Below are 57671 nucleotides of genomic sequence, written 5' to 3' on the forward strand. Positions count from 1 at the left end.
TATTATACTAATACGCTTGATAGAAATACGATTAATGCTGTTAATACTACCGCTCCACTTGCTGATCCTACGAAATCACCTTTTGTTACTTGTAATACTTGCTCTTTCATACCTTTCATTCTCCCTTCCTTTTCTTTTGTTACAAAGCTTCTATTATACTAATACGCTTGATAGAAATACGATTAATGCTGTTAATACTACCGCTCCACTTGCTGATCCTACGAAATCACCTTTTGTTACTTGTAATACTTGCTCTTTCATATCATTTATCCTCCCTTTTTATAAGTTATCTATATGTAATTTCTAAGAAATGTTTATTTCATAGTTTTTATGTTAACGTTACATTAAATTTGATAACGTAACGTTTGTAACATTAATGTAACATAACTATTATTACGTTGCAATATAATTACGTAAAATTTATTACACTTTTTTTACGTTTTTTTATAATAACCCTCAAAAACCTTTATTTAATGCGTTTTTCACTTAGTTCACGTTTGTAACATTCGTGTAACATTACAGTCATAAAGTGAAATGTCGTCATATTCCTCTCTATTTTTGTTACAAATCGTTTATTTAGTGACACTAAACCTATCTAATCTTTACTTACTTTTAATATGAGATAAAATACCGTCTTTCCAAGATAAGTTTATATGTTTCCTCTATATAACTATGTATAATAAAAACAAAGAGGTGGTCATTTTGAAATTAATCGCATTAGATATGGATGGTACACTACTATCATCTAATCTTGAAATCTCCAAAGAAAACCTACAAGCAATCCAAACTGCACAAGAAGCTGGTCATATTGTAATGATCTGTTCTGGTCGTGCGAAAGAGGATGCTTTAAAGCTATTGGAAGAATATAAATTATCTCTTCCAGTCGGAGCAAGCAATGGGGCTATTGTTTATGTGGATGGAAAAGTAATTAACTCGCGTTGTATACAAAACGACAAAGTTTACAAACTTGCAAAATTACTAGAATCTGAAGGTTTCCCATATAAGCTATATACGAATAAAGGAGTTTATTCTCCATATACATGGCAAGATCAAGTGATGCAAGCATTCGAAGAAAATAAGCATGCGCTTGATGTTACATTAGAGGAACTTGAACGAATTACAGAAAAGCAAAAGAAATCGAACCTAATTACTGATTTCAAAAAAATAGAAGATGTTGTAAATAACCAAGAACTAGAAATATCTAAATTCTTCATTTTAACGTTTAATGCAGCGCATCGCGCACAACTATTAAGTATATTACAAGAAGATGCTGATATTATGGTTACAGCATCGGCTCCTACTAACTTAGAAATTATGGATAAGAATGGACATAAAGGAAACGGGATACAGCAGATGGCAGCTCATTTTAATATCCCTATTGAAGATACAGTTGCTATTGGTGATAATTTTAATGATGTACCGATGTTAGAAGTAGCAGGCTTATCTGTTGCAATGGGCAACGCTGAAGAAGATGTAAAAAAGCTATGTGATGTTGTAACACTAACAAACAATGAACATGGTGTTGCTCACGCAATCGAGCAATTTGTATTGAAACAAACTTCATCTATTAAATAAAAAAAGGACTCTTTCAATTTGAAAGAGTCCTTTTTTATACGTGATGACAAGCAACAAAATGCTCTGCACCAACATTACGGAATTCTGGTACTACTTTTTTACAAACATCCGTTGCAAATGGGCAACGTGTATGAAAACGACAGCCCGAAGGTGGATTTGCTGGACTTGGAATATCCCCTTCTAGTATAATTCGCTCTCGCTTCACTGTTGGATCTGGTATTGGAACAGCTGATAACAATGCTTTCGTATAAGGATGTAGCGGATTGGTAAATAACTCATCACGCGGTGCTGTCTCCACAATCATACCTAAATACATAATTCCGATTTTCGTACATAAATGTTCTACTACACTTAAATCATGCGAAATGAATAAATAAGATAATCCCTTTTTCTCTTGTAACTCACTAAATAAATTAATAATTTGTGCTTGGATAGATACATCTAGTGCCGCCACAGGTTCATCAGCTACAATAAATTCCGGATTTAATACCATAGCTCTTGCGATTACGATACGCTGACGTTGTCCACCAGAAAACTCATGGGGATACCGGTCAATATGATAAGGAGCTAATCCACATAACTCCAATACTTCAATTACCTTTTCACGAACATTTTCTTTCGTCGCTAATCCGTGGGCCAACATTGGCTCTCCAAGCGCTTCTCCAATTCTCATTCTCGGATTTAATGAGCTAAATGGATCTTGGAAAACGAGCTGCATATTAGGGCGATGTTTTCTTAATTCATCCTTGGATAAAGAATGAACATCTTTCCCTTTAAACTTCACTTCTCCCTCCGTTTTTTGAACGAGGCGTAAAATTGTTTTTCCTATTGTTGTTTTTCCGCTCCCTGATTCGCCAACGAGACCAAACACTTCACCTTTATTAATAGTAAAACTTACTCCATCAACCGCTTTTACATGCCCAATTGTTCTACTAAATACGCCACCCTTAATTGGAAAATATGTCTTTAGATTTTTCACCTCTAATAATGGTTCACTCATTGTTCCGCACGCTCCTCATATAACCAGCAAGCTACTTTATGATTTTCATCATTTACATTTAGATTTGGGGCTTCTTTTTCACATATTTCCATACAACGCTCACAACGCCCACTAAAGTAGCAAAACTCACCTAAACCAACTAAATTCGGAACTTGCCCTGGAATAGAATATAGTTTATCTATTCGTTTTCCCATTACTGGTTTTGATTTCAATAATCCTTTCGTATAAGGATGTTTTGGATTTTGGAATATCTCTAGTACTGGGGCTTCTTCGATAACTTTCCCGCCATACATAACGACAACATAATCAGCCATTTCCGCTACGACACCTAAGTCATGTGTAATTAATAAAATCGACGTTTTAAATTCTTCTTTCACTTGTCTTAGTAGATCCAATATTTGAGCCTGAATGGTAACATCAAGAGCTGTTGTTGGTTCATCCGCAATTAATAACTTAGGATTACAACTAAGTGCAACAGCAATCATAATACGTTGTAACATCCCGCCGCTCAGTTCATGCGGATAAGAATGGACGATTTCATCAGCGCGGGCTATGCCAACTTTACGAATTAACTCAATTGCCTTCTTATATGCTTCATTTTTACTAAGTAATTCATGCTCCCTTAACGTTTCTACAATTTGCTCTCCTACAGTGAAGACGGGGTTTAGCGATGTCATCGGTTCTTGGAAAATCATCGCAATATCATTCCCTCGTAAACTACGAAGCTCTTTCTCTTTCATTCCTAAAAGACTTTTTCCCTCATATAAAATATCTCCACCTACTACACTGCCTGATTCAGCAATAAGTCCCATAATAGATAACGCCGTTACACTTTTTCCGCAACCAGATTCACCTACAACACAAACAGTTTCACCTTCTCGAACAGAAAAACTAACATGATTCACAGCTTTTACTGTCCCTTCTTCTGTCTGAAAGTGTGTTTGTAAATCTTTCAGCTCTACTACCGCTTTACTCATATCTCCTCACCTACCGTCTCATCTTTGGATCTAATGCATCACGAAGTGCATCACCAAGTAAATTAATTGATACAACTGTTATAAAGATTGCAAAACCAGGCGGAATCCATAACCATGGACGCTTTTGGAAATCGATTAATGAGTTAGCTGCGCTAATCATGTTCCCCCATGATGGTGTAGGTGGAACGACTCCGAGACCTAAGTAACTTAGTGCGGATTCTCCCAAAATAGAACCTGCAACACCTAATGTAGATACGACAATTAAAATGGGTAAAACATTAGGTATTAAGTGATATATAATTTTCCGGTAATCTTTTATTCCTAACACATCCGCAGCTTGCATAAATGCTTGCTCCCTAAGTGATAAAATTTGCCCTCTTACAAGGCGTGCAAGCCCTGGCCAACCTACTAAACTTAAAATAATCATAATGACATACAAACGATAATCAGACGGTACTTTCCACTCTGATAAAATCGCACCCATTATAATAAGTAACGGTAATCCTGGCATCGACATTAAAATATCTGCAAGTCGCATAATAATATTGTCCACAATACCACGATAAAAACCTGCAATCGCTCCTAATAAAGCTCCAAGTATAACCGATAAAACCATTGAAGCTAAACCAATGGTTAATGAAATACGTCCCGCTTGCATAAGCCTTGTTAAAATATCTCTTCCTAATTGATCTGTACCAAGCCAATGAGAAAAACTAGGTGGTTTGTTAATGAGCGCAACTTGTATTTTTCCTGATGCATATGGAGAAAAGAAAGGACCGATAAAACAAAATAAAAACATAAAAATTAATGCATAAAACCCTACAAGTGCCATCTTATTTTTCTTTATCTTTTTAAAAGCTTGTCGCCATGGTGATGATTCATTTCTTCTCTTTTTTTCTTTTTTTTCTGTAATTACTGTAACAGTCTCCATTTCTTTCCCCCCTTACTTCAACCGAATTCTTGGATCAACAACTGCATATACGATATCTGCTAAAAAGTTTGAAACGATTGTTAAACAAGAAAGAAACATCGTAAATGCCATCAATACTGTATAGTCACGGAAATTTAATGCTTCTAATTGAATATTACCAATCCCTGGCCAGTTAAAAATTTGTTCAATAATAATTGCCCCAGAAAACAATCCAGGTAATTCAAATGCTAATAACGTAATTGCCGGTAAAATTGCATTTTTTAATGCATGCTTATAAATAACCGTCTTCTCCTTCAAACCTTTCGCTCTTGCTGTTCGTATGTAATCTTGTCTTACAACCTCTAACATACTTGTTCTAAAATAACGAGTTAGCGAGCCGACCCCAAGAAGTGTCAAAATAAATACTGGTAAAATCATATGTTTTGCAACTTCTATCACGTAAGCAAATCCTGTTGAATTACTGCCAACATCAATCATTCCACCTATCGGTAATAACTTAAAGTCAACCGCAAACACCTTAATTAAAAACAAACCGATAAAGAATGAAGGGAATGACATCGCTGCAAAAACACCGATTGTTACAAGTTTATCGAATAAAGAATGTTGCTTCGTCGCCGAGAATACACCGATAATAAGTGCAATTAGCCAAATAAAAAACAATGCAATAATTGCTACACTAAAGGAATTCCAAATAAATTTATTTAATAATGACGTTACAGGCTCTTGATATTGAAGTGAGAAGCCAAAGTCCCCTTGCAATGCATTACCTAACCAATGAAAATAACGCTCAACAATTGGTTTGTTCAACCCATATAACTCCCTCAGTTCAGCTGCTCTTTCCGGTGTAATTTTCGGGTTTGAATCAATATAATCCCCAGGAAGAAGTGCGAACAGGACGAAGATAATAATTGATGTACCAAGCAGTGTAGGAATCATTTGTAACAACCTACGAACAATATATGTTTTCACCCTTTTTCTCTCCAATCTTATGCTTAAAATAGAAGAACATTTTTTCAAAGCGGCACATTACTAACCGAATGAAAAAATGTCTTCTACTTATACATTCTTATCGTTATTTTTCAAATGATAATACTGGTAAGTTTGCACTAATACTGTTGTACTTTTCAGGATCAATTCCTTTTATATTCCCGTTATAACCAGTAATTGTTCTACGGTAGTTTAATAGAATTACTGGTGGATCATCACTTAATTCTTTATACAATTCTTTATAAATAGGTTTACGCTTTTCGATATCTACAGTTTCAATACCTTTTTGAATTAGCTCATCTACTTTTGCATTCTTATAACCAAGACTAGTTTCATTTGCAGTAGACAAATATTCACCAGCTGTTTCACTCGGATCACTTGTAATCGGTGTCGAAACAGAAGCTAAATCATAATCCCCTTTGTTTACCTTAGAAAGCATCGTATTAAAGTCCATAAATTCAGGATTAAACTCTACACCTATTTCTTTATAATTCTCTTTCGCAATCGGAATTAATAAATCACTATCTTTAGCCGAACTTGGACCGAAATAAGAAAGTTTTAATTTTTGACCATCTTTTTCACGAATTCCATCCGAACCAACTTTCCACCCTGCTTCATCTAATAATTTTTTCGCTTTTTCTTTATCGTATTCGTATTTATTAACTCCTTCTTCCGTATAAGCCCAAGAAGTTGGATGAATTGGTACATTGGCTACTGTACCGTATCCTTTTAACGCTGTATCAACATATTTTTTGCGGTCTAATCCGTAAATAAGTGCTTGGCGAACCTTTTTATCCTTTAAGTAAGGCTTATTATTATTCATATAAATATAACTAAATGACGGTGCTGTTTCGATTTGGATATTGGCGAATTCTAAAGCCTTAGCCTGTTCAAGAACCTCATCACCAGTACCTAAGCCAGTATGGTCAACTTCTCCTGTTTGGAATAACTGAAGCTTCGTATCACTAGAAGTAATTTTATAAATGAAGTTTTGAATTTTTGGTTTACCCGCATAATAATTTTCGTTTGCTACAAAACGAACTTCTTGACCTGGAATATACTTTTCAAATTTATATGGACCCGCAGCTAATGGCTTTCCATATAAATCTTTTAAGTAATCTAAGCTTGTATTTTGCTTATAATCTTTTCCATAATAAGCTTTTGATAGTACTGTACCTCCTAAAACAAATATAGCTTGTGAATTCACTTTTTCAGTTGTAATTTTAATTGTTTGTGGATCAACAACTTGAATACCTTCAATTGAAGTTGCTTTTCCTTCCTTATATTCTTTACCACCTTTAACCGCATATTGAGAGATATCTACTTCACCTTCATATGCCTTATCATGTAAAAGCGTCAATGTGAAAGCTACATCATCCGCCGTTAATGGCGATCCATCACTAAATTTCAAATCTTTACGTAAATGGAATGTATATGTTAACTGATCAGAAGAAACGTCCCACTTCTCAGCTAATTCTGGAATTGGTTTCCCTTGTTTATCGGTTGATACGAGAGATGCAAAAATAACTGAAGTTACGTTTCCATCCCAACCATTTTGTTGGAAGTATGGCAAAAATACGCCGCCTGGCTTACTAATACCAACTACTAACGTATCTTTTCTATTCTTCGCTTTGTCTGGCACTTTCGTTTTATCTGTCGCAGCGATCTTTTCAATTTTCACATTTTTTAAATCCTGCTGTTTAACCGGCTCTGTAGAAGCCGCGTCCTCCTGTCCCCCACAAGCAGACAACACAAGCGAACTACTCATTAATACCGAAAATACACCAGCCCATTTTTTTGTCTTTTTCTTCATTGTCCCCACCCTAACTTTTTATGATTATACCCTCTGAACGAATTACCTTATGTATGCCTCCCACAGCAACATTTATAGCCAATCGGAAAAGTCGGTTTTAATCGTAAAAAAAATAGATATTTTTGAGGGGTAACAATCTTATTCCGACCTTTCCGGTAGACTTTATGGTTATTAGCTTATATCGTTCATTATGTTTTGTCAATTCTTTCTAAATGAATATTTTGAGAATTTTTCCAAAATTATCACTCTACATTTATACTTTAAGAAAACTCAGCTATAATTCGTATTAAAAAACTTAAAAATCTACTTCTATTCCTTCAACATGAAACATAGAATACTAATAACCAATTACCAAAAAGGGGGCGAAAATATGGACAACCTATTCCAATACGTCCTGCACTACGTATTATTAACAATTATGATAGTCGGAGCGCTATTACTATTCCCGTTCTTCCCAAAGTTCGTCCTCTTTTTAGCTTTTTTTATCATGCTCGGGATCGCTATTATAATTTCAACGAGAGAAGATGCCACGCAAAAAGAGAGCAGAGTTCAGCGCGTAAAGCTGTAACTTTGCTCTCTTTTCGTTTTCATTCACTAGTCTCTTTTATACATATTTATCCCGCTATTTGCCGGGCAGTAAGAACCCCACCTCAAAATTCAGCGAAAGCAAAAGAAGTTAGGTCGGGGTCGGGCTGCCCGTAAAAGCCCTCACTTTATCTCTCGGGAAATAATTAGCCTTTGTTTTTGTGATTACTCCTATTGAAAAGCCACTAATGACATTTATTTTTCACCTTATCATTTCATACGCTTCACAAGCTATGCAAATTGAGGAACACGGATTTATCTAAGTTACTGTTTCACGTGAAACACATCGCTTCATTTAATCTTTAAAGCAAAATATCATTATGAAAAAGCCACTTCCTCCAACAAAACTGAAAGGAAGTGGCTTTCTACTCTTTACTCCACAATATTCTCTAACTCACTATATAACTTCGCTCGTAACAACTCTTTCATCGTTTTTTCCTCATATAATTTTTCAAGTCTTTCAACATCAGCTACATGTTCCATTTCACATTCTATTGCATATATATCTTCTTCTACATGCATTAACTCATTTTCAATCTCTTCAAGATTCCTAGCTTTTTTCTCTTTTACTGGAACCATTTCAACACTCTTTCTCCCTTGGCGTTTTTGCTTTATTACTTGCTTCTCAAGCTTTTCTTCCCATTTTTGACGAGCCCATGCATAGTTTCCTGCAAACTCAAATAATTGGCATCCATCAATCCAGTACGTCTTTTCAAATAACTTATTTAAAAAATAACGATCGTGTGAAACAGCTAGGATTGTTCCATTATATTGCTCAAGGGCTTCCTCTAAAACTTCCCTTGATTCAATATCAAGATGGTTTGTCGGCTCATCTAAAATTAGAAAATTGATGTCTTGATACATAAGTTGCGCAAGTCTTAATCTCATTTTTTCTCCACCACTAAGTTGCGTTACTTTCTTAAATACTGCTGGACCATAAAACAAAAACTTAGCTAATATATGTCTTGCTTCTCCCTCTGTTACAGCCACATTCTCTCTGAATGCTTCCAATACATTACTCTTCATATTTTCATATGCATGCTGCGATAAATAACCGATTTTTACACTACTCCCCATCCTAATTGCACCAGCGTCTGGTTCCATTTCTTTTAATAGTAATTTTAGTAACGTGGTCTTCCCTGTACCATTACGACCAACGATAGCAGCACGCTCTTGAAAACGAACATGTAAATTCGCTTGTTCAAATAAAGGTCGGCCAGCAAAACCTTTACTCACTTCTTTCATTACAACAACATCTTTTCCGCTTCTCTCTTGCCCTTCAAACTGAAGACCCATCTGTTTTCGTTCTAAAATTGGCCTCTTTAATTTCTCTATACGTTCTAACGCACGTTCCATATTTCTCGCTCTTTTATGCAATCCTTCATTCGGAGGGTTCGCTTGATTTGCCCATTCACGTAGACGCTTAATTGCTTCTTTCATTTTCTTTATTTTCTTTTGTTGCTCCTGATAAGCTTGAAACTCTTGAAGTAATCTTTCTTCCTTCTCCTCAACGAACTGAGAATAATTCGTATGGTACACGTGAATCTCTCCATCTTCCAAATCAAAAATTTTCGTTACAACTTCATCAAGGAAATAGCGATCATGTGAAATAACTATAACTGTTCCAGTGTATTCTTTTAAAAATTGCTCTAACCATTCAACTGCAAATAAATCTAAATGATTTGTTGGTTCATCTAATAGAAGTAAATCTGGTTTCTGCAATAGCATATATGCAAGGCTTACTTTCGTCTGTTCTCCTCCACTTAATTCCGTAAATACTCTTGAAAATAAGTCTGTCACTTGTAAGCCATTTGCTACCTTCATTATATTTGCCTCGATTTCATAACCACCGAGAAATGCAAATTTTTCTTGAATGACTCCGTACCTCTCCATTAGCTTTTCCAAAGCAGATTGTTCCTGTTCCACCGCCATATTTTTTTCTAAAGCATGCATTTCTTTTTCTAATTCCTTTTCTACTTTAAAAGCAGAACTCAATACATCATATACAGTCATAACCTCATCAAACTTCGGAATTTGTGCGACATGACCAATACGTGTACCTTTCTTCATATGAATGGCTCCTGCATCCAAACTCTCCATTCCAGTTAGAAGCCCAAAGATTGTTGTCTTCCCACTACCGTTACGACCAACTAATCCAACACGTTCACCATTCTTTATTTCAAGCGATATATTTTCAAATATGGTGTTCCCACCAAAAGATTTCGTTACATTATTTACACTACAAATAGTCATTTTCCGTACTCCTTTCAATATAAAAAACCATGAGAAAGAAACATTCCCCATGGTTTTTCGGCATAGAAAAAGGAAGCCAAATAGCTCCCTTTTCACACGTTTATTAAAAATGGGTGAAGAGATTTCTATCGTTCAATAGTCACTATGCAATTGTTAAAAAAGGGCATACGTATCCCGTTAACAACTACATCATGAAAAATCGCACGACAAAAATAGATAAAATCTAAAAATTTGGCACGTGCAGCTAAAGAACGTTTCATCTCATTCACCCCTTTCGTACGGAATTTAATACTTACTTCTTTATTATACTTTCCAATTTCATGTTTGAATAGTCATTTTTCTGAAAATAATGAAGATAGACTAAACATTTCAATAAGTGACATCAAATCTTACAAAACTGTTATGTTCACGTAATGGAAAGCGATAGTACGAAAAGATGCCTCCCTATACAATAAAGATGTAAACAAGCGAGACAAACAAAAGGAGGAAACAAACATGATGAAAGAAATCGTAAAAGCAATCTTTGAGGTATTAGTGAACGGACAAGCAGTTGTAAAAGAACTAAATGAACTATAAAAAGGAGTGAAGAAATATGATGAACATGGTGAAAATGATTTTACACGCTTTAGTCGATGCAAAAGCAGTTAGCCAAGAATTAAACCAACAATAAAAAGGGGTATATGAATATGAAGAAAGCCATTATTATAATTGCAAGCACAGCAATTACCTTATACACAATAAAAAAGAGAAAAAAGAAAAATAATGAAAATGTTCTATATTATCCATACACACTATTAGAGAAAAAATAAAAGACAAGGTACCCTATCGTAATGAGGATATCTTGTCTTTTATTTTTCCCCTATTCCTTTAGAGGATTTCCTTCTCCTTTTCCCGAATGTATTAAGCGGGATTTTTACACATATTTTAAAGGGGCATATATACAAATGGATACACAACAACTATATTTTTTAAACGATATCGGTAAACAAAAACCAGAAAGTATTCGGAATAGAAGCGCTGCATGTCCATTTTGCGATAAAGAACAATTAACGGATATTTTAGCAACTGATGGTTCTATTATTTGGTTAAAAAATAAATTTCCTACATTACAAGATACATTTCAAACAGTGTTAATCGAAACCGATAATTGCGAAGATCATATCGCAACATATACAGAAGAACATATGAGAAAATTAATGCAATTTTCTATTCAACATTGGTTACACTTACAGAAGAACAAGGAGTTCGCATCTGTGATTTTATATAAAAATCACGGTCCATTTTCAGGTGGAAGTTTGCATCATGCACACATGCAAATTATCGGAATGAAATATGTAGATTATCTTGAAAATATTGAAGAAGAAAATTTCCAAGGGTTAATTGTTCAAAAAAATGAATGCATTGAGCTTAATATTTCAGAGCGTCCCATTATTGGCTTCACTGAATTCAATATAATCATTGATAACATTTCATATATAGATGAAATGGCAAATTACATTCAGCAAACTGTACGTTACATACTGACAGATTTCCATAAAGGATGCAGTAGTTATAACTTATTCTTCTATTACTTAAATGGAAAAATCATTTGTAAAGTTGTACCTAGATTTGTCGTTTCACCATTGTATGTAGGATATAAAATACCGCAAGTTTCTACAAAACTAGAAGAGGTGAAAATACAACTAGCGGAGTATTTCACAAAATGACACGATTATCAAAAAAAATAGAGTAGGTATCAAAACCTACTCTTTTATTACACCTTTATTTCGATAGTACACATCTTCTAATCCGATGTTATACTTCATGTTATTATCCGTCCACTCTGGCCCTAAATTCCCTGGCCATCCAGATGTATTCGCTATATATTTCAGTAATGCAAAATCAGTCAAACCTTTTTGCACCCCACGCTTATATCCTTTCATTAAATGCGGCATTGCAATTTGCGCATTTGTACGTGGATCTTTCAGCTCATCATCAGTTAAATGCTCTGGTGCAAGCCCGCCGCCGCGGTGTAGTTGAAACAATCCGAATGAAGTTCCATTATCTCCAACACTTCTTGGATTTAATCGACTTTCATGCTCGGCAATTGCAAGAGGTATCCATTCTGGAAGATTTACTTTCTTCGCTTCCTCTATAATGATTTGTTTCATCTGTTTTGCTTCTTCTGAATCAACATAGCTTGTTCCATTCACTAGCTTATCCATTCCTTCAGACTTTCCTTGGAAATATAAATATACTCCAAGAACAACTAAAAATCCTACAAAGAATTTCTTCACTACCTCTACCTCTTTCTCCGCTGAAATTTGTCCCCTTTCAGCCTTCCCTTTACAATTACCTACATTCTATTACTCTTTTATCATAGCAAATAACTATACATATTATCATCATGCTTTAGACCGATTTTGTGAAAAAACAGCTGGTAAATACGTGCAAAAATGTAACTTTCATAGACTATAACGCATTTATTGTATATAATTGTAAACTGAACTCTATATATAGAATAGGAGCATACAAAATGAAAAAATGCCTAACACTCTTGTTCAGCATTTTACTACTCATCCCTACCTACACCTCTGCACAAACATCATCAAAACCAAAAGTACTTGTTTTGTATAGTACACAAGACGATAAATTTTCAAATAATGTCCAAATCCTTAATACTCAATTAGGACATTTTACAAATGATATAACCGTAAAAAACTTAAAAGAAGCAACTTCAATTAATAACGTATCCTCCTATACACATATTGTTTATATCGGTGAAACAAAAGAAGCGTTTTCTGATGAAACGAAACAATTTCTAGAAAACTTCTCCGGCCCTGTATTAGTATTAGGACAAAATGTTGAACAATTATCTAAGCGTTTTTCTTTCATTACTTTGAATAGTGATGATATACGAGTTAATAAAATTGAATATCCAGACAAGAAGCTAAAAAATACCTTAGAGGAGGAACGATTAATTCAATCATTTGATACGAATGGAACTGTGCTTGCTAACGCCTTAAGCTCAAATAACACTAACCCACTAATCGTTCAGCATGAAACATCTTATTATGTTGCAACACCTAACCTCTTTGACTGGATGTCTCATTACGTCGGTGAAATGTTATTTTCTTATTTCAGCCAAAAACCAACGGAAAATAAAGTTGAAGCTTATTTACGCCTTGAGGATGTTCACCCCGCAGCAGATATAAATCAATTGAAAGAAATTGCTGAATTACTAAAAGAGAAAAAGATGCCTTACATGATTACTGTTATTCCGGTATATAAAGATCCAGATACAGGAAAGATAATACATTTAAAAGATAAACCAGAACTAGTTGATCTTTTACGCTCTATGCAAGATGATGGTGCAGCAATTATTATGCATGGTTATACTCACCAATTTTATGACAGTGAAACAGGTGAAGGCTTTGAATTTTGGGATGTAAAAACAGATCAACCAATTCGCCAACCGAAGCATGAAAAACCGAAGACAAAAGATGACTTTCCAAATATAGAGGCATATAACCAATATGTAAAAAAAGGGGAAGAATTCGAGGAAAAATATACGAAAGATCATATCGAAAAAGGAATTCAAGAACTTGTAGATGCTAAACTATATCCTGTTGCCTTTGAAGCACCTCATTACACGATGTCTCAAAAAGGATATGAAATATTATCAAGGTACTTTTCAACTTATGTAGGACAACTACAGTTAAATGATACAACTTGGAAATCCATGCACTCACCATATTATACAAGTACTCCATCATTTTTACATGGAATGAAACTATTACCTGAAACAGTCGGATTTATTGAAGAAGATACGCCACAAACTACTGCTAAAATGAAAGAGCGTGCTCTATCTGTTTCTAAATTATCCGATGGAGTTATTGGTGCATTCTATCATCCTTACTTAGGTGCGAAACCATTAAAAGAAGTGTTAAAGGATCTAGAAAGTATTCCAAATATAGAATGGATTGATTTACAAAAGGAAAAGAATGAAGTAAAAATGAAAGATATTCATATTACGACGAATAAAGACGGCATTCACGTTGAAAAACCAACCAGTGCGAATGACATAATTGATTATATAAAGCAATATGGCTTCTTCCTTATACTGGGGTTCGTTATCATTGTCTTTCTTTTATTATTAAAACGTGCGAAAAAATTAGAATCCTAATACAAAACCACCGAGCGGAACGCTTGGTGGTTTTTTGTCCTATATCAAACCGTGGCATTTTATTAAATAAATTCAACTTTTACTTTTTCCGTTACATGATTAAAACTATAATTCTCCTATCCTTTCAAATAAAATCGACTTGTATTTTCATATATTGTTTCTGCGACCTTATCAATGGATATGTTTTTTATAGAACTAATTTCCTTTAATACCTCTCGAATCATTCTTGGGTGCGTTATAACATCTTCTTGAAATTCCCACGGACCATCTGTTTCTACCATCATATATTCAAGCGGATAATACGAAACGATTTTTCTAATCTTCTCCTTATGTAAAACATCCGGTGTAATCGAAATATAATAACCATTTCTCATCATCCGTTTCATTGTTTCATCGCTTCCTTTAAACCAATGGAAGTGTGCACGTGAAACTTTATATTTCTCTAGCAAATCACATACAATGTCAGCATCTTCATAAACTGCGTGTAATACAATCGGCAAATTATACTTACTAGCTAGTTCTATAAATTTTTTCAATACAGCTATGTATGGATCTGCAGCAATTCTTTCATCTTCTTTTCTCAAATAATAGGGCAAACCTACTTCACCAATCGCAACAATTTCCTCTGCGTTCTGTTCAATAAGTTGATAAATCTGTTCACACTCTTCTTTATGAATCTGTTGCTCTGGATGAAACCCTATCGCTGGATATATAAAGGGATACTTCTTCGCTAAAGATAACGTTTCCTTACAAGATTGATAATTCATAGATACCGCAATAAGCCCCTTTATTTCCTTACTATTTTCCACCTCTTTTAGCAATCTGCTCTTCTCTTCATCCTTATATTGATCAACATGTATATGACTATCAATCCATTTCATCTTTATGCCCCCATAAAAAAACAAGAAAGGACTTCCTTTCTTGTTTTAGCATCTATATTATTTAACAATTAAGTTTGTTATGATATCAAATAATCCAATACACACTACGGCAACAGTAAAGTAGCTACAGAAATCTTTAATTGGTAACTTCACTACTTCTTCTTTACGCATCCCATTCTTCTCCCTTCTTACTAGATCCCTAATTATTTTTCTATCTGTATCTATTATGCAAAAAATATGACAAATTTACTATCGAATTAACTTACGTAAACCTTACAATGTTGTAAGGTTTAAAAAAGGATCCCCATCTTTATTCAGATGAGGATTATTAAAAATTAGTTGGTTTTTCATTCTTCATTACAAACAGAAAGTAATACATTGAGACTTTCTAGTTACACTATATGAAAATTACTATCTTTTAACTATCGAATTACATTACAGAAGGCTTACATGTTTGTAAGTTATGTGTAATGTAATTCGATAGTTCCCCTTACTTATATTTCGTACAATAAAGTTAGAAAGTAAGCCAAATAAGAAGAACACTCACATAACCAAATTACATTGCTAGTAGCTACTCTTCTTATACCTTTCACCCATGCTACTACAATGTACCCCCTTCCCCTTTATATAATAAAAAAGCCTTAGTCTATATGGACTAAGGCTTTTTTGTTAATCTCAAAAATACCCTTACCCAGTATTTTTATTTTCGACAAAAAATAGCCGGGGGTATATTTCACTATCTCATCGTTAAAAGTTTGCTCTTCGCATTTATAGGAATATTTGCAACCTCAATCTCTTCAATCGATTCACCGTAACGTCCTTTTGCAAAAACCTTTAATGCTTCATCTCTCTTTAACATATGCTTAACCGTTTTCTTTATTTTCTGCTCTCTACCACGTTCATCGAATGCAATAAATTCATATTCATACCACTCATCACCAATATGCTGACCAATTGTATTCACAACCGTATAGTATTCTTTCGTCTTATAAAATGGATTATATTTATCGATAACTGGTCCAAGTTTCGTAGGCAGTAACATTACTACTATCACTATCATCGCTATTATAGTAGTGATCATTTTTTTCTTCATAATAAACATTCCTCCTCTGCAGGATATATATACATCCATTTTAAAAAGGGGGAATAAAATCTACTATTGAATCTCATTACATTACACTTACATTTTTGTAAGAATTAAAAAAGGTGAACGAATTTGCTCGTTCACCTTTTAGCTTGCTTTAAAGCCACCGCCAAGTACATCACGTACATCATGTATAACAACGAAAGCATCTTCATCTACCCGGCTAATAACTTGTTTTAACTTAACAAGCTCTTGTTTATTAATAACAACATATAAAACTTCTTTATTTTTACCAGTATATCCGCCGCGCCCTTCTAATACAGTAACACCGCGTGTCATATTTTTCGTAATAGCTTCACGAATTAAATCTGGTTGATTCGAAATAATTGTAACAGCCGTTTTTGTGTCCATTCCTTCTACAATGAAATCAATCACCTTCGCTCCAATGAACACAGCCACAAGTGTATACATCGCCTTTTCTTGCCCTATTATAAATACAGAACCAGCAATTACAACAATATCAATAATTAGTACGCCTTTACCTACACTCCAACCTAAATATTGATTTGCTAACTGAGCTAAGATTGCTGATCCTCCCGATGTACCTCCGGCTTTGAACATACAACCTAATCCAATTCCCACAAATAAACCAGCAAATAAAGCTGCTAATAATGTATCACTATTTACATGATACTCAATATGTTCTGTAACGTATAAAAACAAAGATGTTTCTACAATCCCTAAAATTGTATAAATCATTGTTTTCTTATCAAAAAATTTATAACCAACAGCTAGTAAAATTGCATTTATAGCAAAGTTCACAATTCCTGGTGACCAATCAAATAAGTAGTACGTAACAACCGTTAAACCAATAATTCCACCTTCCGATAAACGGTTTGGAATTGCAAAGTAATTAATACCAATTGCGAATAATAATGAACCAATTGTAATTAGTGTTATTTCCTTTATACGTTGATTAACCATAGTTCATACCCTCCCCCCATTTGACATTGTATCACTATCTCCTAGAGGTTTAGAAGTGGTTTTTATTCCGCATTTTCCCTCTTAAAAATTGAAATATTATGTTTAAACAGAGGGTTGATTAATTATTCATATTTGCTCTAACTGCACGGACAAATCGCTCCACATTCCCTTTCTGAATATACTTAGCGCGAATGGTTTCATGACTACAAGTAAATTCAAAATACGGATGAAAATCTATGCTATCTATATACAAATATGAATACTCTTTAAATGTTGAAGAATAGTACGGAAATTTCCCGTAAAAAAGGAGACGTCTAGTAGTGGCAACAAAAACCCCATGTTGATACGATAATATAAAATTATCCTTCTCAAATATCCCTACCACAAAAGCCAGAATCTTTTCATCATCATCTACATACTTTTTCATACTCGATAAAAGTTCATTCATGCATATTCCTCCAAATTCTATTCACTGCATTAACACTTGAAAAGAATCCATGGATTATTACAGACCGGTTTAACTCCTTTATAAAGTATGAAACGCGTTTCCTGTCAAAGATATTTCAAAAAAATAATCCGTTATGCGATTATACACATAACGGATTACGATTAAACTGTAGAGCGTTCCACAAGTTCGTATGGAATTTCCAGCTTTTCTTGTTCAGAACTCTCGTCATTCACTTTTCTATGCAACATTTCAAAAGCAGTTTTCCCTATCTCCTTTAAATTTTGATCAATAGTTGTCAATTGTAACACTTGCGAGATAGGTTGATTATCAAAGCCAATAATCGCTAAATCCTCAGGAACTTGAATCCCTAATTTTTCAACCTCTGTCATAACCCCAATCGCAACTTCATCACCTGCTACTATTAATGCTTCAGGAAGATCCTGCATCTCTTTTAACTTATGAGCCACTTTTACACCATCTTCTAGTGTAAAACATTCTGTAAAAATCCATTCTTCATTAACCTCTTCGTCTATAGATTGCAATTGCTGTTTATAAACATCAAAACGCTTTTGACTACTCGGCCCTAATTTTCTTCCCGTACAATAACCAATTTTTTTATAACCTTTCTCAATCAAATAATCCATTCCTAATTGAAAGGCCGCTGAATGATTCGTATATACACTTGAGATGTTTGAAATATCATTGTCTTCACAGGCAATTATTGCGCCGTAAGAAGCATACGGTTCTATCGTTTCCCAATCATTTGCACGTGAACAAATAATAAGACCATCCAATTGTTTTGTTTTTAACATATGTAAACTTTTCATTTCTTCTTTTTTATTATAATTCGTTTGGCAAAGTAGCACCCTGTAATTATGCGCTAACGCAGTCTCCATCATTCCGCTCACCATCGCATCAAAACACGGATGATTAATATACGGTAAAATCACACCAACAATATTCGTTTTTCCTTTTGATAAATGAACAGCATTTGCGTTTTGCGAGTAATTCAATTTCTCAACTATCTCTATAACCGCTTTTCTTTTTTCTTCACTTACATATGGGTGATCATTCAACACTCTCGAAACAGTCGTAACTGAAACTCCCGCCATCTTTGCAATATCTTTAATATTAGCCATACACTCACCTCTACCTTTAACTTAATGAATCTCATGAACATATGTCAAATCTTCTTATCATTACACCTTCATTCGTTTCTCTTACAAAAGTGTAATTTTTCTGTAAGCTAATTCGATAGTGACTTTCCGCAACATTTCATACAATTAAGTCAGAAACAAGGTAACAACTATTCGAAAAGGAGCGGATTAATATGATGAACAAAATAAAAACGAACAATTTCTTACATACAATGGGCATGGTATTTTCCGCTCTTATCGACGCAAAAGCTGTTGCTTCTACATTAAACAAGTAAGGAGAATGTATTATGAATAACATCACTTTTAACAAATTAGATTTTTTAGGACTAGCTAGTGGCTCGATTCTTCTTACTGCTTTTATTTACGCCGCTACGCTTGTATAACTTTGTGTCCCCTTTCCCCTTTATTATAAATAGTAATAGAAAAGACGACCGTCTATGCCCGGTCGTCTTTTCTTATTTTTGATTTGATTGCAAAGCTTCTTTTAACTCCTCAAACTTCTCATTTAATTGATCCGTCATCATTTTCATAGCGGTTTTTCGATCTATTTGTTCTCCAGCCTCAATTTGAATTGGATCTCCAAAAATCAATTGTGCCTTTTTCCCCTTTATTAATTCTTTTACACTTGATGGACCAACATAAGCTGCTGGTACTAACGGAACATTGGAACGCATCGCAATTGTCACAGCACCCGCTTTTAATGAAACATCTTCCGCTGATCTTGTTCCACTCGGAAAAATCCCTACTACCTTTCCTTCTTTTAATAAACGTGATGGAATTTTAAGTGTACTTGGTCCTGGATTCGCACGATCTACAGGGAATGCATTTACATTTTTAAAGAACCAATTTTTGAATTTCCCTTCAAATAATTCTTTTTTGGCCATGTAATGAATTTGAGTTGGATACATCCCTGTAGCTAACATTAATACATCCATAAAACTTGTATGTGTACATGCAACAACATAGGGTCCACCTTCTGGTAGCTTTTCTCTTCCTTGTACTTCTACTTTCCCAGCTGTTTTAAATATATATTTCAACAAAAATGTAATTGGTTTATACATTTATTTCGTTCCTTTCTAAACATCCGAAGTATAATCATATTCTTATAATAATTATAACACTAAGTTTTAGGAGTTGGTAATAAAATTAAGGATGAATTGTTAAATTTCAATTCTTACAAAAGTGTAATTTTCTTGTAAGCTAATTCGATAGTTACTTCTTACTATATTTCATACAATTAAGTCAGAAACAGGGCAACAATTATTCGAAAAGGAGTGGATCAATATGATGAACAAAATGAAAACGAACAATTTCTTAAATACAATGGGCATGGTATTATCGGCTCTTTTCGATGCAAAAGCTGTTGCTTCTGCATTAAACAAGTAAGGAGAATGTATTATGAATAACATTACTTTTAACAAATTAGATTTTTTAGGATTAGCTAGCGGCTCTCTTCTTCTTACTGCTTTCATTTACGCTGCTACGCTTGTATAACTTTGTGTCCCCTTTCCCCTTTATATAGAAAAAGACGACCGTCTATGCCCGGTCGTCTTTTTAATTTTTTCTTTCTTTCAATTCTTTTAAAAGCTGTATCAGCTCAGCTTGTTGTTTTATCTTTTTACGACCATTTCGATTAATTGCTGCAAGCTCACAGGCAACTCCGACGGCGAAGAAAAACAATAAACTTTCTAACATGTGAAATCCTCCATTTGCCTATTAAACAGCTTGACGTAATTGTTCTTCTTGTAAAACTCTCTTATTTATATTTTCTTCTTTTCTCTGGCAAACGTTATTGCGAATAAGCGCTGCAATAACAAGTACAGTCCCTATAATATCAAACATTGTGATTTGATACCCTTGCATCATCATAATAGCTAAAGTCGTAATTGGTACAAAATTAATAAATAAAATCCCATTAATGGATGATAAAATTTTCACACCATAGTTCCAAGCAAGTAGCGCTACAATACCTGGCAATGTCATCATGAATAACAAATCATACTTCACAATAGAAATCGTTCCCATACTTGGAACTGAAATATATCCAAGCGACGTAATAATTACCGTTATAATCGCTGTAACAGTCGTACCGAATACACACGTCAACGTAGAATAACGTAATGTTGACCAATCACTACAAGTTTGACCACCCATCGTATAAATAACCCACCCTACAACACCAATAAATATAAATGCTAATGGGAACATATTATCTTTCAATGTTACAAAGAAACTCATGTCACCTTTTGTAATAACAAACACAGCTCCTACAAAAGCAATAACCATACTCGTTATCATATACTTCTTCGGTTTTATATGCTTATATCCCCATAAAATACAAATAGAAATCATCGGCATAAGTGCTTCCATAATGGAAGCTACCATTACACCCGACTTACCCATTAACATTTGCCCTAAAAATATGAGGACATTATATACTGTAAATGCCATCGTTCCAAAAAAGACGAGTAACTTTCCTCTTCCCTCTAAACAAAATGCCTGTTTTCCTTCTTTCACTAACAACAATACAATCAGCATTATCGCCACTGCTCCATAGCGAATAAGCGAAAAATAAAATGGATCTATGTATTCTAGCGCATGATCAGCAACTGGAAACATCGCTCCCCATGACATACTCGCAATTAAACACGCCAAAGCCCCTATTATCATTTGACCTCTTCTCACCGCAATCCCCCGTTTCTTTCTATTTGCACAAAGAGAATTGTAAAAGAAAAAATATATCACGTAAAATGATTCAAAATGATGTTAACTATCATTTATAATGATAGTTAACATCAAGGGGGATTACAAAATGGAATTAAGAGACTTACAAATCTTTAAAAGCGTTGCCGATCAGGGTAGTGTAAGTAGCGCAGCAAAGGAATTAAATTATGTACAATCAAATGTAACTGCACGTATTAAACAACTAGAAAACGAATTAAAAACCCCACTCTTTTACCGCCATAAACGAGGAATGACTTTAACAGCTGAAGGAAGAAAAATGCTCGTTTATGTTAGTAAAATTTTGCAAGATGTCGACGAACTAAAACAAGTATTTTTAGATAGCGAAACACCTTCTGGTATATTAAAAATCGGTACAGTCGAAACAGTAAGTACACTGCCTACCATTTTATCTTCTTACTATAAAAGCTATCCGAATGTCGATTTATCATTACAAGCGGGTCTAACAGAAGAATTAATTAGAGAAGTACTTGATCATCAATTAGATGGCGCCTTTATATCAGGTCCTATTAAACATCCACTAATCGAACAATACGATGTTAGTACAGAGAAATTAATGCTTATAACACAAAATAAAGCCTTTCATATAAAAGAATTTACAACAACGCCTCTACTCGTTTTTAACCAAGGATGTGGATACCGCTCCAAACTAGAACGTTGGCTTAAAGACGAAGGTTTGCTACCAAAAAGAATTATGGAATTCAATATATTAGAGACAATATTAAACAGTGTTGCACTCGGTCTCGGAATTACACTCGTACCACAGTCTGCTGTCCATCATCTTTCTAAAGCAGGTAAGGTACATTGTCATGCAATCCCTGAAAAATACGGCAGTATTTCAACGGTTTTCATACGCCGTAAAGATAGCTATATGACGAATTCAATGCGTAGTTTTTTAAAAACAATTGAAGACCATCATCATATCAATATGCTGTGAAAGACATTCTTACATGAATGTCTTTTTTTCTTACAAAAGTGTAAGTCTTTCGTAAGCTAATTCGATAGTTGGAAGTATCCATATTCCCTATAATTAAGACATAAGCAGGGCAACAACTATTCGAAAAGGAGCGGATACGCATGATGAACAATATGAAATCAAATAAATTTTTAAATACAATGGGCATGGTGCTATCCGCACTTGTCGATGCAAAAGCTGTTGCAACTACATTAAACAAATAAGGAGAGATTATAATGAACAACATTACTTTCAACAAATCAGACTTTATCGGACTTGCAAGTGGAGCTACTCTTCTTACGGCTTTCATTTATACACTTGCTCAAGGTCTTATTTAACACTTTGTTTCCCCAAACCCCTTTATATATAGAAAAAGCTGCTCGTCTTATAGACAAGCAGCTTTTTAGTTTGTCCCGCTTTAATGGGCAGTAAGACCCCCTCCTCAAAATTCAGCGAAAGCAAAGAAGTTAGGTGGGGGTCGGGCTGCCCATTAAAGTCCGATTGGTGAAGGCTAATAATCAGTGGGGGATGAAGAACCCCCACACTGATTAAAGTTTCACTTTATTTCATATACAATTTGACCTGTTTTCGTAATATCATATCCGCCAATCGCATTTAATTCATTATGAAATTCTTCCGATTGCAGAATGTCTTTCACAACTTCAATCAGCTCTTCATTTTCTTTATTCTTCAAAATTACTAAATCATACTGTTCTTTCATGATTGGAATAAAGTCCACATTTACAATTTGCGAAAACTTTTCTGAACCTACTCCTACATCAGCTTTTCCATTTGCAACTTGCGTGGCAACACCAAGATGATTCGATTCTTCCCATTCATATCCACTAATATCAGCTTTATTTAATTTTCGGATTCGTAATTGTTCATCCACTAACACTCTAATACCAGAACCCTTTTCTCGATTCACAAACTTTATAGTGGACCCGGATATGTCAGCCCATGTCTTTATTTTCTTCGGATTTCCTTTTTGAACATAAAACCCTACATTTCTGGACAATAAATTAATCATAAGACATGGCTGTCCTACTAAAATACGTTTTACGTAAGGAATATTATATGTACCCGTTTCACCATCAAACAAATGCAAACTAACGATACTTCCTTCTCCTTGATACATTTTCACTAAACTCGTTAAGCTACCTTGATACGCTCTTAAAACATTAGAACTTGGCAAACGATTTTCTATACGTTTAGCTAACATATCTAACGTTAGTTCTTGACCACTAATAATACACGTGTTCAAGATACTACTACCATCGTTTTTCACAGGATTAACTTGTACTTTCCCTGTTTTCATTTGCTTTATATATTGATCTAAATCTGCTGCATCAATGCGCATCTGTCTACCAACTCTATAAGAAGGAAGTTCTCCTTTTTTAATTAAGTCGTATACAGTTAATTTTGATACTTTTAATCGCTTTGCTACTTCTTCCGTTGTGTAGGAATGATGATCCATAGACGATTCCTCACTTTCTCCTTTCATTGTAACAAAGAAAAGAATATTTCTCCTATTTTTTAAAAATAGACATATGTTCAAATTATATTCAATTATAACTAGTTATATTTAGTTATATTTAGTTATAATTAGATGTGTCAAAATGAAAGGGGATTTTTTTATGAATAAATTTATATTACGTTCCATCGGGGCACTTATACTTTCTTTCCTTCTTATATTTAGCGCTGCTTGTACAAGTGGGGAAAAGCATACAAAGTCAGCTGCTAAAGAGGATAAAACAGTTGAACTGACTATCTCAGCTGCTGCAAGCTTACAAGATGCATTAAAAGAAATCGAAAAACAATATAAAGAAAAAGAGCCAAATATCAAACTTTCTTTTAACTTCGGTGCTTCTGGAGCACTTCAACAACAAATTGAACAAGGTGCACCTGCTGATTTATTCTTCTCAGCAGCAGAAGATAAATTCCAAACCCTTGTAAAAAAAGGATTCATTAATGAAAAAGAGGGGAAAAATCTCCTTGGAAACGAACTCGTTCTAGTCGTCCCAAAAGATAGTTCTCTTACAAAAATTCAAGATTTAAAAGATGAAAAAATAAAAAAAATTGCACTTGGTACACCTGAATCTGTACCTGCTGGCAAATATGCAAAGGCTTCTCTAACACACGAAAACCTTTGGAATGATGTTCAAAATAAAGTCGTATTTACAAAAGATGTTCGCCAAGTGTTAACATATGTAGAAACAGGGAATGTCGATGCTGGTATCGTATACAAAACAGATGCTCTCATTTCGGATAAAGTAAAGATTGGTGAGACAGCAGCAGCTACTTCTCATGAGCCAATCCACTATCCTTTAGGTGTTATAAAGGAATCTAAACATAAGAAAGAGGCGACTTCATTTTATGAGTATTTGCAGTCAAAAGATGCACAATCTATCTTTAAAAAATATGGATTTACAGTCCTGTCTTAATTACTATGAGCATTGATGCTATTTTATCGCCTGTCTTTCTATCTTTAAGAGTAGCTGCATGCGCCACTATTCTCGTTACAATTTTAGGGACAATTGTCGGGCGAGCACTAGCTCGCTCCTCATGGCGATATAAAGTACTATTAGAAACCATATTTTTATTACCAATGGTACTTCCACCAACTGTTATCGGCTTCTTTCTCATTATCATCTTTGGAAACAACAGCCCGATCGGAAAGTGGGTTGAATCATTATTTCAGCAGTCTATTATGTTCACATCTACTGCTGCGATCATTGCTTCTACAGTTGTTGCATTTCCGCTTATGTACCAATCAGCGAAAACGGGATTTTCTATCGCAAATGTACAAATTGAAGAAAGTGCTCGTGACCTTGGCGCAAGTGAATATCAAGTTTTTCTGCACGTTACACTTCCGCTCGCATTTCCTGCCTTACTAAGCGGGATGATTTTGAGCTTTGTCCGCGCGCTCGGTGAATTTGGTGCTACACTTATGTTTGCCGGGAACATTCCTGGTAAAACACAGACAATCCCAACTGCAATTTACATGGCTATTGATGCAAGTAATATGCAACTCGCATGGACACTTGTAGTTATTACTATCGGTATGTCACTCGTATTTCTACTATGTATTCAACTTATTAATAAAAGAATTACTAACTCTTAAAGCAGCTTTTTTCGAAGCTGCTTCTTTATTTCTTAGGAAATAAAATATACCACCGGGAAATAACTGAATTTTACCTCTTATTAAAATATACATTTTATTTGAATTCACTTTCTAAAATAGGCAATTTCCTGTTATTATATGGAGGTGTTTCAAAAAATGAAGAAATGAAAACGCATTTATATCGTGAATTCTTCATCCTGTTTTAGCGATCGGTAATCTTCTACTCTATTAGTGGGGCATTACCGATCGTTAGAACGATATGTAACTATATTGGTATAGCAAACCGAAGGGAGTCTTGTAATGGACATTTTATTAGCGCTTCTTCCTGCAATTGCATGGGGAAACATCTTATTAGTAAGCGTAAAAATGGGCGGTGGTGCATATAGCCAAACGGTAGGTATGACAATCGGTGCTCTATTCTTCGCAACAATTATGTATGTATTTACTCAACCAGCTTTAACAATGACAATCTTAATTGTTGGTTTTATTTCAGGTTTATTCTGGGCTTTAGGACAAGTAAACCAATTAAAAACAGTTGAAAAACTAGGTGTTTCAACTACTGTAACGATTTCTACTGGTATGCAACTTGTTGCAACTTCTATCTTTGGGGTTATCGCTTTCCGTGAGTGGACTACTACTACAACGATCATTCTGGGAACGATTGCAATCCTATTAATCGTAGTTGGTGTTGTATTCACATCATTAGATGATAAAGAAAATGCTCAGCCACCTGGACAATTGAAAAAAGGACTTCTTACTTTAATTGTTTCTACTTTCGGCTATCTTGTATATGTAATTATTATTCGTTGGTATAATATCGATGGTTGGTCTGCTATTTTACCACAAGCAGTTGGTATGTTTGTTGGTGCAGTTGTACTGACGTCTAAACATAAACCATTTAACAAATATGCAATCCGTAATGCTTTGTCTGGTTTACTATGGGGAACTGGAAACTTATTCTTACTTCTTTCATTACCACGTGTTGGAGTAGCAACAAGCTTCCCATTATCTCAAACTGGAATCGTTATCTCAACATTCGGTGCGATTGTATTCTTAGGTGAAAAGAAAACAAAACGTCAATTGATCTTTATTGCACTAGGTAGTGTTTTAATTATCGGCGGCGCTGTATTACTTGGTATGACAAAAGCATAATCTTATATTCTATTAGTAAACCCCTGAAGCATATGTACTTCAGGGGTTTTTTAATTCTAATTATTTTCTAGATATAATTATTTGTATGTTCTTGCCCCTTATAATTGCTCTTCCACTCTAGCAAACCAGCTACACATATAAAGAGATTAATAATAGCTAATATTAGCATGAATTTCCTCCTTCTCATTATCCATTCCATCTACGATAAGTCTTTTCTTTTTACAAAATTCTCTTAAAGATGATATCGTTTTTATAACATATCTCTACTAGAAAGGAATAAAGGATATGCTAACTAAACATCGAATTTTATTTATTGGTGCCGGTCGTATGGCAGAAGCTATATTTTCCGGATTACTTAAAACAAGCAAAGAGTACATCGAAGAAATTATCGTCTCTAACCGAAGCAACATAGAAAAGCTAAAACAGTTACAACATCAATATAATGTGTCTACTACAACAGATTGGAAACAGCATGTTACATCTGTTGATACGGTTGTTTTAGCAATGCCACCTTCGGCTCATGAAGAGTTATTAGCTGAGCTATCTCCGTTAATATCAAATCAACTAGTCGTAACAGTAGCAGCTGGCATTGGACCATCTTATTTAGAAGCTAGACTCCCAAAAGGCACGCCTGTTGCTTGGATTATGCCTAATACAGCTGCTGAAATTGGAAAGTCTATCTCCTTATATACAATGGGACAATCAGTAAACGAGATACATCAAGAAACCCTGCAACTACTTTTAAAAGGTATTGGTACTTCGCAACTTTGTACTGAGGAAGAAGTTCATCAGCTTACTGCAGTTACTGGAAGTGCACCAGCCTTCCTTTATTACTTTGCTGAAAGCTTAATTGAAGCAACAAAAAGTTATGGAGTTGATGAAGAAACCGCAAAACATCTTGTCATTCAAATGATTTCTGGCTCTGCTTCTATGCTTGAACAAACGCAAAATCCAGCTAACCTTCGCGAACAAGTAACAACGCCAGGTGGTTCCACAGCTGAAGGTCTCAAAACTTTATACGAATATAATTTTTCAGAGGCAATTCAAAAAGCAGTAGAAGCAACAAACAAAAAAGCTAGGGGGAAATAATATGATTTTAACAAGTTTAAAAGACTATACAACATTACATAACGGTGTAAAAATGCCTTGGTTTGGTTTAGGTGTTTTTAAAGTAGAAGATGGTTCAGAAGTAATTGATTCTGTAAAAGCAGCAATTAAAAATGGCTACCGCAGCATCGATACTGCAGCAATCTATCAAAATGAAGAAGGCGTTGGGCAAGCGATTCGTGAATCCGGTGTTTCACGTGAAGAATTATTTATTACCTCAAAAGTATGGAATAGCGATCAAGGATATGAAACAACGCTTCAAGCATTTGAAACTACATTAGAGAAATTAGGTCTAGAATATTTAGATTTATATTTAGTACATTGGCCTGTAAAAGGGAAATATACTGAATCATGGAAAGCATTAGAAACACTTTATAAAGATGGCCGTGTTCGCGCTATCGGTGTGAGTAATTTCCACATTCACCACTTACAAGACGTATTTGAAATTGCTGAAATTAAGCCAATGGTCAACCAAGTGGAATACCACCCACGTTTAGCACAAGAAGAGTTACATGCATTCTGTAAAGAACATAATATCCAGCTTGAAGCTTGGTCACCATTAATGCAAGGACAACTACTAGATAATCCAACGTTACAAGAAATTGCGACAAAATATAATAAATCAACTGCGCAAATTATTTTACGTTGGGATTTACAAAACGAAGTTGTAACAATTCCCAAATCAATTAAAGAACATCGCATTATTGAAAATGCAAACATCTTCGACTTTGAATTAAGTGCTGATGATATGAAAGCAATTCAAGCTTTAAATGAAGATCGTCGCGTTGGTCCAGATCCAGATAACTTTAACTTCTAGTAGAAAAACCACTGCCATATGCAGTGGTTTTTTCATTTAAGAAAACTGAAAATTTAAACTATATTTCATTTAGTTGACACTTCATTATTCAAGGTGTAAGATTTTGAATTATCAAAGAAACACAAAAATTAATAAAATTTATTCGTTTACTCATTGTATCAAGAGAGGTGGAGGGACTGGCCCTTTGAAACCTCGGCAACAGGTTCATTTTGAATACTGTGCCACTTCCTGCAAGCTTTATGCTTGAAAGATAGAATGAGGGACTTCGTTTATATACGGGTGCATAACTTGTACGTAAAAATCCCTCTTTCTCAATATGAAAAGAGGGATTTTTTATTTTTCATTTCCCTCATCATCATCCAAACTTAATTATTTAGGAGGAAAATCAAATGAAAAAGAAGTTTGTACCCGGTATTGCATCAGTTGTAGGAGTAAGTATTTTATTAACTGGTTGCGGTAGTTATAAAAACGAAGCAAGCGGAGCAAATGCAAAAGACGAGGCACCTAGTAAACAGGTTTTAAACTTATCTTCACCTACTGAAATACGAACAATGGATACGGCTCGTGCTACAGATACTGATTCTGGTCAAGTAATGAGAAACGTATTTGAAGGTTTGTATAATCTTGGTGAAGGTAACAAACCTGTTCCTGGTGTTGCAAAATCTCATGAAGTAAGTGGCGATAAAACGAAATACACATTCCATTTGCGAGATTCAAAATGGTCAAACGGCACTCCTGTTACAGCTAAAGATTTTGTGTTCGCTTGGCAACGTGCCGTAGATCCAGCAACAGCCTCTGAATATGCATTTTTATTCTTTGATATTAAAAACGCAACAAAAATTAACAACAAAGAACTTCCAGCCGACCAACTTGGTGTAAAAGCAGTTGATGACCATACGTTTGAGGTAGAATTAGAGCGTCCTGTTCCTTATTTTATTAGCTTAACAGCGTTCCCAACATTTCTACCAATTAATGAGGAATTCTTTAAAGTACAAGGTGATAAGTACGCTTTAGAAGATAATACAATCTTGTACAATGGAGCTTTTACACTAAGCGATTGGAAGCACGAACAAAGCTTTAAATTTAAGAAGAACCCTACCTATTGGGATAAAGATACTGTCAAACTAGAAGAAATCAATTTTAATGTCGTAAAAGAAAAATCAACAGAAGTAAATTTATTCGAGTCAAAACAATTAGATCGTATAAAACTAACATCTGACTTCGTCGATAAATATAAAAAGGATGCTAACTTTAAAGAACGTCCAAACGTAGGCGTACAATTTTTACGTATGAATCAACAAAACAAAGTACTTCAAAACGTTTCTGCACGCCAAGCAATTGATCAAACAATTGATAGAAAATCCTTTGTAAATACGTTATTAAATGATGGCTCTACACCAACATTTGGTCTCGTTCCAAAAAACTTTGCAAAAGGACCTGAAGGAAAAGACTTCCGTACTGCAAACGGCGATTTAACAAAAGTTGATACAAAATCTGCACAAGAGTTATGGAAAAAAGCTAAACAAGAGCTTGGTTCTGAAAAGATAACATTAGAATTATTAACGAGTGATGCTGACCTTGATAAGAAAACTGGTGAATTCTTAAAAGGACAACTAGAAAAGAATCTAGATGGATTAACAGTAAATATAAAACCTCAGCCGCGTAAGCAACAAGTTTCGCTTTTATTAAAAGGTGACTACGAAATCGGAATTGATGGCTGGAGCCCTGACTTTGCGGATCCAATTACATTCCTTGAGCTATTTACAACGAATAACCCTTATAACTTAGATCATTACTCTAATAAGGAATTCGATGAAACAATAGCAAAAGTGAAAACAACTTTAGCTGGTGATGAAAAAGCTCGCTGGGAAGCATTACTAGCATCCGAGAAAATATTATTTAAAGACTCTGTTATCGCTCCTCTTTACCAAAAAGGCGAATCTTATTTAGAACGTTCTTATGTGAAAGGAATTGTGCAAGTAGACTTTGCAGGTCAATTAAACTTCAAGTGGGCAAAAATTGAAAAATAAAGTGAAACTTTAATAAGTGGGGGTTTCTTCATCCCCACTTATTATTAGCCCACACCAATTGTTTTTTTAGCAAAATATATTAAAAATAGGTTCTCTCACACATGAGAATCTGCTTTTTTAATATATTATTCTGAGAAATTAGCAATCTATTTTTATTATTGACATATAGTTCTTTTCAGTGTTAATATTCTAAATAATCAAAGAAACAAAATATTTCACCATCAAAATATAATGTCTACTACGTTGAAACATATAACGATAGATTATAGTTCAACATGTATATACATATAGAACACCTGATTACCTATAAACAAATATTTATAATAGGTTTTATCTCCTTCTATAGCTACTTCAAGACACGGACATTATGACGTTACGAACAACACATTTAGGGAGGAACGAACAATGAAGAAAAAAGTTGTACCTGTTGTTGCATCTGTTTTAGGGGCAAGTCTATTACTAACTGCTTGCGGGGGAAATAAAGATAATGCAAGCGGAGCGAAAGCAAACGATAAAGCACCTGATAAACAGGCAATTAACTTATCATTCGCTTCAGAAATTCCAACAATGGATGTTGCAAAAGCAACGGATGGGGAATCCATGAACGTAATGCGTAATGTTTTTGAAGGGCTATATGCAATGGGAGAAGATAATAAACCGGTTCCTGGTGTCGCTGAGTCGGTTGACATTAGTCCCGATAAAACAAAATATACATTCCATCTCCGTGATTCAAAATGGTCAAACGGTACTCCTGTTACAGCAAAGGACTTTGCCTTCGCTTGGCAACGTGCCGTAAATCCTGATACAGCAGCTGAATACGCATTCTTATTCTTCGATATAAAGAATGCGAAACAAATAAACCAAAAACAATTGCCAATTGATCAACTAGGGGTCAAAGCTGTTGATGATAAAACGTTAGAAGTACAACTAGACCGTCCTGTTCCCTACTTCTTAAGCTTAACTACATTCTCAACATTCTTACCAATTAATGAAGAGTACTTAAAGTCTCAAGGCGATAAATATGGTTTAGAAACAAATCATTTAATTTATAACGGTGCTTTCACATTAGATAACTGGAAACATGAACAAAGCTTCCAATTGAAGAAAAATCCTAACTATTGGGATGCTAAAACTGTAAAATTAGAAGAAATCAACTTCAATGTCGTTAAAGATAAGTCTACAGAAGTGAACTTATATGATTCAGGACAAATTGATCGTGTTGCTTTAACTGCAGAGTTTGTTGATAAATATAAGAGCGATCCAAACTTCAAAGAACGCGCTGAAGTCGGTATTCAATTCTTACGATTAAATCAGAAAAATGAAACATTAAAAAATCAACATGCACGCCTTGCTATTAACGGCGCAATGAATAAAAAAGCTTACGTAGAAACAATCTTAAATAACGGCGCTGTTCCAGCTGAAGGAATGGTTCCTGCGAAATTTGCAAAGAGCCCAGAAGGCAATGACTTCCGTAAAGAAAATGGAAATCTAGTCAAGGATGATGTGAAAACAGCGAAAGAAAACTGGAAAAAAGCAAAACAAGAACTTGGTACTGACAAAGTAACAATCGAACTATTAACAAGTGACAATGCTTTAGCTAAAAAGACTGGTGAATATTTAAAAGGTGAATTAGAAAAGAACCTAGATGGATTAACAGTGAATTTAAAACCACAACCACGTAAACAACAGCTAAAACTACTATTAAGTGGTGACTATGAAATTGGTATTGACGGCTGGGGCCCTGACTTCGCTGATCCAATTACATTCTTAGATTTATTTACAACAGATAGTGCTTATAACTTCGATAAATACTCTAACAAAGAGTACGATGAGCTAATTCATAAAGTGAAAACAGATTTAGCTGGCGATGAAAAAGCACGCTTTGAAGCAATGAAGCAAGCTGAAAAAATTCTATTACAAGACGGCGCTGTCGCTCCTTTATACCAACAAGGCCGTTCTTACTTACAACGCTCTTTCATTAAAGGACTTGTAACAACTGACTTCGGTGGTGAGTTTAACTACAAGTGGACAGAAGTTACAAAATAATAAGTGCTAATAAAAAGGTATCCCACCGAGGATACCTTTTTATTTTATACTTCTTTAACTACAGAGCTTCTTCTTCCCTTTACCATTCCTTTTATAGCTAAAGTCATCACTGCTACTGATTGTGTAACCAATACAATAACTAATAATGAAATAATATTTCTCTCTAAACTAACTCCTCCAAATATTATTGTATAATAGCCATTCGCTGCATATGTTGCAGGAAATAATTCACTGATTGTTTGATATGTTTTAGAAAGCATTTCATGTGGCACAGTTACAACCATTTGTGTTAATGAAAGAAAGGCGAAAAAGACTATTGTCAATAATCCTCTTTTCCTTCTTTTTGCATTGAACCAAAACTCATCATAAATATAAACACAAACATCAAATATGTTCTCCACGTCAAAGAAGGTATATGCCCTGACCAAAGATAGCTAACTAAATAATTAATTCCCATAATACACGACGATATTACTAAACTAATACTTATTAGTTTTACATATTTGAGCATATCTTTTCTCCTTGTTTTTATTTTTCTACTTCTTCAAACTGTAGATTCACCGGATCTTCTAAAAGTGTTTCATAAAAGTTCTCTGCCAAATCTGTTGAAGGGATTTTTTCATCTACTTCATCAAATCGAATACTATCTAGCCACACACAACCTTCTCCTGATAATAAAACACCAAATGCAATACCAAGTGCTTCTTCTTTTATATCTAATACAACCGAGTACGATTGCCAGTTATTCGTATTTTTAATGGGGCGATTTTGCATATTATCCATAGCGAGCGGTTCTGTATCTTTTCCATCTACTCGCATCCACAATCCTGCCCAATCTCTTACATTTTCACTCTTAATAAATGCTGTAAAACGTAATCTCTTCCCTACATATTTATCCGCTCGGAACATTTGCATTAATGTTGAAAATCCTCCATGCGTAACATTCTCTTTTGCTTTTATGTATGCAGATACTTTTCCTTGATGGACAACTTCATAATCTAAACCCATCTCATATTCAGCAGGATGACTTCCACTTAAGATCCATCCTTTCGGTATACCTTTTTGCATTGAAACACCCTCTCTTTCTATATAAAATGACTGAAAGTACTTTCGATATTTCTTTGGTGGCAATTGAAACATTCTTTTAAAAGCTCTCGTAAATGCCTCTTGTGAGGAAAAACCGTATTGCACTGCAATATCAATAACAGCTCTCTCCGTTGACACTAAAACTTGCGCAGCATGAGTTAACCTTCTCTTTCGAATATAATCTGTTACACTCATCCCAACATATCTTTGAAAGATGCGATGAAAATGGTACATCGATACTGCACTGTGAGATGCCACTCTTTCTGTTGTAAGCTCCTCATGTAAGTGATTCTCTATATATTCAATTGATTTTTTTATTATCTCTTTATATTCTTCATGCATTTTAGCCCCTCCCTCACAACTTCAATTTACCATATACATACAAATCGTTTTTGATTTAAATTGCGGATTAGCCCTTGTGACTGCAGGATAATAATTTATTTTCAACACATACATAATTACATGTTTTTGGGAAAAACTTGTATAGAACGAATTTACATAAGGAGGAATTTATAATGAGAATTCTACTATCAGTTTTATTAGCTCTTATGCTAGTACCTGCATTAACAGGATGTAAAGCTCCTGCCAAAGAAGACACAACTTCTAATAAAAAGACGACTGAAGAAGCAAAAAATGAGGCTCCTGCAGATTTAAAACTAAACTTCAATGAATTCGATTTAAAGGCAGACTACCAAGATACAAAGAAAGACTACGAAGCAGACTATAAAAATGTAGCAGCTGACAAGAAAATGGAAGCAAAAATTGAAGATCATAAAGCAGATGTAAAATTAACAGGAGACGAGGCTATCACAAAATTAAGCCCACTTCTACAAGAATTAAAATTTGATAAAGATACTCCTGATCAAGAAGTAATCGATCAAGTAGTGAACGTGTTCAAACTTGATAAAGACTATCAAAAATTCGATTTAGAAGTTGTCTTCTCTGATGGAACGAAAAAAGAATATAAAAGAGAAATAAAATAAAGAAGTAGGCGGTAGTAAGAAGAAAAAATAACCTTGCATAGGCAAGGTTATTTTTTCGTTTCTGCTTGAAAACGTTTATAGTATGTCGATGCTGTTGCAAAATTAATTTCTATATCACGAATCAACGATGAATCTTCTTCTTTAGCTAACTTCTGTAATTTTTTCATTGCTTGTTCCGATTCATTCAAGAAACCGACATATACCTCATGTTCTTGCTCTTTCGACTTCGGAACACGAATTTCTTTTCGTATATGATCAATATCTTCTAACATGCTCGTTGTTACCTTTTGCACATCTTCTTTATATGTAGCAGTCGTTATTTCCTTACCGCCCTTTTCTTTTGCCACTTCAAATAACTGCAGTGCGTTATTAATTTCTTTATTCATTTTCAAATCGTATTTTTCATGTACTGCAAGGTATTCTTTCATTTCTTCTGTTTGTTCTGTAGATTGCTCTACCTTTTCTTTCGGTTCTTTCGTATCCTTATTTCCATTACATCCTGCTAGAAGGATCATACTTCCCATTACAGCAATACCCAAAACCTTCTTCATCTCTTCTTCTCCTTTTATCTACAGCTACTACTCATTATAGTTTCTTTTATCTCCACTTGTTATTATACCGAGAACATCCTACTTTTTACACTTAAGACGACATCGTAACATGTATACCAACATGTTTGTCACAGTATCGTCACTTTATACAAATAACTTTTGCACTGCTTTACTACTCACCTTACAAAACTGTAAGCACACATAAAGAACAAACCATGCTAGACTTACATATGCATAACGCAAACATATGTAAGGTTTTAAGGAGAATCATCTATGTACAACACAATACCTTTTATGGGAGAAGATATTCGTGTCCTTATTCGCGAAAAATCACTTCATATCGAAAATACAGAGAGCCTTCGCCGCGTATTAAAGAAGAAGCATGCTCCATTTAAGTTAGCTCAATATTTAAAACAACAACATACAAATCAATTTCATACCGTGCTAAATATATCGGATAAATCATTAACAATCGAAATCATCGGTCATGTCTACATTGGAAACTTTGCAGATACCTTAAAGGAAGTCCCACGTATACCGAAGATTGCTCCTATTATCGTTAAAAAAGCGTATAAAATTACTGACCATACCGATATTATCGACTGTGGGGAAAAAGAAGTCGATAGTAATCGCTGGGTGTGGGATAAACTTGCTGTTTTATATGATACGATCATGAATAATATGTATGAGGTATTTCAAAGAAATGAAAAAAAGAACTGATTCAAACATTCCCTTTGAATCAGTTCTTTTTTGTTAAGCCTCTAAATTTTGTTTTTGCTGCAGTTCAAACTGCTTCTCACTTCTTCTGGCCATAAATAGATAACATAACACTGCTCCTACTTCACAAAGCGCAATAACAACCCCCATCGGTAATGCTGTATTACTTCCACCGATACCTACTAGCGGCGCAACAAGAGCTCCTGAAATGAACTGTAATAAGCCTAATAAAGCTGATGCTGTTCCTGCAGCTTGTTTCTGATTTCTCATCGCTAATGAAAACCCAGTTGTTGATACAACCCCGACACTTGATACGACAAGGAATAACGAACATAAAACACCGATTAAACCTATTCCTAGTACGATTGTCAGTAGTAAAGATAGGCCAGCAACAGCTGCGATAATAATACCAGCAACAAATAATGTCTTCTCATTCACTTTCCCCGCTAAACGACCCGTTACCTGACTAGCAATAATAATACCGATGCCGTTAATCGCAAAGAATAAACTAAATTGCTGTGGTGATGCTCCGTATATGTTCTGCAACACAAATGGTGAGCCCGAAATGTATGCAAACATTGCCGCTGTTACTAATCCTTGTGACAATGCATATCCCATAAACAGACGGTCCTTTAACAATTTTCCGTACGTCGCCAAAGTCCCTGACAAACCACCCGTTTCTCTTTCTTCAGGAGGTAATGTTTCACGCAATACAAAAGTAGCTGAGATTAACATGAATACACTAATTGCTCCAAGAACGATGAAAACACCGCGCCACGTTGTAAACTGTAATAATTGCCCCCCAATAATCGGTGCCAAAATAGGTGCTGCTCCGTTTACTAACATAAGCAGTGAGAAAAACTTCGTCATTTCAGAACCTGAATACATATCACGTACCATCGCACGTGATATAACAATCCCGGCTGATCCTGAAGCTCCTTGTAGGAAGCGCAATAACACTAATGTCCAAATAGATGGCGCAACAGCACAAAGTAAAGAAGAAGCAACATAAATAATAAGAGCAATAATAAGAGGTTTGCGTCTTCCGTAAATATCACTAATTGAGCCAACAAATAATTGTCCTACTGACAGCCCAAGCAAACAAGCTGTTAATGTAAGCTGCGCGAGGGATGCACCTGTTTGCAAATCATCCGTTAACTTCGGTAATGAAGGCAAATACATATCAATAGATAATGGTCCAATCGCCGTAAGTGTTCCTAATACAAGAATCATCCATAACCTGTTTGCCTTTACAGGTTTATATATTTCGTGATTAACTTCATTCACTTTTTTAATTCACCCTTTCCTATACAAACTGAATCGTAACAATTATAGTTACATCATAAACATACGTCAAGTACAGCGCATTTTCCTCTTTCATAATGTAAAAAAAGCGATAGAAATTCTATCGCTTTACTTTTTCACATTGCTATTCGTAAATTTAGATACTGAGGACATCATCTCTCCCGTATCTAAATATGTAATTTGAATTGGGTCTCCTACTTCTGTAAACATAGCATATGGGAATTTCTTCACCGGTATCATAAATACCTTTTGTTCATTCTCTAAAAGTACGTACACGATTGTATTTTCACCTGATTTTTCTTTATATACACGTTGTACAATACCTTCTTTTTGCGCTTCTTTTCCTGTTGATGTTGGTCTAAATGTATCACCATTACCGCTCATTACGTTTTTATAATTCTCAAGCGCTTCTTTCTGCGAAGAACCTGTCGCAAATATTTTTGCATTAGCAGCATATACAACTGTATGTGCACGTACTAGGCCTCCGTCATCAACAACCGGAATAATCCAAGCTGGTTTACCGTATACGTTATAAATGACAGGCATTGTCCCATGCCATTTCTCTCTCTTAAAGGAATTATCTACTACTTCTGTAGCTGCTGAACCATCCATAATCCCCTTTACTTCTTTTCCATTATAGTAATATAGCTTGCCTGTGCGTGCATCTACTAATGAATAGCCTAGGGCTGAATCTACTCCTTCTTTTGGAGAAGTAAAGTCTGTAAAATAATACAATGTTCCATCTTTACCAAAGATCGGGGTCACGCCTTCTTTCGTTCCCCACTCAGTCGGAATTTTCATATCTGTTTGTGAGAATTTCGTATTCCAAAATCCGTGAATATATTTACCAAAGTACGTATTTAACGTAGATGCAGTCTCATGATTTAATACACCATCAACAAATTTAGGTGCCTTTCCTTTATCATATCTTTTCACTTCACCTGTTTGTGCATCTACTACGACAACACCTTCTACCTCAAATCCAGATCTTCCTGAAATAAATTCACCATACGTCATTGTATAATATGGTTTTCCTTTATCATCAACCTCAAATTTAGGTTTTCCTTTAAAGATTAAATTTGGTTCTTCTTGCCTTACCACACGCTCTAAATTATTACCAAAAAACATGCTTGGCACATATTTCATTTTATAACCGAGGTGCAGTTTCGCTTCCGCATCAGGATTCGTACCTGACATCGTTACGTACCCTGGAATTGTCTCAGCTTTACGCGCTTTAAAAAATCCTGAAACTTCAATCGGCGCTACATATAAAGCCTCGCCGTTTACCATTTGTGGCGTTAATTCTCCTAGCTCAAAATAAGCTACTTTTGGAATATCACCAAATACTTTTTTCATCTTATTCTCCGCTGTCTTTGGCGGCACTGTAAACGGCTGGTCATTTTCAGTAAATGGCTCTGAAATATCTTTCTCTACCTTAACAACAGAATCATATTTCTTTTGCGAGATTACTATATCATGCAAATAACCAAAGTAGCCGTAACTTGCGAGTAAAATAAACATTAGAAGTCCTTTTAATGTGCCTTCTAATTTCCCTATTTGATCTTGTGAAAATAAAACAAGCCCAATTAAAATTGCTACTGCAACAGAATAATGAGTAAGAATCGAGTCTACCCGATCATCAATTAGCCAAAAGTATTCATAGATTGCAATACCTATCCAAAATAAAACAGGAATAACTAAAATAGATGATTTCTTACCCTTTACAACCTTCTTATCTCCCTTCTTATCCACTGCTCGAAGCTTACTACTACTTCTTGTCCATGGAATCAAAAACAAAGTAAGAATAGCTAAAACTACAAATTTCATCAAAGGCACTGTCCCCTTTTCTTTTGTATTCCCTTTTAGTATAACAAATAAAGGGTATTAAGGTGAAAATAGGAATAGTTATATTTTTTTACTACTTAATACAATCCCGCTCACTACATATAGAATAGATGCAATATAAAAAATTGTACCAATCGTAAAGAAATCTACTAAATATCCCGTGGCAATAACCGCTACTGCTCCGCCAATGGATGTCCACACATGGTATTTTCCAATCTCATAACCAGCCTTTTCCTGCGCAACCTTTCGTGCTAACGAAGTCTTCTCAGTATTACGCTGCACAGCACCTAAAATGCCCATTACAATTTGAAGAATATATACATGCCATACTTCCGTGGCAATCGGAAAGCAAAGCATTAAGATTGCCATGGACCAAGCGTATATGATTAATAATTTTTTATCACCTACTTGATCAGATATCTTTCCCACTAGTGGATATACAAGTGCTGATGTTAAAGCAAATAAGCCATACGCCCAGCCAAATTGCGAGAAGCTATTTCCAACGTTTCGAAGCAATAATATATAAAAAGGAAATACCATACTTCCTGCCATCATGATGATACTTTGCGAAGCCACAAATCTTCTATATGTCATTTCGTATACTCCCTATAAAATAAATTCACAAATCTCTCTTCTGAATCTACTTCCTTCTTTTTCTTGAGAAATTCTTCAATACGAGGATATGCCCTCTTTAACTGCTCTTTCGTTGGATAAGAATAGTACGGCAAATAGTAACTACCGTTATGCTTTAAAGTAACATCAATCATCTTCCGAATGACATCCTCTGTTTTCTTTATCTCACTCTCTGAGCGTCCCTGGTTAATCAAAAGAACCAGCGCAAACATATCATCTTTCGCATAGGACAAAACTGCATTTTCATTCTTTTCCACGTAACGAATCGTAATGTTGAGTAAATTAAACTCTTCTTCATTTAATACGTTACGTAAATCATCTATATACTCCGTGAAAGCATCTATAGGCACAAAGTATTCTTGTAACACTTCGGTCCTATTTGGATTTTCATATTCCATAAAAGCACTATCTGATCTCATAACATTATTACGCGTCTCATACTTTCCATCTGTACGTTCAAAATAACCTCTTTGTATATCCCAAAATGTATTCTTTCCCCAATCACTATAACGTGATAACCCAAGTAAAAATTTCGGTACCGCTATAATATTTTCTTCCTTTAATTCACTGTACTCTTCTCTCATATTTTGATTTTGTGCCAAAGTATAATCTGTCACATACATCTCTTTTAAAAATGAATTTGGAGCAACAGAAATACGCGCTAAGTGCATACGAACATTTTCATCTCTTTTCACTTTCTCTTTGAAATAAGATACGTATTCTTTATAATCTATCATTCTCGTGTGCATTTCATATAATTCATCATCTGTTAACTTCAGCGTCACATCTAAAATAACTCCAAATAAACCGTAACCCCCAATGACATATGGAAATAACTCTGCATTTTCTTCTCTACTTACATTACGTACCGTACCATCTGCCATTAACAATCTAAATGAATCTACTGTATCAATTAGTGCCTCATGACGAATATCACGCCCGTGTACATTTACACTTAATGAACCACCAACAGTAAAAATATTTTGAGACTGCATGACCTGTACCGCAAGGCCATATGGATTTATTTTCTTCTGAATATCATTCCACGTGACACCACTTTGAACTGTAATCTGCTTCTTCTCTGGATCAAATTCTAATATTTTATTATATCCTTTCATATCGAGCATCGTGCCATTTTGATAATATGTCTGTCCTCCTTGGCTATGTTGCATGCCTGCAATGGAAATTTTCTCTCCTGAAACTTTTGCATCTCGCACTAATTTTATTAACGAGCGCTCTTCCGTAGCACTTTCAACACGTTTTATTTTTGTCGGAAGCAATTTACCTACATCACTCATAATAGGATGATCAATTTGTTTTTTATACGTATGTACAGACGTTGCAAGCAAAACCGTATATGCAACAATGACCGCCGCTATCTTTCCTTTTTTCAAATGACACTCTCCTCTTCTACATCTTTTCCTCTTTATATTGTACCTATTTTCCTATGAAGAAAGAATACAAAAAAGAGGGACCTTATTTTAGGTCCCTCCTTATCAAAACTGTTACTTTGCTGCTGGCAATTGTATTGGGTCAAACTTTTCATACGACGTATATTTTGCGTTCGTAATAATGTGTGCTTTATCCTTGCCATTGCTACTCATAATCATGTCTATCTTTGCTGATTCATATTTAAAATCTTTTGTAATGATATATTCTGCATCCACTTCTTCTATCTTCGCATTTTGTGCTTGTAACATTTTCTTCTGCGTTTCATCCATGCTAGTTAACATACTTTCTGTTTCTTGCCCTTTTAATGTAAATTTCAGTTTATATTTATCTCCGCTTTTCTCCAGCTTCATTTTATCTAAAACTACTTCCGGTACTTCTAATTTATCTATAATATCTTGAGTCGCTTTCATTCCACCAGCGTTTAATTGCTCCTCTGGTACGGTTACAACTTCTCCTGTATTAGGGTTTTTTACCTCACCAGCAACTTTACCATCCACAGTATACACTACAACATCTGTACCGGAAATATTCATTTCAGAACGAGAATTCTTTGTCTTTGGCTCTAATTGCATCTTAGCCTTTAATATATCCATCTCTGTTCCCTCAGCTTTTACCCCTACACCATATGTCATCGTTACATGTTCTTCATTTTTAAAAGCTTCATTCGTTTTCTTGAAAACATCTTTCGCCGTTAATTCCTTTTCTTTTTGAACGGATTCTTTTTTCGGCTCATCCGTCTTTGCTGTTTTCTCATTACTACACCCTACCCCTAGACTGATTGCAAGTACTAAACTTGAAACAAAAATAATTTTTTTCATACTGTTGCCCCCTTTCCCAAAATAATATCACCTCTTTTCCTATGAAATCTATATAATTTTTAATCTATACTCACTATATAGCGACATGTTTAATAAAGATCTTAAATATGATGTAAATAAAGACAACTCATTTCAGGAGGACATTATGAAGGCGATCATTTGCACACAGTATGGACCACCTAACGTTCTTCAGCTTCAAAATATAGAGAAACCTATACCTAAAAAGAACGAAGTATTAGTTAAAATTCACGCAACAAGTGTATCGACTGGAGATTGTAGAATACGCGGATTTAATAGCCCTCTATTATTTTGGATTCCTATGCGACTTATATTAGGACTTAGAAAACCGAGAAACCCTATACTTGGCGTAGAATTAGCAGGAGAGATAGAGGAGATCGGGACAGATGTAACTCAATTTAAAAAAGGAGATCAAATTTTTGCATTAACAGAACTAAATCTTGGTGGTTATGCCGAATACACATGCGTGCATGAAAGTGGATTAATAACATTAAAACCTACCAATGTGACATATGAAGAAGCTGCCGTTATTCCTTTTGGCGGAACTTCAGCATTGCACTTCCTTAGAAAAGGACAGATAAAAAAAGGGCAACGAGTACTTATATACGGTGCCTCTGGGTCAGTAGGGACAGCTGCCGTACAACTTGCGAAATACTTCGGGGCGACTGTCACAGCCATTTGTAGTAGTTCGAATTTCGATTTAGTAACAGCTTTAGGGGCAGACAACGTAATTGATTATATGAAAGAAGATTTTACTAAGCGGGGCGAGCACTATGATATTATATTTGATGCAGTTGGAAAATATAATAAGTCTCTTTGTACAGATGCATTAATGCCTAATGGAAAATATGTATCTGTGAACGGAATGATGGCAAAAGTCAGTAAAGAAGATATGAACCTACTAAAACAACTAGCTGAAACAGAAAAGCTAAAGCCTGTTATTGATAGAACTTACCGATTAGAAGAAATTGCTGAAGCTCATATATATGTAGAAAAAGGACATAAAAAGGGGAACGTTTCGATTACCTTAAAATAAAATATATTCTGAAAATATCGTTGACAATTCTTTTTGTACGATTTACTATTAGTACCATATTCAAAACTACATACACATACTCTTATCAAGAGTGGCGGAGGGACTGGCCCGATGATGCCCGGCAACCGAGCTTATGACGTATAAGCTAAGGTGCTAATTCCTGCAAAACGAGTTTTCGTTTTGGAAGATAAGAGAGGAACCTATTTCGTCTATTCGGCACCTCTCTTATTTTGAGAGGTGCTTTTTATTTTGGAACGTATATGAAGGGGGAATCATAGATGAAGAAAGTATTATTAAGCATTGTAAGCGGAGCGGTACTATTATTAGGCGCATGTAGCGCAGGTTCAGATAAACAAGTAAAAGCGTTAAATGAGAAAAAGATTACTGTCGGTGTAACAGGCGGGCCGCATGAGCAGATTTTTGAAAAGGTAAAAGAAGTGGCAGCAAAAGATGGTCTCGAAATTGATATAAAATTATTTAATGATTATGTAGCGCCAAACGTATCATTAGATGAAAAAAGCCTTGATGTAAATAGCTATCAAACGAAATCATATTTAGACGTATTTAAAGCTGAACGTAATATGAAATTAACCGAAGTATTTTCAACAGTAACATTCCCTATGGGCGTCTATTCTAAAGACATAAAAGATGTAAAAGAATTAAAAGAGGGCGACGCAATCGCTGTCCCAAATGACCCAACGAATGAACTTCGTGCTTTAAAGTTATTTGAAAAAGCAGGGGTTTTAAAAGTGGATCCAAAAGCGACAGAAAAAGCGACTGCGAAAGATGTAATTGAAAATCCAAAAAAATTAAAGATTGTTGAGTTAGAGGCATCTCAATTACCAACACAACTAAGTGAAGTAAAAGCAGCTGCAATTAATACAAACTTTGCATTAGGTGCAAAATTAAGCCCTGCGAAAGATTCCATTTTCCGTGAAGGCAAAGATTCGCCTTATGTGAACTGGGTCGTTGTTCGTACTGAAAATAAAGATGATGTTGTTGTAAATAAATTAAAGAAAGCTTATCAATCTAAAGAAGTAAAAGAATTTATCGAGAAAAAATTTGATGGTTCTGTTTTACCGTCTTGGTAGGAGCTGACGATAATGATTGAATTAAAAAATGTATCCAAAGTATTTACAACAAAAAAGGGGAATGTGGAAGCTCTTAAGTCCACTTCCCTCCAAGTAAAAAAGGGCGAAGTATTTGGAATCATTGGATATAGTGGCGCTGGCAAAAGTACATTAATTCGCTGTGTAAATTTATTAGAAAAACCAACGACAGGAAATATTATTGTAAACGAGCAAGATTTAACAACACTGTCTACAAAAGAACTAGCAAAAGCGAGACAAAAAATCGGGATGATTTTTCAAGGATTCAATTTGCTCAAAACTGTTACCGTTTATGAAAATATCGCATTACCGTTACGCCTTGCTGGCGTTCCAAAATTAGAAATTGAAAAAAGGGTAGAAAAGTATTTACGTATTGTCGATCTTTTTAATCGAAAAGATGCCTATCCGAGTGAACTTTCTGGTGGCCAGAAACAACGTGTTGCCATTGCACGTGCACTATCACATGAACCGGAAGTGTTATTAAGCGACGAAGCAACGAGTGCTTTAGATCCAGAAACAACTGATTCTATTCTTGACCTATTATTAAAGATTAATGAGGAAATCGGGATTACAATTTTATTAATTACACATGAAATGAATGTCATCCAACGTATATGCGACCGAGTTGCTGTTATGGAACATGGAGCAGTAATTGAAAGCGGGACTGTGAAGGAGATCTTCACAAACCCACAACATGTAACAACGAAGAAATTTGTAAATAGTGCATTTGCAGCAAAAATCCCAGCTGAAGTACAAAAAGAACTACAAAGAACCGGAGAAATCGTAACACTTTCATTTATAGGAAATTCTTCTGGTGAACCAGCGTTAGCTATCGCTACAAAACGTTTCCAAGTGTATCCAAATATTTTATCCGGTAATATTACACAGTTAAAACATGAGGCATACGGGAAACTTGTCATTCATATGCAAGGGGAACAAAATGAAATCAACCACGCTTTATCATTTTTACAAGAGCAAGGAATCATCGTAGAAGGGGGTAGAACAGATTATGGGAAACAAGTCCTTTTTGGATGAATGGGGTAAAGTCATATGGGAAGCAACCATTCAAACATTTCAAATGACATCTATTTCACTATTCATCTCTATCCTTATTGCACTACCACTTGGTGTCACACTTGTTTTAACAAGACCTGGTGGGCAGCACGAAAATAAAATCATTTACCCAATTCTTAATACAATTATTAATATCATTCGCTCTCTTCCATTTATCATTCTATTATTCTTCATTTTACCTTTTACAAAGTTTCTAATGGGAACCTCCATTGGTGTACAAGGCGTAATCGTACCGCTTGTCGTATTCACGGCCCCTTATATTGCACGATTAATGGAAACTGCTTTATTAGAAGTAGATCGCGGCGTTATTGAAGCCTATCAAGCGATGGGCGTTTCTACTATAAAAATTATTTGGCACGTTATGGTGAAAGAAGCTCGTCCCTCCCTTGTACTTGGATTAACAATTGCAACGATTGGCTTAATCGGCGCAACAGCAATGGCTGGTCTTGTAGGCGCTGGTGGGCTAGGGGACTTAGCATATCGCTTCGGACATTTACGCTACGAGCCTGAAGTAATGTATGCAACTGTCTTTATTTTAATTATCCTCGTTCAAGGATTACAGTCTTTAGGGAATGGTGTTGCACGAAGATTGAAGAAAGATTAAAAAAGAAGGTATCTCACCAAGGTGAGATACCTTCTTTTTTATCTTTTAAATCCACCTTCTGAATGAATAACTTGCCCAGTAATCCACTCAGCTTCTTCACTTACTAGAAATTTAATGAGTCTAGCTGCATCCTTTGGCTCACCAATTCTGCCAAAAGGAAACATCGGCTTTAACCCTTGTTTTATCTCTTCAGTCATCCATCCTGTATCAGTTGGTCCTGGATTAATTGCATTCACTGTTATTCCTAAATGAGCTACCTCTGCTGACAACGTACTAGTAAGAGCATCAATAGCTCCCTTCGTTGTTACATACGCTAGTTCTCCTACCATAGGACCTTGAAATTGCCCCGAAGTCATATTCACAATTCTACCACCAGATTTTTTATCAAATCCACGGGCAAATTGACTACTGAGCAATGTAGTCGCACGAATATTCACCATATAATGCTTATCTAATTCTTCAGCAGTCAACGTAGAGAAATCATTATTCGTAGAATATGCTGCATTATTAATTAATATATGAGGGTACCCTAATTGTTCAGTAACTTTATTTATAAGCTCTTTCGGTGCATCATTCCGAGTTAAATCTAACTCCATGCTTGATACTCTAACACCGTTTTGTAATAGCTCTTCTTCTAATTGTATTTGTTCATTTTTCTCAACGCCCCATGGCATCTCTTTATCATAATCCGTCCAATACGTAAAAAATATATCGTATCCTGATTCAGCCAATTCTTTGCAAATTGCTGCGCCTATACCGTCTAGACGACTTACCCCTGTAATAACTGCTACTTTATTTTTTAATTGGTTCATCATATACTCCTCCAAGTTTAAAGGACGCATATTTTATATAAGAGATATAAACTTTCCCACAAAAAAGACAGATACATAAAATAGGCACCTATCCTTATAAAAGGGATGTACAAGCCAAATATGCATTCCTTGAATGATTTACAGATAACTAAATAAACCCTCGCTTATGAGAGAAAAATTCATCTATCTAGTTTCTAATCATTACAAGTTCATCCACATATCTAGTCTTTGCCTCCTTTTGATATATCTCTATTATTAGTCTATCAAAAAAGATGAAATGTTACAAAAAATAAAACAATTACTCAAAACATATATTCGTTCACATTTCCTCTATTGTGAATTTATTCACAATATATATATAATAAACATGTAAATACAATATTGGAGGGATTTCAATGGTTATCAATTTTTTAAGAACTGATAAACGTGCTACTTTCATATTATTACTTTTACGGCTTTACATAGGGTATACATGGCTCGCTGCTGGGATAGGCAAAGTCTTCGGACAATCTTTTGACGCAAGTGGCTTTTTAAAGGGTGCTATTGCTCAAGCATCAGGTGACCACCCTGCAGTACAAAGTTGGTGGGCAGATTTTCTTCAACATTTTGTCCTTCCAAACGCAGACCTATTTAGCTTTTTAGTTCAATGGGGAGAAATTTTAGTAGGTCTAGGTTTAATTTTAGGCGGATTAACAAAAACAGCTGCATTTTTCGGAATCATAATGAATCTTTCATTTTTATTAAGTGGAACCGTTAGTGTAAACCCAAACCTGCTTATTTTGACTATGTTCATTTTAGTTGCAGGGCAGAACGCTGGACGTATTGGATTAGATGGCTATGTTTTCCCTAAACTTTTCCGTAAAAACAACCACGGAACATATAAATTAAGTAAAACTGCATAGTAACAGTTTACTTTTAAAATATAAATAAGAAAAAGAGCCTGAATATAGGCTCTTTTTCTTATTTCTCCTAATTTAAACTTTTAACGAGCCACGAAAACCTCTGGCAGCATAGTAAGAGTCTGCTCCATTATGGTACACGAACACATGTCCAAAGCGATAATCGCAAAATAAAGCACCACCGAGTTCTCGAATATCTGAAGGTGTTTGTACCCAACTTGATGATTTCATGTCAAAATCGCCAAGTTGTTGCAATTCCCGATACTGTTCTTCCGTTAATAATTCAATGCCCATAGCATTGGCAACATCAATAACGTTATTTTCTGGTTTATGTTTTTTTCTTGATTCTAACGCTTCAAGATCATAACAAAGACTTCTGCGGCCTTTAGGACTCTCCTTTGAACAATCATAGAAAGTATATTCGTCCTTTTCTTCATCATAACCAACAACATCCGGTTCACCACCAGTTACTTCCATTTCGTTAAGTGACCACATTTTTTCATTATTAGTAGTCAGCTTCGCTTCAACTTTAGCCCATTCAAGACCTTCATGGCGGTTCATGTTTTTCTCAAAACGAGCTTGCAATACTTTCAATAACTCTTCACGTTTTTCTACTAGTAAGTCATTTTTATTTCCTGTCATATTAGTCCTCCCTGATTTATGTACTGATAGTAGTTTAAGTATATATTTTATAATAAATCATCTCAATATGAAGACCGTTTCAACCTTATGTCTTGTACAAACATCCCTTACAAAGTCCTAAAACCCTCCATACTCTCTCCAAGAATATAGTGTGAAAACCACATCAAGTTCTGCTTCATAATAGCCACATGAACTCCTGGTTGGTCAGAACTATATGCCATTCCTTTAAATATAATTAATTCTGTATCAACTTCCATATCCATTAATCCTTGATATAGATCATATGCATTTGTAATTGGAATTCTTGCATCCTTTTCCCCATGTTGAATTAAGGTAGGCGTACAAGCTGATTTAATATACGTCATAGGTGATGTCTTCGTATATATCTCTGGATCATTCCATGGAGTATTTCCTAAATACATTCTAATAAAGTAAGGTATATCTGTATTTACATAATGGGTACTCCAGTTAGTTATTCCACCGCCAACTGAAATAGCTTTAAACCGACTACTAAACGTAGAACAGAAAGCTGATACATATCCACCGTTGCTCCATCCCATAACTCCTACTCTATCCTTGTCTACCATCCCTTTTTCTACTAGTTCATCCACTCCAGATATAACATCATCGTAGTCAGCAATCCCCTGTTTTCTATAGTTAGCTTTTAAAAATTCATTACCATAACCTGAACTTCCTCTGTAATTTGGTTCTAAAACGATAAAGCCCTTTTCAACAAACTGTTCAATCGGATATTTCTCATTGAAGCAGTCTGAAAATATCGGAAAAGATGCCCAAGCCGGACCGCCGTGAATTACTACTAATAAAGGATATTTTTTATTATTGTCCAACTCTACTGGCGTTGATAAAACACCTTCTATTTCAAGACCATCGCTACTTTTCCATGAGATGATTTCCCTGTTACTTCTAAGTTTCCCTTTGAAAAAGCTATTTTCATCCGTTATTTTTTTATCGTCTAAATAGATTTCAAAGGTTTCATTTGTTATAGCCTTATTGTAGGATATATGTTTGCCATCCTTTGTTATAGAAGCATCCATTATAAAGCCATCTACTTTTTCGCTTAATATTTCCACAGTGCCATCTTCGGCTAGCAATCCAATAAGATAATTCGTTTTATTCTGCCACCTAATTAAAACCCCTTTAGCTGTCCACTGTAATGGCATAACCGTACTATCAAAATCTGTTAAAGGTTGAATTAGCTCTCCGGTATTTATATCATATATCTCTAACGTACTATCTTGTATATGGTTTCTATAGTAACCCTTCTCTCTTATGCTTGCTGTGTAACATATTTCACTGCCGTCAGGAGAAAAGCAAACACTCCCTCCCAACAACTTATCCACATTCAGCTTTTGTAGCTCTCCAGCTTTAATATGGAGTATGTATAAATCTCCATTTATATAATCTGCCATATTCGAGCTTGGTGTCGCCATAAATACAACCTTTTTACCATCATTTGAAATATCAAATTCATGGATATGAAAATCCTTACCATCCGTTAATTGATAAACAACTCTGTTCTCGTGTTCATCTGTATCACTTTGTATCACCTTCTCTATTTCAATGTAATATAAACAATTATTCTGGTGTTCCTTACCTATATGTTGAAAATCTCCATATAGATCCTTACGTTTCTTTATCTCCTCACATTCTTTTGACTGCGTAACATAATAAAGACCCTTGCCAGTAGGACCCCATTTGAATGTACTGACTCCTTCTTTCTCATCGGTAATTTGAACCTCTCTATAACCATCTAGTGACTTAACAAATATCTGATTTTTCCCATCACCAACTGGACTAAGATATGCGATACACCTAGCATCTGGAGACCATAATGGGTGTGTACTATCTATATCACCATTTGATAATGGGTAACTCTGCTTCTTATCTTTTTCATATATCCATACATGATTCCTATATGTATTGTCTTTCCAATCAGCCGTCTTCTTAACAAATGCTACGTTTTTACCATCATCACTTATGTTTGTACTTGATACGGTTGGCAATGAAATAATCTCTTCTATACTTAGATATGTTTTTTCATTCACTTTCATCAATATCCCCCCTTGAAATGTCCATAAATCTCTCGTCTCTTTTTGCCGTAATAAAGGAAATTGTTCACGAATACTTAAAATGATAACGGAAAATTCAGATAAATAAAAGTGAAGTCGATAAAGTAAAACTTTAATTTATGGAGTTCTATCCACTTACCAATTCTAGATGTTCTTTTTCGACACAAAAACACCCCTTTTAGATACAAATTTGTAAATTTATTTTAAAGCTATAACTATATATTGGTTTGGAATAAAATTTGATAAAAATGAAGTCACAAATCTTTATTTAACAACAAAAAAATTCATTTTGAAAAAACGATTGATCAAAATAGAATCACTCTTTTTAACTAAGTATGAGATTTTTATAAAAAAATTTTAATCAAAACTCACTTAGAATCTTTACTTGAAGGAATAAAGCTTCGCATCTTTTTTGTGAACATCGTTAAACTAAGATAAATTTTGACCGTATCTGTAATTAATTGTAAAATATTATACATAGAAAGGTATTATAAAATAAATATAGAAGGGGTATGTTTTTTAGTTTTAAAGGGGCTAAAGCACATCTATTTTATGTTTTGAAAGGGAGAATTGAAAAATCATATGAAGAATTTCAAAAAGAGTACAGGTAAAATTTTACTAGCATCTGGATTAGTAGTTTCTATGTCAGCTTGTAGTGTAACAAATTTATTTGGAGAAAAAGAAAAAACAAATGCTGAATCTGGTAAACAAGAAAGTAAAGAAACTAAGACAGAAGGTAAATCATCTGAAACAAAGGAAAAATCAACTAACTCAAAAGAAGAAAGTAAAGATGTTAAGATGATTATGGTTTTGCCTGAGGATTACCCACAACTTATGGTAGACATTGAAGAAGACTTATTAAGACGTCTAGATTACTATGATGCTTCTGTGAGGGATAATAAAAAGGGAAGTAAGTCAAATGAAGAGGTACGAGATAGTATTAAAGACTTAGATAAAGTATTTAATAAAATAGAGCGTATAGATGCACCAGGAAAATACAAGGAAGATCATAAGGAAATTGTAAAAGCTGTTCAAAAGTTAAAAGAATCTTTCAAAGAAGTATCGAAGTTATTTGATTACTCTAAAACACTTAAAGATACGGATGATGCAATCATAGATAAAGCAAACAATAAATTAGATGAAGCAAAACGCATTTGGAAACCTGTATTTAATAAGTTAAAAGCGGAAGCTAAGGGTGGTTCAACAACTACTTCTACAACAAGTGGTACTAGTTCTTCTAACTCACCGAGTTTATCTAGTGGTAATACAGTTAAAACATACAGTACCCAAGATAAAACTGGTATATTCAAAGGAAAAATTGATACACCAGACGAGGATTCCGCTAAGTTTAAGAATGTACAGAACAACTATAAAGACGGTACAGAGCTTGTAGGTAATTGGGGTATTGATTACGGAGACGGAGTCAAAACTACGTTAGTCCTAAAAGCAGATAAGACATTTGAAACATATGCAAATGGTTCTTATCCAAATAAAGATAATTACTTAACAGGAACATACCAAGCAGACGTTTCTTCCCATCAGTTAACGCTAATGGTGGAAAAAGGAACTCAAAATGGTCAAGAAGTGAAATTGGAAAGACCTATTTATTCATCATATGAGGTTAAAAATTTAGATGGTAAAGCGTTACAGATTTTCCACATAGACGAACAAGTAACAATTTGTTATGTAAAACAATAAATAACTAAAAAAACTCTGTAAAATGATTTTTACAGAGTTTTTTCTTAGTTTTAATTTATTTCAAACGTATAACTATACTTATTAACCTACCAATCTCCTACTCAACAGTAACAGACTTAGCTAAGTTACGTGGCTTATCAACGTCACACTCGCGGTGAAGTGCTGCGTAGTATGAGATAAGTTGTAATGGAATAACTGCTACTAGCGGTGCTAGCGCTTCGTGTACAGCTGGTAATACGAAGCTGTCTCCTTCCATTTCTAAGCCTTTCATTGAGATGATACATGGGTTAGCTCCGCGTGCTACTACCTCTTTCACGTTGCCGCGAATTCCAAGGTTTACGTGCTCTTGTGTAGCAAGTGCGATAACTGGTGTACCATTTTCGATTAAAGCGATTGTACCGTGTTTTAACTCTCCTCCAGCGAATCCTTCTGCTTGGATGTAAGAGATTTCTTTTAGTTTTAACGCACCTTCTAATCCTACGTAGAAGTCTACGCTACGTCCGATGAAGAAACAGTTACGCGTTGTCGCTAAAAATTGTTTTGCTAATGCGTCCATTTCTTCTTTTTGATCACAAAGTTCTATCATTGCATTTGCTACAAGTCCTAGTTCGTGTGTTAAATCGAAATCAAGAACTTCACCTTTTGCTTTAGCAATATCAGCCGCTAAAATTGAAAGTACTGCAAGCTGTGCTGTGTAAGCTTTCGTTGATGCAACTGCAATTTCTGGTCCAGCGTATAACGGAAGTGTATAATCAGCTTCACGAGAAAGCGTAGAACCAGGCACGTTTGTAATTGTTAATGCTTTATGGCCCATTTCATTTGTTTGCACAAGTACTGCACGGCTATCAGCTGTTTCACCACTTTGTGAAATGTAAATGAAGAATGGTCTTTCTGTTAATAATGGCATGTTGTAAGAGAATTCACTTGCCACGTGTACTTCAACTGGCATTTTTGCAAACTTCTCGATAAATTGTTTTCCAACAAGACCTGCATGATAACTCGTTCCACATGCAATGATGTAAATACGATCGCTATCTAAGATCGCATTGCGGATGTCTTGATTTAATTCAATTTCGCCATTTTCATCTTGATACTTTTGAATTATATTACGGATTACAAGTGGTTGCTCATCGATTTCTTTAAGCATGAAATGAGGATATGTTCCCTTTTCAATATCACTTGCGTCTAATTCCGCTGTAAACGGTGCACGTTCAATCGTTTCACCTTGTAAGTTTTTAATTGTAATACTTTCTTTCGTTACGATTACGATTTCTTTATCCATTAACTCAATAAATTGATCTGTAACTTGTAACATCGCCATAGCGTCGCTTGCCACAACATTAAAGTTGTCACCAACACCTACTAATAGCGGGCTTTTGTTTTTAGCAACATAAATCATGTTTGGATTTTCAGCATCAAGTAATCCGATTGCATAAGAGCCATGTAAAAGAGATAGCGTATTACGGAACGCTTCTTCTACACTTAATCCTGTGCTCACTTGTTGTTCCATAAGCTGTACGATAACCTCTGTATCTGTTTCACTTACGAACGTTACATCTTGTAAATATTCCTTTTTCACTAATTCATAGTTTTCAATTACACCGTTATGAACTAATGTAAAGCGTTTTGATGTACTTTGATGCGGATGCGCGTTTACTTTACTTGGAACACCGTGTGTAGCCCAGCGTGTGTGTCCGATACCCACGCTTGCTGCTACGTTCTCATCTACGATTTCACGAAGTTTTGCGATACGGCCTTTTTCTTTGTATACAACAACACCGTTCTCTGCTTGTACTGCAATACCTGCTGAATCATATCCACGATATTCTAGCTTTTCTAAACCTTTTAATAAAATTTCCTTTGCATCTTGCTCTCCAATAAATCCTACGATTCCACACATGTTTAGTCGCCGTTACAAATGCTTACACTGCTCTGCGAACATGTAACGACATAGTCCGATACCATTTTTATTTATACTAAAAAACGGATTACATATTGCTAGCCCTGTAAGCTTGTAACGGCTTTCACCTTCCTCTCGATTGGGTTTAAGTCCGTATATACTTATACAGCTAGTTTTCATCCGTTCCTCTTCTCTCATCACACTTTCACCTTTGTCCACTAAGTCACCTTAATGATTTAAGTAAAAGCTTGCGGTTGTGATGAACAACCGGGAGTCATCCGCCGAAATCTCGATAAACCCCACCTCGTCAACTACACTATTTGTAGTTCTGGCGCTTTTATAATTTACAATATTTCCTTTGAGAAAAAGAACAAGACCATCTTATAACAAACATGGATAAACCGTCAATGAAATTTTTTTCATCGTCTATAAAACATATGAAAAAGGAGCACTTTTTGTGCTCCTTTTTCATATAAATTCAGCTAATTATTCAGCGCCAACTTCAGCTTTCACAACTTCTACAATGCGATGTACATATGCATCACAAACTTCTTGTGTTGGTGCTTCTGCCATTACACGAATAAGTGGCTCTGTTCCAGATGGACGAACAAGAATACGGCCATCACCGTTCATTTCTTCCTCTACAACACGAATAATTTCTTTAATTTTTTCATTTTCTAATGCTAATTTTTTATCTGTTACACGAACGTTTACTAACAATTGTGGGAATTTCGTCATTTCTCCTGCAAGCTCAGATAATGGCTTTTTCGTCATTTTCATGATGTTTACAAGTTGAAGTGCACTTAACATTCCATCACCAGTTGTAATGTAATCAAGTAAGATAATATGGCCTGATTGTTCTCCACCTAGGTTGTAACCTCCACGCTTCATTTCTTCCATTACGTAGCGGTCACCAACTGCTGTTTTATCACTTGTAATATTATTTGCTTCAAGTGCCTTGTAGAAACCTAAGTTACTCATAACAGTTGAAACAACTGTATTATGTTTTAATTGACCAGTTTCTTTCATATATTTCGCACAAATGAACATAATTTGATCACCGTCAACGATGTTTCCTTTTTCGTCTACAGCAATTAAACGGTCGCCATCGCCATCAAAAGCAAGTCCGATATCCGCACCTTTTTCTTTTACCAATTCAGCTAAGCCTTCTGGATGTGTAGATCCTACACCCTCATTAATATTCATACCGTTTGGAGAAGTTCCCATTGTTGAAATATCAGCTTCTAGGTCTGCAAATAAGTATGGAGCTAGAGAAGAAGTTGCACCATGTGCACAATCTAAAGCGATATGTAGGCCAGAGAAATCTTCTTCAACAGTTTGTTTAATGTACTGTAAATATTTTTGTCCACCTTCAAAGTAATCGCTCACTTGTCCAAGATTAGTACCTGTCGGACGTGGTAGTTCATCAACTTCTTTGTCTAATAAAGCTTCAATCTCAGCTTCTTGCTCATCTGTTAATTTAAAGCCGTCTGAACCAAAGAATTTAATACCGTTATCTTGTACTGGATTATGAGATGCAGAAATCATAACACCCGCTTGTGCATCTAGTGCTTTTGTTAAATAAGCAACGCCCGGTGTAGAAATAACGCCAAGGCGCATTACTTCTGCTCCAGTTGATAATAGACCTGCTACTAAAGCTCCTTCTAACATATGACCAGATACACGTGTATCACGACCGATAATTACTTTTGGACGATCTGTATCTTTTGTTAATACATAACCACCAAAACGTCCAATTTTGAAAGCTAATTCAGGTGTTAACTCCTTATTTGCAACTCCGCGTACTCCATCTGTACCAAAATATTTACCCATTATGATTCGCTCCTTTTTCTTGCTCTTTTTGATTATCTACTGTTGGTTCTTGACTCGTTTCTTTATCTTTATCTTGATTTTGATTTTGGTTTTGGTTTTGATTCTTTTCCTGTTCTTTTTCTGAATCAGGTTCAGGATTTTTTGGTTTCTCATTTTGATTTTCTTGATCCGTATTTGAATCCGGTTGTTGACCGTTACCCTGTACTTCTTTATCTGGTTTTTCTTTCTTCACAATAGTAACTTTAGCACTTTTTTGTTTTGGCTCTATTGAAATATTACCAGGACCGCTCACTTGAATGGAAATATCTTTCGTCCCTGAGGATACATTTTGCAGATTAATTACCGCTGTTATTTGAGCAGCTGTTATTTTATCTACTATACTTGCTTCTCCTGAAATATCAACACTTATCTTTCCATCTTGCGGCGAAAGTAGCTGAGCAGTAACATCTTTAGACAGTCCATTTTTCTGGATTGGGATACCATCAATCGTTTTTGTTTTCGTTTGTTTTGTTTTTTGCACTCCCACCGAAACCTTCACTTGATTCGGTTTTGCACTTGTTACACCCTTGGGTAATAAAACAGAGGCATCGAATGTTGTAGACTCTGTCAATTGACTAAGATCTACTTCGACCCCCTCTAGCGATTGTATATTATCCAAAATATCTTTTGGACCAGCTATCGTTACTTCTCTCGGTTCAACACTGATATTTGTAACCGCCAATCCTTCTGCTAAACTCCCCTTCTTCGTATACGTTACAGGAACAGTTTTTTCAGTATTATTGGCTGTAGTTTGCGTTGCCACATTCAACGTTACACTAATCTTAGATGGACTTGTTCTTACATTTAAACGTTTTCCTTCTTTATTGTATAATGTAACTTCGGGCGTTTTTGTAACAGTTTTATTAACACCTTTTAAATCAACATACGCTTTGGCAGAGGAAATGCTTTCAATTTCTTCTTTCGTCCCAACTACCTCAACAGTATCCGGTTTAAGGCTTGATTTTTCTAGAGTAGCCCCCGCTGGCATCTGATCCTCATTTGATAATTTCAGATCTACATGAACATATTTTCTCGCCTTTTCATGAAGAGTAACTTTAATTGTTGATGGCTGAACTGTTCCTTTCACATCATCTGGAAGCCCGTTCGTTTTTAAAGAAATCTCATAAGTTCCTTTTGGACTATCTCGCAAATCAACCGGTATGTCAAATTGTTTTTTTGCTTTTGCTGTAGCAACTGATGCTTTTGGGCCTTCTAATTTTACTTTAACGCCCTCTGCCGGAATACCACTTACAATATATTTCTCCTCATCATACTTAAGATTAATAGCATAATTAGTTAATGTTTCTTTCGTATCATTTGCAAAAGGTAATATACCTGATGTCGTATTTTTTTCAGTTAACGTCGCTGACATAAAAAGCATACACGCCAATAGTAATGAGATCCCTTTTAAAAACCAATGATTCTCCATTAACTTATCCATGACGCTTTCTCCTCCAATTCCATAAAGACGAAGAAGTCGTTTTTTCGTTTCCACTAAATTCAGCTAATAACATATCTTTCAGCTGTTCTGTCTTCAAATCACGATGCAACTTACCATTTTTCGTTAAAGAAATTTGACCAGTTTCTTCAGACACAACTACTGTAATACTATCAGTAACTTCACTAACTCCCATTGCAGCACGATGTCTAGTTCCTAATTCTTTAGAAATAAACGGACTTTCTGATAATGGAAGATAGCATGCTGCTGCTTTAA

Annotated in this window: 60 protein-coding genes and 2 riboswitches (1 of these 62 running past the window's edge); of the genes, 24 read left to right on the forward strand and 36 right to left on the reverse strand. The window is 35.1% G+C overall.

Annotated features, from left to right (window positions below):
* Positions 1-2: 2 nt before the first annotated feature.
* Together ACUN13_RS28370 and ACUN13_RS28375 are read right to left on the reverse strand one after the other, a co-directional pair.
* Complete coding sequence (locus ACUN13_RS28370; protein WP_000677736.1) at positions 3-119, reverse strand: DUF3948 family protein; 117 nt, start codon at positions 117-119, stop codon at positions 3-5.
* Between the two features lie 34 nt (positions 120-153).
* The gene (locus tag ACUN13_RS28375; RefSeq protein WP_000664237.1) at positions 154-261 is read right to left on the reverse strand and encodes a DUF3948 family protein; all 108 of its coding nucleotides are present in this window, start codon (positions 259-261) and stop codon (positions 154-156) included.
* Positions 262-702: 441 nt separating this feature from the next.
* Between ACUN13_RS28375 and ACUN13_RS28380 the strand changes: the two genes are divergently transcribed.
* Positions 703-1575, forward strand: coding sequence for a Cof-type HAD-IIB family hydrolase (locus tag ACUN13_RS28380; RefSeq protein WP_000766420.1), 873 nt, complete (start codon positions 703-705; stop codon positions 1573-1575).
* Positions 1576-1609: 34 nt separating this feature from the next.
* On the opposite strand, the gene ACUN13_RS28385 is transcribed toward ACUN13_RS28380, so the two are convergent.
* The 5 genes from ACUN13_RS28385 to ACUN13_RS28405 form a co-directional block, all read right to left on the reverse strand.
* A complete protein-coding gene (locus ACUN13_RS28385; protein ID WP_242278661.1) occupies positions 1610-2575 on the reverse strand; it encodes an ABC transporter ATP-binding protein in 966 nt (321 codons plus the stop codon).
* Positions 2572-3552: an ABC transporter ATP-binding protein gene (locus ACUN13_RS28390; RefSeq protein ID WP_242278662.1), complete on the reverse strand. Its 981-nt coding sequence runs from the start codon at positions 3550-3552 to the stop codon at positions 2572-2574. The genes ACUN13_RS28385 and ACUN13_RS28390 overlap by 4 nt, the downstream gene beginning before the upstream one ends.
* A gap of 10 nt (positions 3553-3562) precedes the next feature.
* Positions 3563-4483 (reverse strand): oligopeptide ABC transporter permease, encoded by a 921-nt coding sequence (gene opp4C, locus ACUN13_RS28395; protein ID WP_000451077.1) that lies wholly within the window; start codon positions 4481-4483, stop codon positions 3563-3565.
* Between the two features lie 12 nt (positions 4484-4495).
* Entirely contained in the window at positions 4496-5452 is a 957-nt protein-coding gene (locus ACUN13_RS28400; RefSeq protein WP_000860748.1) for an ABC transporter permease, read from the reverse strand.
* 103 nt (positions 5453-5555) lie between these two features.
* Positions 5556-7283 carry an ABC transporter substrate-binding protein gene (locus tag ACUN13_RS28405; protein ID WP_242278663.1) on the reverse strand — a complete coding sequence of 576 codons (1728 nt, stop codon included), beginning with the start codon at positions 7281-7283 and terminating at the stop codon, positions 5556-5558.
* Positions 7284-7653: 370 nt separating this feature from the next.
* Between ACUN13_RS28405 and ACUN13_RS28410 the strand changes: the two genes are divergently transcribed.
* On the forward strand, positions 7654-7851 hold the full coding sequence (locus tag ACUN13_RS28410) for a hypothetical protein (protein ID WP_000369254.1): 198 nt from the start codon (positions 7654-7656) through the stop codon (positions 7849-7851).
* Positions 7852-8240: 389 nt separating this feature from the next.
* On the opposite strand, the gene abc-f is transcribed toward ACUN13_RS28410, so the two are convergent.
* A complete protein-coding gene (gene abc-f, locus ACUN13_RS28415; protein WP_048655812.1) occupies positions 8241-10121 on the reverse strand; it encodes a ribosomal protection-like ABC-F family protein in 1881 nt (626 codons plus the stop codon).
* 125 nt (positions 10122-10246) lie between these two features.
* Entirely contained in the window at positions 10247-10381 is a 135-nt protein-coding gene (locus ACUN13_RS28420) for an RAxF-45 family protein (protein ID WP_000830643.1), read from the reverse strand.
* 420 nt (positions 10382-10801) lie between these two features.
* On the opposite strand from ACUN13_RS28420, the gene ACUN13_RS28425 reads away from it, so the two are divergent.
* Together ACUN13_RS28425 and ACUN13_RS28430 are read left to right on the forward strand one after the other, a co-directional pair.
* Entirely contained in the window at positions 10802-10930 is a 129-nt protein-coding gene (locus ACUN13_RS28425) for a hypothetical protein (protein WP_002023099.1), read from the forward strand.
* A 135-nt stretch (positions 10931-11065) separates the two neighbouring features.
* On the forward strand, positions 11066-11827 hold the full coding sequence (locus ACUN13_RS28430; RefSeq protein ID WP_242278664.1) for a DUF4931 domain-containing protein: 762 nt from the start codon (positions 11066-11068) through the stop codon (positions 11825-11827).
* 36 nt (positions 11828-11863) lie between these two features.
* Here ACUN13_RS28430 and ACUN13_RS28435 read toward each other — a convergent pair whose 3' ends face one another.
* The gene (locus ACUN13_RS28435) at positions 11864-12397 is read right to left on the reverse strand and encodes a transglycosylase SLT domain-containing protein (RefSeq protein ID WP_000713249.1); all 534 of its coding nucleotides are present in this window, start codon (positions 12395-12397) and stop codon (positions 11864-11866) included.
* A 239-nt stretch (positions 12398-12636) separates the two neighbouring features.
* Here ACUN13_RS28435 and ACUN13_RS28440 point away from each other — a divergent pair, with 239 nt between their 5' ends.
* Entirely contained in the window at positions 12637-14286 is a 1650-nt protein-coding gene (locus ACUN13_RS28440; protein ID WP_242278665.1) for a DUF2334 domain-containing protein, read from the forward strand.
* A 116-nt stretch (positions 14287-14402) separates the two neighbouring features.
* On the opposite strand, the gene ACUN13_RS28445 is transcribed toward ACUN13_RS28440, so the two are convergent.
* The 5 genes from ACUN13_RS28445 to ACUN13_RS28465 form a co-directional block, all read right to left on the reverse strand.
* Complete coding sequence (locus ACUN13_RS28445; RefSeq protein WP_000871102.1) at positions 14403-15167, reverse strand: TatD family hydrolase; 765 nt, start codon at positions 15165-15167, stop codon at positions 14403-14405.
* Between the two features lie 736 nt (positions 15168-15903).
* Positions 15904-16260: a YxeA family protein gene (locus ACUN13_RS28450; RefSeq protein WP_000728422.1), complete on the reverse strand. Its 357-nt coding sequence runs from the start codon at positions 16258-16260 to the stop codon at positions 15904-15906.
* 138 nt (positions 16261-16398) lie between these two features.
* Complete coding sequence (locus ACUN13_RS28455; protein ID WP_000248045.1) at positions 16399-17235, reverse strand: YitT family protein; 837 nt, start codon at positions 17233-17235, stop codon at positions 16399-16401.
* Positions 17236-17353: 118 nt separating this feature from the next.
* Positions 17354-17683: a PH domain-containing protein gene (locus ACUN13_RS28460; protein ID WP_001004246.1), complete on the reverse strand. Its 330-nt coding sequence runs from the start codon at positions 17681-17683 to the stop codon at positions 17354-17356.
* Between the two features lie 161 nt (positions 17684-17844).
* Complete coding sequence (locus tag ACUN13_RS28465; RefSeq protein ID WP_001273903.1) at positions 17845-18822, reverse strand: LacI family DNA-binding transcriptional regulator; 978 nt, start codon at positions 18820-18822, stop codon at positions 17845-17847.
* Between the two features lie 305 nt (positions 18823-19127).
* Here ACUN13_RS28465 and ACUN13_RS28470 point away from each other — a divergent pair, with 305 nt between their 5' ends.
* Positions 19128-19223 (forward strand): DUF3948 family protein, encoded by a 96-nt coding sequence (locus ACUN13_RS28470; RefSeq protein WP_001059999.1) that lies wholly within the window; start codon positions 19128-19130, stop codon positions 19221-19223.
* 72 nt (positions 19224-19295) lie between these two features.
* On the opposite strand, the gene ACUN13_RS28475 is transcribed toward ACUN13_RS28470, so the two are convergent.
* A complete protein-coding gene (locus ACUN13_RS28475) occupies positions 19296-19901 on the reverse strand; it encodes a lysophospholipid acyltransferase family protein (RefSeq protein WP_000277778.1) in 606 nt (201 codons plus the stop codon).
* Between the two features lie 337 nt (positions 19902-20238).
* Here ACUN13_RS28475 and ACUN13_RS28480 point away from each other — a divergent pair, with 337 nt between their 5' ends.
* Positions 20239-20334 (forward strand): DUF3948 family protein, encoded by a 96-nt coding sequence (locus ACUN13_RS28480; RefSeq protein WP_001060007.1) that lies wholly within the window; start codon positions 20239-20241, stop codon positions 20332-20334.
* 60 nt (positions 20335-20394) lie between these two features.
* On the opposite strand, the gene ACUN13_RS28485 is transcribed toward ACUN13_RS28480, so the two are convergent.
* Positions 20395-20535 (reverse strand): YrzO family protein, encoded by a 141-nt coding sequence (locus ACUN13_RS28485; protein ID WP_000894065.1) that lies wholly within the window; start codon positions 20533-20535, stop codon positions 20395-20397.
* A gap of 21 nt (positions 20536-20556) precedes the next feature.
* On the reverse strand, positions 20557-21525 hold the full coding sequence (locus ACUN13_RS28490; protein WP_002180311.1) for a DMT family transporter: 969 nt from the start codon (positions 21523-21525) through the stop codon (positions 20557-20559).
* Between the two features lie 127 nt (positions 21526-21652).
* Here ACUN13_RS28490 and ACUN13_RS28495 point away from each other — a divergent pair, with 127 nt between their 5' ends.
* Both ACUN13_RS28495 and ACUN13_RS28500 read left to right on the forward strand, forming a co-directional pair.
* Positions 21653-22519 (forward strand): LysR family transcriptional regulator, encoded by an 867-nt coding sequence (locus tag ACUN13_RS28495; protein WP_445424071.1) that lies wholly within the window; start codon positions 21653-21655, stop codon positions 22517-22519.
* Between the two features lie 254 nt (positions 22520-22773).
* Positions 22774-22875, forward strand: a complete 102-nt coding sequence (locus ACUN13_RS28500; RefSeq protein WP_001060017.1) for a DUF3948 family protein — start codon at positions 22774-22776, stop codon at positions 22873-22875.
* A gap of 218 nt (positions 22876-23093) precedes the next feature.
* On the opposite strand, the gene ACUN13_RS28505 is transcribed toward ACUN13_RS28500, so the two are convergent.
* Positions 23094-24014 (reverse strand): substrate-binding domain-containing protein, encoded by a 921-nt coding sequence (locus ACUN13_RS28505; RefSeq protein ID WP_002180310.1) that lies wholly within the window; start codon positions 24012-24014, stop codon positions 23094-23096.
* A 160-nt stretch (positions 24015-24174) separates the two neighbouring features.
* Here ACUN13_RS28505 and modA point away from each other — a divergent pair, with 160 nt between their 5' ends.
* The 7 genes from modA (at position 24175) to ACUN13_RS28540 (ending at position 32813) form a co-directional block, all read left to right on the forward strand.
* Complete coding sequence (gene modA / locus ACUN13_RS28510) at positions 24175-24981, forward strand: molybdate ABC transporter substrate-binding protein (RefSeq protein ID WP_001031841.1); 807 nt, start codon at positions 24175-24177, stop codon at positions 24979-24981.
* Positions 24982-24986: 5 nt separating this feature from the next.
* A complete protein-coding gene (gene modB / locus ACUN13_RS28515) occupies positions 24987-25661 on the forward strand; it encodes a molybdate ABC transporter permease subunit (RefSeq protein WP_000020526.1) in 675 nt (224 codons plus the stop codon).
* A 300-nt stretch (positions 25662-25961) separates the two neighbouring features.
* Positions 25962-26813 (forward strand): GRP family sugar transporter, encoded by an 852-nt coding sequence (locus tag ACUN13_RS28520; RefSeq protein ID WP_000353544.1) that lies wholly within the window; start codon positions 25962-25964, stop codon positions 26811-26813.
* Between the two features lie 285 nt (positions 26814-27098).
* Complete coding sequence (gene proC, locus ACUN13_RS28525; protein WP_000956251.1) at positions 27099-27902, forward strand: pyrroline-5-carboxylate reductase; 804 nt, start codon at positions 27099-27101, stop codon at positions 27900-27902.
* 1 nt (position 27903) lies between these two features.
* Complete coding sequence (locus ACUN13_RS28530) at positions 27904-28737, forward strand: aldo/keto reductase (RefSeq protein WP_000604203.1); 834 nt, start codon at positions 27904-27906, stop codon at positions 28735-28737.
* A gap of 152 nt (positions 28738-28889) precedes the next feature.
* A riboswitch (SAM riboswitch) is annotated at positions 28890-28994 on the forward strand.
* A 132-nt stretch (positions 28995-29126) separates the two neighbouring features.
* The gene (locus ACUN13_RS28535; protein WP_000726482.1) at positions 29127-30767 is read left to right on the forward strand and encodes a peptide ABC transporter substrate-binding protein; all 1641 of its coding nucleotides are present in this window, start codon (positions 29127-29129) and stop codon (positions 30765-30767) included.
* 405 nt (positions 30768-31172) lie between these two features.
* Entirely contained in the window at positions 31173-32813 is a 1641-nt protein-coding gene (locus ACUN13_RS28540) for a peptide ABC transporter substrate-binding protein (RefSeq protein ID WP_000731086.1), read from the forward strand.
* Positions 32814-32857: 44 nt separating this feature from the next.
* Here ACUN13_RS28540 and ACUN13_RS28545 read toward each other — a convergent pair whose 3' ends face one another.
* From ACUN13_RS28545 to ACUN13_RS28555, 3 genes are read right to left on the reverse strand one after another with little or no spacing between them, the layout of a single operon-like run.
* Positions 32858-33136 (reverse strand): hypothetical protein, encoded by a 279-nt coding sequence (locus tag ACUN13_RS28545; RefSeq protein ID WP_000156944.1) that lies wholly within the window; start codon positions 33134-33136, stop codon positions 32858-32860.
* Entirely contained in the window at positions 33133-33324 is a 192-nt protein-coding gene (locus ACUN13_RS28550) for a hypothetical protein (RefSeq protein WP_000922547.1), read from the reverse strand. Before ACUN13_RS28550 ends, ACUN13_RS28545 begins: the two co-directional genes overlap by 4 nt.
* A gap of 17 nt (positions 33325-33341) precedes the next feature.
* On the reverse strand, positions 33342-34241 hold the full coding sequence (locus ACUN13_RS28555; RefSeq protein WP_000544202.1) for a helix-turn-helix transcriptional regulator: 900 nt from the start codon (positions 34239-34241) through the stop codon (positions 33342-33344).
* Positions 34242-34414: 173 nt separating this feature from the next.
* On the opposite strand from ACUN13_RS28555, the gene ACUN13_RS28560 reads away from it, so the two are divergent.
* The gene (locus ACUN13_RS28560; protein ID WP_001221552.1) at positions 34415-34882 is read left to right on the forward strand and encodes a YusW family protein; all 468 of its coding nucleotides are present in this window, start codon (positions 34415-34417) and stop codon (positions 34880-34882) included.
* A 47-nt stretch (positions 34883-34929) separates the two neighbouring features.
* Here ACUN13_RS28560 and ACUN13_RS28565 read toward each other — a convergent pair whose 3' ends face one another.
* A complete protein-coding gene (locus ACUN13_RS28565) occupies positions 34930-35433 on the reverse strand; it encodes a hypothetical protein (protein WP_000756525.1) in 504 nt (167 codons plus the stop codon).
* 273 nt (positions 35434-35706) lie between these two features.
* On the opposite strand from ACUN13_RS28565, the gene ACUN13_RS28570 reads away from it, so the two are divergent.
* Positions 35707-36153, forward strand: coding sequence for a hypothetical protein (locus ACUN13_RS28570; RefSeq protein WP_242278667.1), 447 nt, complete (start codon positions 35707-35709; stop codon positions 36151-36153).
* Positions 36154-36186: 33 nt separating this feature from the next.
* Here ACUN13_RS28570 and ACUN13_RS28575 read toward each other — a convergent pair whose 3' ends face one another.
* The 5 genes from ACUN13_RS28575 to ACUN13_RS28595 form a co-directional block, all read right to left on the reverse strand.
* The gene (locus ACUN13_RS28575) at positions 36187-37446 is read right to left on the reverse strand and encodes a multidrug effflux MFS transporter (RefSeq protein ID WP_444877713.1); all 1260 of its coding nucleotides are present in this window, start codon (positions 37444-37446) and stop codon (positions 36187-36189) included.
* 117 nt (positions 37447-37563) lie between these two features.
* Complete coding sequence (locus ACUN13_RS28580; protein WP_242278673.1) at positions 37564-39282, reverse strand: DUF3981 domain-containing protein; 1719 nt, start codon at positions 39280-39282, stop codon at positions 37564-37566.
* Positions 39283-39360: 78 nt separating this feature from the next.
* On the reverse strand, positions 39361-39894 hold the full coding sequence (locus ACUN13_RS28585; protein WP_000222361.1) for an MFS transporter: 534 nt from the start codon (positions 39892-39894) through the stop codon (positions 39361-39363).
* Positions 39891-41327: an FAD-binding oxidoreductase gene (locus tag ACUN13_RS28590; protein WP_445424072.1), complete on the reverse strand. Its 1437-nt coding sequence runs from the start codon at positions 41325-41327 to the stop codon at positions 39891-39893. Before ACUN13_RS28590 ends, ACUN13_RS28585 begins: the two co-directional genes overlap by 4 nt.
* 111 nt (positions 41328-41438) lie before the next feature.
* Positions 41439-42203, reverse strand: coding sequence for a DUF6612 family protein (locus tag ACUN13_RS28595; protein ID WP_000720094.1), 765 nt, complete (start codon positions 42201-42203; stop codon positions 41439-41441).
* 145 nt (positions 42204-42348) lie between these two features.
* Between ACUN13_RS28595 and ACUN13_RS28600 the strand changes: the two genes are divergently transcribed.
* The 4 genes from ACUN13_RS28600 to ACUN13_RS28615 all read left to right on the forward strand — a co-directional run bounded on the left by ACUN13_RS28600 (position 42349) and on the right by ACUN13_RS28615 (position 46044).
* Positions 42349-43257 carry an NAD(P)-dependent alcohol dehydrogenase gene (locus tag ACUN13_RS28600; protein ID WP_000643880.1) on the forward strand — a complete coding sequence of 303 codons (909 nt, stop codon included), beginning with the start codon at positions 42349-42351 and terminating at the stop codon, positions 43255-43257.
* A gap of 79 nt (positions 43258-43336) precedes the next feature.
* Positions 43337-43451, forward strand: a riboswitch (SAM riboswitch).
* 84 nt (positions 43452-43535) lie between these two features.
* Complete coding sequence (locus ACUN13_RS28605; RefSeq protein ID WP_445424073.1) at positions 43536-44348, forward strand: MetQ/NlpA family ABC transporter substrate-binding protein; 813 nt, start codon at positions 43536-43538, stop codon at positions 44346-44348.
* A gap of 12 nt (positions 44349-44360) precedes the next feature.
* A complete protein-coding gene (locus tag ACUN13_RS28610) occupies positions 44361-45401 on the forward strand; it encodes a methionine ABC transporter ATP-binding protein (protein ID WP_000571355.1) in 1041 nt (346 codons plus the stop codon).
* On the forward strand, positions 45376-46044 hold the full coding sequence (locus ACUN13_RS28615) for a methionine ABC transporter permease (protein WP_000527137.1): 669 nt from the start codon (positions 45376-45378) through the stop codon (positions 46042-46044). Before ACUN13_RS28610 ends, ACUN13_RS28615 begins: the two co-directional genes overlap by 26 nt.
* Positions 46045-46082: 38 nt before the next feature.
* Here the strand turns inward: ACUN13_RS28615 and ACUN13_RS28620 are convergent, their stop codons facing one another.
* Positions 46083-46859: an SDR family oxidoreductase gene (locus ACUN13_RS28620; RefSeq protein ID WP_242278669.1), complete on the reverse strand. Its 777-nt coding sequence runs from the start codon at positions 46857-46859 to the stop codon at positions 46083-46085.
* Between the two features lie 392 nt (positions 46860-47251).
* Between ACUN13_RS28620 and ACUN13_RS28625 the strand changes: the two genes are divergently transcribed.
* Entirely contained in the window at positions 47252-47758 is a 507-nt protein-coding gene (locus tag ACUN13_RS28625) for a DoxX family membrane protein (protein WP_000236367.1), read from the forward strand.
* A gap of 72 nt (positions 47759-47830) precedes the next feature.
* Here the strand turns inward: ACUN13_RS28625 and ACUN13_RS28630 are convergent, their stop codons facing one another.
* Both ACUN13_RS28630 and ACUN13_RS28635 read right to left on the reverse strand, forming a co-directional pair.
* Positions 47831-48397 carry a DUF4256 domain-containing protein gene (locus ACUN13_RS28630; protein ID WP_000147394.1) on the reverse strand — a complete coding sequence of 189 codons (567 nt, stop codon included), beginning with the start codon at positions 48395-48397 and terminating at the stop codon, positions 47831-47833.
* A 107-nt stretch (positions 48398-48504) separates the two neighbouring features.
* Positions 48505-50469, reverse strand: a complete 1965-nt coding sequence (locus ACUN13_RS28635; RefSeq protein ID WP_242278670.1) for a S9 family peptidase — start codon at positions 50467-50469, stop codon at positions 48505-48507.
* Between the two features lie 588 nt (positions 50470-51057).
* On the opposite strand from ACUN13_RS28635, the gene ACUN13_RS28640 reads away from it, so the two are divergent.
* Positions 51058-52185 (forward strand): DUF3994 domain-containing protein, encoded by a 1128-nt coding sequence (locus tag ACUN13_RS28640; protein ID WP_011109777.1) that lies wholly within the window; start codon positions 51058-51060, stop codon positions 52183-52185.
* A 97-nt stretch (positions 52186-52282) separates the two neighbouring features.
* On the opposite strand, the gene glmS is transcribed toward ACUN13_RS28640, so the two are convergent.
* From glmS to cdaA, 5 genes are all read right to left on the reverse strand, one after another.
* The gene (glmS, locus tag ACUN13_RS28645; RefSeq protein WP_000334163.1) at positions 52283-54085 is read right to left on the reverse strand and encodes a glutamine--fructose-6-phosphate transaminase (isomerizing); all 1803 of its coding nucleotides are present in this window, start codon (positions 54083-54085) and stop codon (positions 52283-52285) included.
* Positions 54086-54097: 12 nt separating this feature from the next.
* On the reverse strand, positions 54098-54283 hold the full coding sequence (locus ACUN13_RS28650) for a hypothetical protein (protein ID WP_001206405.1): 186 nt from the start codon (positions 54281-54283) through the stop codon (positions 54098-54100).
* Between the two features lie 288 nt (positions 54284-54571).
* Positions 54572-55918 carry a phosphoglucosamine mutase gene (gene glmM / locus ACUN13_RS28655; RefSeq protein WP_000521476.1) on the reverse strand — a complete coding sequence of 449 codons (1347 nt, stop codon included), beginning with the start codon at positions 55916-55918 and terminating at the stop codon, positions 54572-54574.
* A complete protein-coding gene (locus tag ACUN13_RS28660) occupies positions 55911-57398 on the reverse strand; it encodes a CdaR family protein (protein ID WP_025710369.1) in 1488 nt (495 codons plus the stop codon). Before ACUN13_RS28660 ends, glmM begins: the two co-directional genes overlap by 8 nt.
* Positions 57391-57671, reverse strand: the final stretch of a protein-coding gene (cdaA, locus tag ACUN13_RS28665; protein ID WP_001115697.1) for a diadenylate cyclase CdaA. Its footprint extends 541 nt past the window's final position; the window shows 281 of its 822 coding nt (coding positions 542-822); its start codon lies beyond the right edge, outside the window — the gene reads right to left on this strand; the stop codon is at positions 57391-57393. The genes ACUN13_RS28660 and cdaA overlap by 8 nt, the downstream gene beginning before the upstream one ends.

The organism is Bacillus cereus group sp. Bce041 (assembly GCF_052646455.1).

Bases quoted from the DNA above. Each gene is read 5' to 3' on its own strand.
- ACUN13_RS28570 (WP_242278667.1), top strand. From the start codon at position 35,707: ATGTACAACACAATACCTTTTATGGGAGAAGATATTCGTGTCCTTATT.
- proC (WP_000956251.1), top strand. From the start codon at position 27,099: ATGCTAACTAAACATCGAATTTTATTTATTGGTGCCGGTCGTATGGCA.
- ACUN13_RS28560 (WP_001221552.1), top strand. From the start codon at position 34,415: ATGAGAATTCTACTATCAGTTTTATTAGCTCTTATGCTAGTACCTGCA.
- ACUN13_RS28605 (WP_445424073.1), top strand. From the start codon at position 43,536: ATGAAGAAAGTATTATTAAGCATTGTAAGCGGAGCGGTACTATTATTA.
- ACUN13_RS28375 (WP_000664237.1), bottom strand. From the start codon at position 261: ATGAAAGAGCAAGTATTACAAGTAACAAAAGGTGATTTCGTAGGATCA.
- ACUN13_RS28565 (WP_000756525.1), bottom strand. From the start codon at position 35,433: ATGAAGAAGGTTTTGGGTATTGCTGTAATGGGAAGTATGATCCTTCTA.
- ACUN13_RS28390 (WP_242278662.1), bottom strand. From the start codon at position 3,552: ATGAGTAAAGCGGTAGTAGAGCTGAAAGATTTACAAACACACTTTCAG.
- ACUN13_RS28550 (WP_000922547.1), bottom strand. From the start codon at position 33,324: ATGCTCAAATATGTAAAACTAATAAGTATTAGTTTAGTAATATCGTCG.
- ACUN13_RS28520 (WP_000353544.1), top strand. From the start codon at position 25,962: ATGGACATTTTATTAGCGCTTCTTCCTGCAATTGCATGGGGAAACATC.
- ACUN13_RS28625 (WP_000236367.1), top strand. From the start codon at position 47,252: ATGGTTATCAATTTTTTAAGAACTGATAAACGTGCTACTTTCATATTA.
- abc-f (WP_048655812.1), bottom strand. From the start codon at position 10,121: ATGACTATTTGTAGTGTAAATAATGTAACGAAATCTTTTGGTGGGAAC.
- ACUN13_RS28535 (WP_000726482.1), top strand. From the start codon at position 29,127: ATGAAAAAGAAGTTTGTACCCGGTATTGCATCAGTTGTAGGAGTAAGT.
- ACUN13_RS28540 (WP_000731086.1), top strand. From the start codon at position 31,173: ATGAAGAAAAAAGTTGTACCTGTTGTTGCATCTGTTTTAGGGGCAAGT.
- ACUN13_RS28420 (WP_000830643.1), bottom strand. From the start codon at position 10,381: ATGAAACGTTCTTTAGCTGCACGTGCCAAATTTTTAGATTTTATCTAT.
- ACUN13_RS28505 (WP_002180310.1), bottom strand. From the start codon at position 24,014: ATGGATCATCATTCCTACACAACGGAAGAAGTAGCAAAGCGATTAAAA.
- ACUN13_RS28485 (WP_000894065.1), bottom strand. From the start codon at position 20,535: ATGTTAGAAAGTTTATTGTTTTTCTTCGCCGTCGGAGTTGCCTGTGAG.
- ACUN13_RS28620 (WP_242278669.1), bottom strand. From the start codon at position 46,859: ATGATGAACCAATTAAAAAATAAAGTAGCAGTTATTACAGGGGTAAGT.
- ACUN13_RS28405 (WP_242278663.1), bottom strand. From the start codon at position 7,283: ATGAAGAAAAAGACAAAAAAATGGGCTGGTGTATTTTCGGTATTAATG.
- ACUN13_RS28465 (WP_001273903.1), bottom strand. From the start codon at position 18,822: ATGGCTAATATTAAAGATATTGCAAAGATGGCGGGAGTTTCAGTTACG.
- ACUN13_RS28370 (WP_000677736.1), bottom strand. From the start codon at position 119: ATGAAAGGTATGAAAGAGCAAGTATTACAAGTAACAAAAGGTGATTTC.
- glmM (WP_000521476.1), bottom strand. From the start codon at position 55,918: ATGGGTAAATATTTTGGTACAGATGGAGTACGCGGAGTTGCAAATAAG.
- ACUN13_RS28480 (WP_001060007.1), top strand. From the start codon at position 20,239: ATGAATAACATTACTTTTAACAAATTAGATTTTTTAGGATTAGCTAGC.
- ACUN13_RS28455 (WP_000248045.1), bottom strand. From the start codon at position 17,235: ATGGTTAATCAACGTATAAAGGAAATAACACTAATTACAATTGGTTCA.
- ACUN13_RS28500 (WP_001060017.1), top strand. From the start codon at position 22,774: ATGAACAACATTACTTTCAACAAATCAGACTTTATCGGACTTGCAAGT.
- ACUN13_RS28440 (WP_242278665.1), top strand. From the start codon at position 12,637: ATGAAAAAATGCCTAACACTCTTGTTCAGCATTTTACTACTCATCCCT.
- ACUN13_RS28580 (WP_242278673.1), bottom strand. From the start codon at position 39,282: ATGAAATTTGTAGTTTTAGCTATTCTTACTTTGTTTTTGATTCCATGG.
- ACUN13_RS28495 (WP_445424071.1), top strand. From the start codon at position 21,653: ATGGAATTAAGAGACTTACAAATCTTTAAAAGCGTTGCCGATCAGGGT.
- ACUN13_RS28615 (WP_000527137.1), top strand. From the start codon at position 45,376: ATGGGAAACAAGTCCTTTTTGGATGAATGGGGTAAAGTCATATGGGAA.
- ACUN13_RS28445 (WP_000871102.1), bottom strand. From the start codon at position 15,167: ATGAAATGGATTGATAGTCATATACATGTTGATCAATATAAGGATGAA.
- ACUN13_RS28430 (WP_242278664.1), top strand. From the start codon at position 11,066: ATGGATACACAACAACTATATTTTTTAAACGATATCGGTAAACAAAAA.
- ACUN13_RS28425 (WP_002023099.1), top strand. From the start codon at position 10,802: ATGAATATGAAGAAAGCCATTATTATAATTGCAAGCACAGCAATTACC.
- ACUN13_RS28410 (WP_000369254.1), top strand. From the start codon at position 7,654: ATGGACAACCTATTCCAATACGTCCTGCACTACGTATTATTAACAATT.
- ACUN13_RS28585 (WP_000222361.1), bottom strand. From the start codon at position 39,894: ATGACATATAGAAGATTTGTGGCTTCGCAAAGTATCATCATGATGGCA.
- ACUN13_RS28660 (WP_025710369.1), bottom strand. From the start codon at position 57,398: ATGGATAAGTTAATGGAGAATCATTGGTTTTTAAAAGGGATCTCATTA.
- ACUN13_RS28530 (WP_000604203.1), top strand. From the start codon at position 27,904: ATGATTTTAACAAGTTTAAAAGACTATACAACATTACATAACGGTGTA.
- glmS (WP_000334163.1), bottom strand. From the start codon at position 54,085: ATGTGTGGAATCGTAGGATTTATTGGAGAGCAAGATGCAAAGGAAATT.
- ACUN13_RS28460 (WP_001004246.1), bottom strand. From the start codon at position 17,683: ATGAATGAACTTTTATCGAGTATGAAAAAGTATGTAGATGATGATGAA.
- ACUN13_RS28650 (WP_001206405.1), bottom strand. From the start codon at position 54,283: ATGAGAGAAGAGGAACGGATGAAAACTAGCTGTATAAGTATATACGGA.
- ACUN13_RS28600 (WP_000643880.1), top strand. From the start codon at position 42,349: ATGAAGGCGATCATTTGCACACAGTATGGACCACCTAACGTTCTTCAG.
- ACUN13_RS28470 (WP_001059999.1), top strand. From the start codon at position 19,128: ATGAATAACATCACTTTTAACAAATTAGATTTTTTAGGACTAGCTAGT.
- ACUN13_RS28555 (WP_000544202.1), bottom strand. From the start codon at position 34,241: ATGCATGAAGAATATAAAGAGATAATAAAAAAATCAATTGAATATATA.
- modB (WP_000020526.1), top strand. From the start codon at position 24,987: ATGAGCATTGATGCTATTTTATCGCCTGTCTTTCTATCTTTAAGAGTA.
- ACUN13_RS28475 (WP_000277778.1), bottom strand. From the start codon at position 19,901: ATGTATAAACCAATTACATTTTTGTTGAAATATATATTTAAAACAGCT.
- ACUN13_RS28630 (WP_000147394.1), bottom strand. From the start codon at position 48,397: ATGACAGGAAATAAAAATGACTTACTAGTAGAAAAACGTGAAGAGTTA.
- ACUN13_RS28450 (WP_000728422.1), bottom strand. From the start codon at position 16,260: ATGAAGAAAAAAATGATCACTACTATAATAGCGATGATAGTGATAGTA.
- ACUN13_RS28385 (WP_242278661.1), bottom strand. From the start codon at position 2,575: ATGAGTGAACCATTATTAGAGGTGAAAAATCTAAAGACATATTTTCCA.
- opp4C (WP_000451077.1), bottom strand. From the start codon at position 4,483: ATGGAGACTGTTACAGTAATTACAGAAAAAAAAGAAAAAAAGAGAAGA.
- ACUN13_RS28610 (WP_000571355.1), top strand. From the start codon at position 44,361: ATGATTGAATTAAAAAATGTATCCAAAGTATTTACAACAAAAAAGGGG.
- modA (WP_001031841.1), top strand. From the start codon at position 24,175: ATGAATAAATTTATATTACGTTCCATCGGGGCACTTATACTTTCTTTC.
- ACUN13_RS28635 (WP_242278670.1), bottom strand. From the start codon at position 50,469: ATGAAAGTGAATGAAAAAACATATCTAAGTATAGAAGAGATTATTTCA.
- ACUN13_RS28595 (WP_000720094.1), bottom strand. From the start codon at position 42,203: ATGAAAAAAATTATTTTTGTTTCAAGTTTAGTACTTGCAATCAGTCTA.